At 69.8% G+C, this 56,908-nt stretch carries 56 protein-coding genes and 1 pseudogene (1 of these 57 cut by a window edge); 18 read left to right on the plus strand and 39 right to left on the minus strand.

Annotated elements, in window-relative coordinates:
• Together AC559T_RS35090 and AC559T_RS35095 are read right to left on the minus strand one after the other, a co-directional pair.
• The coding region (locus AC559T_RS35090) for a response regulator (protein ID WP_498871440.1) at positions 1-312 on the minus strand (312 nt) is incomplete at its 3' end.
• Positions 313-362: 50 nt separating this feature from the next.
• Positions 363-1,649 (minus strand): sensor histidine kinase, encoded by a 1,287-nt coding sequence (locus AC559T_RS35095; protein WP_498871441.1) that lies wholly within the window; start codon positions 1,647-1,649, stop codon positions 363-365.
• A gap of 108 nt (positions 1,650-1,757) precedes the next feature.
• On the opposite strand from AC559T_RS35095, the gene AC559T_RS35100 reads away from it, so the two are divergent.
• Positions 1,758-2,714 (plus strand): ABC transporter ATP-binding protein, encoded by a 957-nt coding sequence (locus AC559T_RS35100; RefSeq protein WP_498871442.1) that lies wholly within the window; start codon positions 1,758-1,760, stop codon positions 2,712-2,714.
• Positions 2,711-3,463 carry an ABC transporter permease gene (locus AC559T_RS35105; protein ID WP_498871443.1) on the plus strand — a complete coding sequence of 251 codons (753 nt, stop codon included), beginning with the start codon at positions 2,711-2,713 and terminating at the stop codon, positions 3,461-3,463. The genes AC559T_RS35100 and AC559T_RS35105 overlap by 4 nt, the downstream gene beginning before the upstream one ends.
• Positions 3,464-3,527: 64 nt before the next feature.
• Here the strand turns inward: AC559T_RS35105 and AC559T_RS35110 are convergent, their stop codons facing one another.
• On the minus strand, positions 3,528-3,725 hold the full coding sequence (locus AC559T_RS35110; RefSeq protein WP_235013953.1) for a site-specific integrase: 198 nt from the start codon (positions 3,723-3,725) through the stop codon (positions 3,528-3,530).
• Between AC559T_RS35110 and AC559T_RS35115 the strand changes: the two genes are divergently transcribed.
• The gene (locus AC559T_RS35115; RefSeq protein ID WP_235013951.1) at positions 3,651-3,818 is read left to right on the plus strand and encodes a hypothetical protein; all 168 of its coding nucleotides are present in this window, start codon (positions 3,651-3,653) and stop codon (positions 3,816-3,818) included. The two genes, AC559T_RS35110 and AC559T_RS35115, sit on opposite strands and share 75 nt — an antisense overlap.
• A 76-nt stretch (positions 3,819-3,894) precedes the next feature.
• On the opposite strand, the gene AC559T_RS35120 is transcribed toward AC559T_RS35115, so the two are convergent.
• From AC559T_RS35120 to AC559T_RS35140, 5 genes are all read right to left on the minus strand, one after another.
• Positions 3,895-4,656, minus strand: a complete 762-nt coding sequence (locus AC559T_RS35120) for an aminoglycoside adenylyltransferase domain-containing protein (protein ID WP_498871444.1) — start codon at positions 4,654-4,656, stop codon at positions 3,895-3,897.
• 240 nt (positions 4,657-4,896) lie between these two features.
• Positions 4,897-6,456, minus strand: a complete 1,560-nt coding sequence (locus AC559T_RS35125; protein ID WP_498871445.1) for an ABC transporter substrate-binding protein — start codon at positions 6,454-6,456, stop codon at positions 4,897-4,899.
• Between the two features lie 149 nt (positions 6,457-6,605).
• Positions 6,606-6,803: a hypothetical protein gene (locus tag AC559T_RS35130; protein ID WP_241831445.1), complete on the minus strand. Its 198-nt coding sequence runs from the start codon at positions 6,801-6,803 to the stop codon at positions 6,606-6,608.
• Positions 6,804-6,919: 116 nt separating this feature from the next.
• Positions 6,920-8,161, minus strand: coding sequence for a CaiB/BaiF CoA transferase family protein (locus tag AC559T_RS35135; protein ID WP_071062274.1), 1,242 nt, complete (start codon positions 8,159-8,161; stop codon positions 6,920-6,922).
• Complete coding sequence (locus AC559T_RS35140) at positions 8,158-8,682, minus strand: gamma carbonic anhydrase family protein (RefSeq protein ID WP_112106235.1); 525 nt, start codon at positions 8,680-8,682, stop codon at positions 8,158-8,160. The genes AC559T_RS35135 and AC559T_RS35140 overlap by 4 nt, the downstream gene beginning before the upstream one ends.
• Positions 8,683-9,431: 749 nt before the next feature.
• Between AC559T_RS35140 and AC559T_RS35145 the strand changes: the two genes are divergently transcribed.
• Positions 9,432-10,028 carry a TetR/AcrR family transcriptional regulator gene (locus tag AC559T_RS35145; protein WP_498871446.1) on the plus strand — a complete coding sequence of 199 codons (597 nt, stop codon included), beginning with the start codon at positions 9,432-9,434 and terminating at the stop codon, positions 10,026-10,028.
• Between the two features lie 160 nt (positions 10,029-10,188).
• On the opposite strand, the gene AC559T_RS35150 is transcribed toward AC559T_RS35145, so the two are convergent.
• The 8 genes from AC559T_RS35150 to AC559T_RS35185 form a co-directional block, all read right to left on the minus strand.
• Complete coding sequence (locus AC559T_RS35150; RefSeq protein ID WP_498871447.1) at positions 10,189-11,439, minus strand: maleylpyruvate isomerase N-terminal domain-containing protein; 1,251 nt, start codon at positions 11,437-11,439, stop codon at positions 10,189-10,191.
• Positions 11,436-12,113, minus strand: a complete 678-nt coding sequence (locus tag AC559T_RS35155) for an RNA polymerase sigma factor (RefSeq protein ID WP_112106232.1) — start codon at positions 12,111-12,113, stop codon at positions 11,436-11,438. The genes AC559T_RS35150 and AC559T_RS35155 overlap by 4 nt, the downstream gene beginning before the upstream one ends.
• 160 nt (positions 12,114-12,273) lie before the next feature.
• The gene (locus tag AC559T_RS35160) at positions 12,274-13,506 is read right to left on the minus strand and encodes a hypothetical protein (protein WP_498871448.1); all 1,233 of its coding nucleotides are present in this window, start codon (positions 13,504-13,506) and stop codon (positions 12,274-12,276) included.
• A gap of 164 nt (positions 13,507-13,670) precedes the next feature.
• Positions 13,671-14,618: a zinc-dependent alcohol dehydrogenase gene (locus AC559T_RS35165; RefSeq protein WP_498871449.1), complete on the minus strand. Its 948-nt coding sequence runs from the start codon at positions 14,616-14,618 to the stop codon at positions 13,671-13,673.
• Positions 14,619-14,682: 64 nt separating this feature from the next.
• Complete coding sequence (locus AC559T_RS35170; protein WP_498871450.1) at positions 14,683-14,895, minus strand: SDR family oxidoreductase; 213 nt, start codon at positions 14,893-14,895, stop codon at positions 14,683-14,685.
• 71 nt (positions 14,896-14,966) lie between these two features.
• A complete protein-coding gene (locus tag AC559T_RS35175) occupies positions 14,967-18,020 on the minus strand; it encodes a toll/interleukin-1 receptor domain-containing protein (RefSeq protein WP_498871451.1) in 3,054 nt (1,017 codons plus the stop codon).
• Between the two features lies 1 nt (position 18,021).
• Positions 18,022-19,293, minus strand: coding sequence for a toll/interleukin-1 receptor domain-containing protein (locus tag AC559T_RS35180; protein WP_498871452.1), 1,272 nt, complete (start codon positions 19,291-19,293; stop codon positions 18,022-18,024).
• Positions 19,290-22,037, minus strand: coding sequence for a vWA domain-containing protein (locus AC559T_RS35185; protein ID WP_131627496.1), 2,748 nt, complete (start codon positions 22,035-22,037; stop codon positions 19,290-19,292). Before AC559T_RS35185 ends, AC559T_RS35180 begins: the two co-directional genes overlap by 4 nt.
• 810 nt (positions 22,038-22,847) lie before the next feature.
• Between AC559T_RS35185 and AC559T_RS35190 the strand changes: the two genes are divergently transcribed.
• Together AC559T_RS35190 and AC559T_RS35195 are read left to right on the plus strand one after the other, a co-directional pair.
• A complete protein-coding gene (locus AC559T_RS35190) occupies positions 22,848-24,077 on the plus strand; it encodes a cytochrome P450 (protein ID WP_498871453.1) in 1,230 nt (409 codons plus the stop codon).
• Between the two features lie 71 nt (positions 24,078-24,148).
• Positions 24,149-24,619 (plus strand): acyl-CoA thioesterase, encoded by a 471-nt coding sequence (locus AC559T_RS35195; RefSeq protein WP_368953967.1) that lies wholly within the window; start codon positions 24,149-24,151, stop codon positions 24,617-24,619.
• 24 nt (positions 24,620-24,643) lie between these two features.
• On the opposite strand, the gene AC559T_RS35200 is transcribed toward AC559T_RS35195, so the two are convergent.
• The 4 genes from AC559T_RS35200 to AC559T_RS35215 all read right to left on the minus strand — a co-directional run bounded on the left by AC559T_RS35200 (position 24,644) and on the right by AC559T_RS35215 (position 28,892).
• A complete protein-coding gene (locus AC559T_RS35200) occupies positions 24,644-26,419 on the minus strand; it encodes a TerD family protein (RefSeq protein WP_498871454.1) in 1,776 nt (591 codons plus the stop codon).
• Complete coding sequence (locus AC559T_RS35205) at positions 26,416-26,937, minus strand: hypothetical protein (protein WP_112106223.1); 522 nt, start codon at positions 26,935-26,937, stop codon at positions 26,416-26,418. The genes AC559T_RS35200 and AC559T_RS35205 overlap by 4 nt, the downstream gene beginning before the upstream one ends.
• A gap of 86 nt (positions 26,938-27,023) precedes the next feature.
• Positions 27,024-28,262 carry a toxic anion resistance protein gene (locus tag AC559T_RS35210; protein WP_498871455.1) on the minus strand — a complete coding sequence of 413 codons (1,239 nt, stop codon included), beginning with the start codon at positions 28,260-28,262 and terminating at the stop codon, positions 27,024-27,026.
• Between the two features lie 144 nt (positions 28,263-28,406).
• A complete protein-coding gene (locus AC559T_RS35215; protein ID WP_071062246.1) occupies positions 28,407-28,892 on the minus strand; it encodes a toll/interleukin-1 receptor domain-containing protein in 486 nt (161 codons plus the stop codon).
• A gap of 63 nt (positions 28,893-28,955) precedes the next feature.
• Here AC559T_RS35215 and AC559T_RS35220 point away from each other — a divergent pair, with 63 nt between their 5' ends.
• Complete coding sequence (locus AC559T_RS35220; protein WP_498871456.1) at positions 28,956-29,852, plus strand: LLM class flavin-dependent oxidoreductase; 897 nt, start codon at positions 28,956-28,958, stop codon at positions 29,850-29,852.
• 101 nt (positions 29,853-29,953) lie between these two features.
• Here AC559T_RS35220 and AC559T_RS35225 read toward each other — a convergent pair whose 3' ends face one another.
• The 8 genes from AC559T_RS35225 to AC559T_RS35260 form a co-directional block, all read right to left on the minus strand.
• Positions 29,954-30,715 carry an SDR family NAD(P)-dependent oxidoreductase gene (locus AC559T_RS35225; protein ID WP_112106221.1) on the minus strand — a complete coding sequence of 254 codons (762 nt, stop codon included), beginning with the start codon at positions 30,713-30,715 and terminating at the stop codon, positions 29,954-29,956.
• Positions 30,716-30,728: 13 nt separating this feature from the next.
• A complete protein-coding gene (locus tag AC559T_RS35230; protein ID WP_498871516.1) occupies positions 30,729-31,442 on the minus strand; it encodes a 3'(2'),5'-bisphosphate nucleotidase CysQ in 714 nt (237 codons plus the stop codon).
• A gap of 85 nt (positions 31,443-31,527) precedes the next feature.
• On the minus strand, positions 31,528-33,450 hold the full coding sequence (gene cysN, locus AC559T_RS35235) for a sulfate adenylyltransferase subunit CysN (protein ID WP_498871457.1): 1,923 nt from the start codon (positions 33,448-33,450) through the stop codon (positions 31,528-31,530).
• A complete protein-coding gene (gene cysD / locus AC559T_RS35240) occupies positions 33,450-34,352 on the minus strand; it encodes a sulfate adenylyltransferase subunit CysD (protein ID WP_112106218.1) in 903 nt (300 codons plus the stop codon). The genes cysN and cysD overlap by 1 nt, the downstream gene beginning before the upstream one ends.
• A 53-nt stretch (positions 34,353-34,405) precedes the next feature.
• Positions 34,406-35,239 carry a nitroreductase family protein gene (locus AC559T_RS35245; RefSeq protein ID WP_498871458.1) on the minus strand — a complete coding sequence of 278 codons (834 nt, stop codon included), beginning with the start codon at positions 35,237-35,239 and terminating at the stop codon, positions 34,406-34,408.
• Between the two features lie 127 nt (positions 35,240-35,366).
• Positions 35,367-36,554 carry a cytochrome P450 gene (locus AC559T_RS35250; RefSeq protein ID WP_112106216.1) on the minus strand — a complete coding sequence of 396 codons (1,188 nt, stop codon included), beginning with the start codon at positions 36,552-36,554 and terminating at the stop codon, positions 35,367-35,369.
• 26 nt (positions 36,555-36,580) lie between these two features.
• Positions 36,581-37,726, minus strand: coding sequence for a sulfotransferase family protein (locus AC559T_RS35255; protein WP_112106215.1), 1,146 nt, complete (start codon positions 37,724-37,726; stop codon positions 36,581-36,583).
• A gap of 151 nt (positions 37,727-37,877) precedes the next feature.
• Positions 37,878-38,678 carry an SDR family NAD(P)-dependent oxidoreductase gene (locus AC559T_RS35260; protein WP_498871459.1) on the minus strand — a complete coding sequence of 267 codons (801 nt, stop codon included), beginning with the start codon at positions 38,676-38,678 and terminating at the stop codon, positions 37,878-37,880.
• A 63-nt stretch (positions 38,679-38,741) separates the two neighbouring features.
• Between AC559T_RS35260 and AC559T_RS35265 the strand changes: the two genes are divergently transcribed.
• Positions 38,742-39,392, plus strand: coding sequence for a TetR/AcrR family transcriptional regulator (locus AC559T_RS35265; RefSeq protein WP_071064138.1), 651 nt, complete (start codon positions 38,742-38,744; stop codon positions 39,390-39,392).
• Between the two features lie 81 nt (positions 39,393-39,473).
• Here AC559T_RS35265 and AC559T_RS35270 read toward each other — a convergent pair whose 3' ends face one another.
• Both AC559T_RS35270 and AC559T_RS35275 read right to left on the minus strand, forming a co-directional pair.
• Positions 39,474-41,180 carry a TerD family protein gene (locus AC559T_RS35270; RefSeq protein WP_498871460.1) on the minus strand — a complete coding sequence of 569 codons (1,707 nt, stop codon included), beginning with the start codon at positions 41,178-41,180 and terminating at the stop codon, positions 39,474-39,476.
• Positions 41,181-41,343: 163 nt separating this feature from the next.
• Positions 41,344-41,763: an SIR2 family NAD-dependent protein deacylase gene (locus tag AC559T_RS35275; RefSeq protein ID WP_498871461.1), complete on the minus strand. Its 420-nt coding sequence runs from the start codon at positions 41,761-41,763 to the stop codon at positions 41,344-41,346.
• Between the two features lie 41 nt (positions 41,764-41,804).
• On the opposite strand from AC559T_RS35275, the gene AC559T_RS35280 reads away from it, so the two are divergent.
• From AC559T_RS35280 to AC559T_RS35305, 6 genes are all read left to right on the plus strand, one after another.
• On the plus strand, positions 41,805-43,310 hold the full coding sequence (locus AC559T_RS35280; RefSeq protein ID WP_498871462.1) for a recombinase family protein: 1,506 nt from the start codon (positions 41,805-41,807) through the stop codon (positions 43,308-43,310).
• 352 nt (positions 43,311-43,662) lie between these two features.
• Entirely contained in the window at positions 43,663-44,076 is a 414-nt protein-coding gene (locus tag AC559T_RS35285; RefSeq protein ID WP_498871463.1) for a hypothetical protein, read from the plus strand.
• Positions 44,077-44,299: 223 nt separating this feature from the next.
• On the plus strand, positions 44,300-44,701 hold the full coding sequence (locus AC559T_RS35290) for an HNH endonuclease (protein ID WP_498871464.1): 402 nt from the start codon (positions 44,300-44,302) through the stop codon (positions 44,699-44,701).
• Between the two features lie 512 nt (positions 44,702-45,213).
• Positions 45,214-45,453, plus strand: coding sequence for a hypothetical protein (locus AC559T_RS35295; RefSeq protein WP_498871465.1), 240 nt, complete (start codon positions 45,214-45,216; stop codon positions 45,451-45,453).
• A gap of 182 nt (positions 45,454-45,635) precedes the next feature.
• Positions 45,636-46,853: a phage major capsid protein gene (locus AC559T_RS35300; protein ID WP_498871466.1), complete on the plus strand. Its 1,218-nt coding sequence runs from the start codon at positions 45,636-45,638 to the stop codon at positions 46,851-46,853.
• Between the two features lie 17 nt (positions 46,854-46,870).
• On the plus strand, positions 46,871-47,056 hold the full coding sequence (locus AC559T_RS35305; RefSeq protein ID WP_498871467.1) for a hypothetical protein: 186 nt from the start codon (positions 46,871-46,873) through the stop codon (positions 47,054-47,056).
• Between the two features lie 396 nt (positions 47,057-47,452).
• On the opposite strand, the gene AC559T_RS35310 is transcribed toward AC559T_RS35305, so the two are convergent.
• The 3 genes from AC559T_RS35310 to AC559T_RS35320 are packed head-to-tail and all read right to left on the minus strand — an operon-like array spanning position 47,453 to position 48,100.
• Entirely contained in the window at positions 47,453-47,638 is a 186-nt protein-coding gene (locus AC559T_RS35310) for a hypothetical protein (RefSeq protein WP_498871468.1), read from the minus strand.
• 1 nt (position 47,639) lies between these two features.
• Positions 47,640-47,840 (minus strand): hypothetical protein, encoded by a 201-nt coding sequence (locus AC559T_RS35315; RefSeq protein WP_498871469.1) that lies wholly within the window; start codon positions 47,838-47,840, stop codon positions 47,640-47,642.
• Positions 47,841-47,851: 11 nt separating this feature from the next.
• Positions 47,852-48,100, minus strand: a complete 249-nt coding sequence (locus tag AC559T_RS35320) for a hypothetical protein (protein ID WP_498871470.1) — start codon at positions 48,098-48,100, stop codon at positions 47,852-47,854.
• A gap of 283 nt (positions 48,101-48,383) precedes the next feature.
• Between AC559T_RS35320 and AC559T_RS35325 the strand changes: the two genes are divergently transcribed.
• Together AC559T_RS35325 and AC559T_RS35330 are read left to right on the plus strand one after the other, a co-directional pair.
• Positions 48,384-49,139, plus strand: a complete 756-nt coding sequence (locus AC559T_RS35325) for an XRE family transcriptional regulator (RefSeq protein ID WP_498871471.1) — start codon at positions 48,384-48,386, stop codon at positions 49,137-49,139.
• Positions 49,139-49,612, plus strand: coding sequence for an NUDIX domain-containing protein (locus AC559T_RS35330; RefSeq protein WP_498871472.1), 474 nt, complete (start codon positions 49,139-49,141; stop codon positions 49,610-49,612). The genes AC559T_RS35325 and AC559T_RS35330 overlap by 1 nt, the downstream gene beginning before the upstream one ends.
• Before the next feature lie 37 nt (positions 49,613-49,649).
• Here the strand turns inward: AC559T_RS35330 and AC559T_RS35335 are convergent, their stop codons facing one another.
• From AC559T_RS35335 to AC559T_RS35350, 4 genes are all read right to left on the minus strand, one after another.
• A complete protein-coding gene (locus AC559T_RS35335; protein ID WP_498871473.1) occupies positions 49,650-50,009 on the minus strand; it encodes a hypothetical protein in 360 nt (119 codons plus the stop codon).
• The gene (locus AC559T_RS35340) at positions 50,006-50,626 is read right to left on the minus strand and encodes a MarR family transcriptional regulator (RefSeq protein WP_498871474.1); all 621 of its coding nucleotides are present in this window, start codon (positions 50,624-50,626) and stop codon (positions 50,006-50,008) included. The genes AC559T_RS35335 and AC559T_RS35340 overlap by 4 nt, the downstream gene beginning before the upstream one ends.
• Before the next feature lie 116 nt (positions 50,627-50,742).
• A complete protein-coding gene (locus AC559T_RS35345; protein ID WP_498871475.1) occupies positions 50,743-51,249 on the minus strand; it encodes a hypothetical protein in 507 nt (168 codons plus the stop codon).
• A 19-nt stretch (positions 51,250-51,268) separates the two neighbouring features.
• A complete protein-coding gene (locus tag AC559T_RS35350) occupies positions 51,269-51,712 on the minus strand; it encodes an SIR2 family NAD-dependent protein deacylase (protein ID WP_498871476.1) in 444 nt (147 codons plus the stop codon).
• 133 nt (positions 51,713-51,845) lie between these two features.
• Between AC559T_RS35350 and AC559T_RS35355 the strand changes: the two genes are divergently transcribed.
• The gene (locus tag AC559T_RS35355) at positions 51,846-52,514 is read left to right on the plus strand and encodes a DUF2599 domain-containing protein (protein ID WP_112106212.1); all 669 of its coding nucleotides are present in this window, start codon (positions 51,846-51,848) and stop codon (positions 52,512-52,514) included.
• Between the two features lie 340 nt (positions 52,515-52,854).
• Positions 52,855-53,151, plus strand: a pseudogene (locus AC559T_RS35360) (PIG-L deacetylase family protein); the annotation flags it as partial.
• A gap of 322 nt (positions 53,152-53,473) precedes the next feature.
• Here AC559T_RS35360 and AC559T_RS35365 read toward each other — a convergent pair.
• The gene (locus AC559T_RS35365; RefSeq protein ID WP_498871477.1) at positions 53,474-55,015 is read right to left on the minus strand and encodes a glycosyltransferase family 4 protein; all 1,542 of its coding nucleotides are present in this window, start codon (positions 55,013-55,015) and stop codon (positions 53,474-53,476) included.
• Positions 55,016-55,313: 298 nt separating this feature from the next.
• On the minus strand, positions 55,314-56,908 hold the 3' portion of the coding sequence (locus AC559T_RS35370; protein ID WP_498871478.1) for a DUF7846 domain-containing protein. It continues 808 nt past the right edge of the window; only the last 1,595 of its 2,403 coding nucleotides appear in the window; the start codon falls outside the window, past its right edge; its stop codon occupies positions 55,314-55,316.

Below are 56,908 nucleotides of genomic sequence, written 5' to 3' on the forward strand. Positions count from 1 at the left end.
GAGCGCTTCGTAGACGTAGTCGTCCAGTTCGAAGGTGGTGAGCACGAGGATCTTCGGGGGCTCGGCAACGTCTGCGAGGATCTCCCGGATGGCCGCCAGCCCGTCGACCCTCGGCATCCGAATGTCCATGATCACGACGTCCGGGCTCTTCTCCCGGATCAGTGGCACGACCTGTGAGCCGTCAGAGGCCTCTCCGACAACGTCGATCTCGCCACCTGACTCCAGGATGACCCGCAGCCCCACACGCACCAGTTCTTCGTCGTCGACGAGAAGGACTGAAACCGGCGCCGGGCCAGCCTGGGCGCGTTTCATGTTCGGGGTGTCGCGGACACAACCGGGATCTTCCCAGCGGCCGTCCGCTGTCACGACCGACCGTCCGCTGGGGCGGTGCCATTGTCGTAACTGGAACCGGCCAGGTCGCGACGCACGGCCTGAACACCGGATCCCATGCCGAGGGGAAGCCGGGCTTCGACGATCCATTGGTCGTCCTGGGGCTTCGCGCTGAACTCGCCGCCGAGGAGGACGGCACGTTCCCTCGCTCCTCGCAGGCCTTTGCCGTCCTGCCGCGGTGGGCTGGCGGACCTGGCGGGCAGTGGGTTGGCGACACGCAGCCCCAGGCAGGCGTCGTCCACAGCGACGTCGATCGCCACCGTGCGGCCCGGCGCGTGCCGCAGTGCGTTGGTCACCGCCTCCTGCAGGATCCGGTAGGCCTCCCGCGACACGACCCCGGGGATGTCGTCGGTCCGTGGACTGACGTCGGCGAGGATCGGGGTTCCTGCGGTCCGTGCGCTGTCCAGCAGGGTGTCGAGCTCGGCCAGCGTGGGACGGGCCCGCGGTCCCACGGGGGCGTCGCGGAGGAGCCCCAGGGTCCGTTCGAGATCGTCCATGGCGCGCCGCCCGGTCTCCTCGATGACCGTCAGGGCACGGTGGACGAACGCGGGATCGGTGGTCGCGAGCTCTCTTGCCGCGCCTGCCTGCAGGATGGTCAGGGTGAGTGCATGGCCAATGGAGTCGTGCAGCTCCGCGGCGAGTCGGTTGCGTTCCAGGAGCTGCTCAGCCCGGTGCTCGACCTCCGCCAGCCGCTCGGCCGGAGACGGGCCGAGGAGGGCCCGGGCTGCTCGCACCTGAAGCGCGCCGGCCGCGACGATCGTCCACATCAGGGCAAGGATCAGGGGCGGCGCCAGAAGTGGCCCCAGGAGAAGGCGATCACTGTCCAGTACCCGGATTCCGGCGACCTGCAGTGGCCCCTGCCGGAAAGGGGCAAAACCGATCTGGACGGCGAGGGTGAACCCGTTGGCCGTCAGTGCCAGGACGGCAACTCCGAGCCAGACGCGGAAGGCCAGCCAAAGCCCGGTCCGCCGCCGGTCGTACAGTGTACGCGAGGGCGCGAGGCTGATCTCGGCGCCATCCCGCGGTTTCAGGAGCCATCGTGCCTGGACACCCTCCGCGTGGCGGGTCCCGGGCACGATCGCGGCGAGCGCCAGCAACGGCAATGGGGAGATCAGGCAGAAAAGCAGGGTGCGTGGCAGGGATTCGTCGAAACCGGGTACCACCATGACACAGGTGCCAGCGAAGACCCCGCCCATGGCCAGATGCAGCCAACGCGTGTAGACAGCGGGCCGGAGCAGGGCAGCGACGAAGAGCGGCACTGCTCCATGATGCTCACCGCCGCCACCGGGCACCTCCCCCATGAGAGGGAGCGAAGTCAAGACCGCCAGGGGATCCGCTCGTAGCGTGCCATGGCGCTTACTACGACCATGACGACCAAGAAGGAACGACCGCCCCGGGTTCTCATCGACGTCCGGGATCTCACCAAACGCTACGGGCCGACCGTCGCCGTGGACCGGCTCAGCTTTCGGGTCGAACCGGGTCGCGTGACCGGTTTCCTCGGTCCCAACGGGGCGGGCAAGTCGACCACCATGCGGATGATGCTCGGGCTCGACCGGCCGACGGGCGGCGAGGTGCTCATCAGCGGCCAGCCATACGCGCAGATCGGGGAGCCGTTGCGGCACGTCGGTGCGCTCCTCGATCCGTCCGCCGTGCATCCAGGGCGGCGGGCTCGTGACCAGCTACTGGTCCTGTCCAGGAGCAACAGGATCCCGGACGCACGGGTGGACGAGATGCTCGACCGGGTGGGCCTGGCCGCCGCGGCCAGACGTCGGATCGGCCGATTCTCCCTGGGGATGCGCCAGCGGCTCGGGCTCGCGGCCGCACTGCTCGGTGATCCTCGGGTGGTCATCCTGGACGAGCCGCTCAACGGCCTCGACCCCGAAGGCATCCAGTGGGTCAGGAGCCTGCTCAAGGAGCTCGCCGAGGATGGGCGGGTGGTCCTGGCCTCCAGCCATCTCATGAACGAGATGGCGGTGACCGCCGACCATCTGATCGTGATCGGCAGGGGCCGTCTGCTGGCCGACGTCAGCATGACCGAGTTCAGCGCCCGGTACGGCCGCGGCCGGGTACGGCTGCGCACGCCAAGACCCGAACAGCTGGGCAAGGCCCTGGCCGCCGAGGGGTTCGTCCTGACACCGACGAACAGCGGAACGTGGGAGATACCTGACGCCCAGCCGGACCAGATCGGCGCGGTCGCCGCACGCGAAGGCGTGCCACTTCAGGAGCTTGCGCTGCACAGCGACTCCCTGGAGGAGGCGTTCCTGCGCATGACCGCGCACTCCACCGAGTTCGCCGCCGCCGGACGGGCGGGCGCTCTGACATGACCTTGCAACCGGTGCTGTACTCGGAATGGACCAAAATCAGGTCCCTCCGATCCCTCGTCTGGTCGCTGGCACTGGCCGCCGTCATGCTCGTCGGCTTCGGTGCCCTCGCGTGCGGGGCCTACGGCGACGCAGAGGCCGCCGAAGCGGACTACGATCCGCTGGCGGTGGGTTTCTGGAGCCTGAACTTCGCCCAGATCGCGCTGGCTGTCTTCGCGATGCTGTCCCTCGGGGGCGAATACGAGAAGGGCACGATCACCACCTCGCTCACCGCCGTTCCCCAGCGAACCCGCTTCTACCTGGGCAAGCTCCTGACCACTGCGGGCCTGTCACTGGCCGTTGCTCTCCCCGCTGCGCCGCTGACGTTCTTCCTGACCCAGGGTCTGCTGGGCGAGCACGGGGTGTCCCTCGGCGATCCCGGCGCGGTGCGCGGCGTGATTTCTCTGATCCTCTACTTTCCGCTGCTGACCCTCCTGTGCATGGGCCTCGCCGCGATGACCCGTTCCGTGGCCGCGACATTGGGCCTGTTCCTGCCGTTCCTGTTCCTGCTGTCCCCGTTGAGCATGGAGGTTCCCAGCCTCTGGAACATCACCCAGTTCCTACCCGACCGGGCCGGGCTGTACGCGGTCATGAATCTCCAGTCGGACCCCGACGTCTTCTACAGTCCGTGGCTGGGCCTGCTGATCATGGCCGTCTGGGCGGCAGCTGCGGTCTTCGGCGGCTGGCATGCGCTGCGCAGCCGTGACGCGTAACCACCGGAGCGGACGACGCCCGTGTCCGGGAGCATGGGCCGACGGCGCCTCCTCCCGATCCTCGTCACTTTTCCGTAACTGACGAGCTGTAGAGCCGGGAGAGGATGCCATCCATGCTCCGGGCCGTGGAGCGCCGGACTTCGTCGAGGATGTCCACGTAGACGTCCGCCGTGGTGGCCAGCCGGGTGTGCCGCAGCAGGGCGCGAATCTCGTTCAGGTCAACACCGGCGGAGAACAGCAGCGACGCCGCGGTGTGGCGCAGGTCGTGAACGCGGGTGTGCGGGATTTCCGTCGTATCCGCGTTGCCGCTGATCTCGACACGAGCGCGGTTGCCAGCAACTCTGAGTATGTCTAGCTGCTCCAGTTGGAGCCCGTTTGCGGGCTAGGCGCAAGATGATCTTGCGGGGCACCGACCACCCAAACGAGTCATTTTAGGCAGGTCCTGTGGTCGTGTTCAGAGCGGCGGTGACGGCAGCGCGCGTTCGCATGTCGAGCTCATCGGCGGCACGAGAATTGACGGCACCGTAGTTGCGGCGACCCGACAGGGCCTCGGATACCACGGTGAGATCCGGATGGTGAGCGGTGACCCAGCGGGCTCCCTGCCGCTTTGAGCCCCAGATTTCGGTTTCGGCATACCGCCAGCTCCGACACGCATTGAGAACACGGTTGGGAGTCGCCGGCTCACTGGCATCGTGCCACGACAGAGAGTCGAGGATTGCGGATAGCTGCCAGGTTCGAGGGATCCCTGTCAGCAGGTCCGCCGGCGACGGTCCGTACAGGGCCCGACCGAGGTCTCGACCAATCGCCAGGTCGAGCAGGAACCAGTGGCTCGGCTCGGTAGACGGGTCGGTCGAAACGTGGCGAGCGATGTCAGAACCCGTATTGAGGTTGAGCTGGAAACGAGGATGGCGATCCGGTGGTGCGACATCCCGGACGTCGTAGCACACGAACTCGAGGCGGCGGGCCGGGCACGGCAGCGCCGTATGGTCGAGCTCCTCGATGAGCCGCGCCCGCTGGGCCGGTTCGAGGGTGCCGTCGATGACTGCCTGAACGTCAAGGTCGCTGGGCCCCGGGTCGTAGTCGCCGTAGGACCCCGAGCCGAACAGGTAGACAGCGACCAACCGGTCGACGAGTAGCTTGCGAAGCAAGGCAACGAGGAGGCGCAGGTAGCGGACCTCCCGCTCAGGCAGCACAGCATCCCACCCATCATGATGTTGGCCAACGGAATCCAGCAACCGGCTGTCGGGAAACCGGAAGGCCGTCCGACGACCGTGCCATGGGCGTTACATCGACCACAGCCAGTCATCGAAACGGCTCCACGAGAGCAGTCGGCTGTCCATATCTGCCCTGAAAGACGACGAATCACCCGCTTGGCCGGTAAAGCCGCCCGGCGAAAGGGACAACTCCGCGGACGGCCATCACGGGAGGCTCTGTTAGTGCTGGATCCAGATTTCCTCGGGCTGAAGTGAACCGAGGCCGTACTGTACGAGTCCGCCGACGTTCTTGCTCGAGAAGGCGCTGGGTGCCGCCTGCGAGAGGAAGACCACCGGGGTCAGCTCGGCCAGCCGTTCCTGCAGAGTGGCGTAGGCGGATTTGCGTTCGGCCTCCGATGTCGCGGTGCGCGCGGTCGCGAGGCTTTCGTTGAGTGCCGGGTCGTCGATGCCGGGCAGGTTCGCAGCCGAGCTCCCGTGGAAGGTCGTCCACAGCCGCGGTTCGGGGTCCTGGAAGAAGGCCGACGAGACGAGCACGTCGAAGTCGTGGGTGGTGCGCAGCGCGGCCAGCTCCGTGACCTCGATGGTCCTGATCTTGACGGTGACGTTCTTGAAGCTGCTGAGCTGGGCCTGGATGTTCTCCGCGATCGCCTTGCCGTCCGTCGTGGGGACGCTGGAGAAGACGAAGGACAGCGGTTTGCCGTCGGCGGCCAGCTCGTCGAGGAGCCGTTGCGCCCGTGCGCGGTCCGTTGTCGCCAGCGGCGTGTCCGAGTAGTAGGGAGAGTCCTTGCTGAACAGGGTGTCGACGGGCTCACCGGTCCCGCTGTAGACAGCCTGGTTGAGTGCGTCCCTGTCGATTGCCGCGGCGAGGGCCTGGCGGGCGCGGACGTCGTCGAAGGGTGCCCTGCGTGTGTTCAGCCCCATGAAGATGCCGCCGCCGGTCGGTACGAGGTTCGTCGGCAGGCCGGCCTGCTCGGCCTTGTCGAGGTTGACCCAGCTCGACTCGACGGCCGCGTCCGCGCCCCCGGTGAGCACCGTGTTGTAGCGCTGGCTGCTGTCGAGGGCCGCGCGGAGGGTGAGGCGGTCGAGGTAGGGCTTGGGGGCGTCCCAGTAGCGGGGGTTCTTGACCAGTTCCATGGCGGCCTGGCGTGTCCAGCTCCGCAGGGTGAACGGCCCGGCGCCGATCGGGTTCGCGTCGAAGGCCTGCGGCCCCTTCTCCAGGGCGGTCGGCGAGGCGATCCAGTTCATGGACGAGGTGAGGACGGCTTGGGCGTACTTCGGCACCGGTGTGGCCATGGTGATCTTCAAGGTGGTGTCGTCGACCACGTCGGATGAGGCGATCATCGACGCCTCCGACCGGGAGATGGCGGCGGTGGCCGGGTTCTTGAGCCTGTCCCAGTTGAACTTCACGGCTTCGGCGTCCAGTGGGGTTCCGTCGGAGAACACCAGACCCGACCGCAGTTTCAGCTCGAATGTCGCCCCGGCGTCGGTGGTCTGGAAGGACTCGGCCATCGAGTACCGTATTTTGCCGCCCGGGTCGGTCATCAGCGTCCCGTACAGCGCGTTGCCCACGACACCGGTGGTTGCGTAGGCGTTGCCGAGAGCCGCCGGGTCGAGACTGCGCGGATCGCTGAGGGTGAGAATTCTTCCCTCGCCACCGGCAACCGGTTCGCCGGAGGCACCCGAGGACGGGCCGGTGTCGCCGCCTCCCCCGCAGGCGCCCAGGGCGAGCGTTGCGCAACAGACGGCAGCGGTGACGAGTAATCGTACTTTGGGGATCACAACGGACCTCTTGTCAACGTTCGAGACAGATGAAAAGGGACGGAACCAAAAGACCTGGGCGAGCGCGGGTCCGGGCGAACGGCAGTGACATGAGGTGTTCGGACGGAAGGCCGGCTGGTAGCCAGAAGGCGGCCACCTGCCGGTCGCAGTCAGTCCGAGGCCGGAAGGATTTTGGGTTTGACCAGTTCCAGGGGCACGCCGTCGAGTTCCAGCGCCCCGGCGCCCTGCCGGACGCAGAGGGCCTCGAAGGTTCCCCCCGGGGCCCGGTACCGCTTGCCGAGAAGAGTGCGATCCTCCTCCGGCTGGCCCGGCCGGGCGCCGTTGGCGTGGACGTCCTCTGCGGTCATGGGTTTCCCCCCACAGGTGAGAACGCCGTTTCCTCCCTTGATCACGATCACCTCGGTCGTGCAGGTGACGCTGTGGAGGCGGGTACCCGCCCTGAATTCCGTCACCGGGCCTGCCACTAGAGGATTTCCTGTTCGCGCAGGTCGGAGATGTCGTCCCAGGTCAGGCCGAGCACGTTGATCAGGATTTCCTCGGTGTGCTCGCCGAACTCGGGCGCCTGACGCTGGATGCGCGCCGGTGTTTCGGAGAGGGCGACCGGGAAACCGGGGACCCGGGTCTTTCCCATCGCGGGGTGGTCGAATGAGACGATGTAGTTGTTGGCGATCGCCTGGGGGTCGTTCACGATGTCGGCGGTGGTGTTCACCGCGGTGATCGGCATGTCGCCGGTGGCGAGCAGCCGGCGCAGCCAGGTCTCGCGGGGTTCCTTCGCGAAGAGCTCGTCGAGGAGGGCGACACAGGCGCGGCCGTTCTGGCAGCGGCTGATGTGGTCGGTGAACCTGGGGTCGCTGGCAAGCGGCTCGGGGTCACCGAGCGCGTGGAGGAGGGTCGCCCAGTGCGGGTCGGACTGGACCATGGCCATGGCGATCAACTTGCCGTCCGCGCACTGGTAGTAGTTCCACAGCGGGTTGCCCGGGTTCTCCCGTGAAGGTGGCTCGTCGCCCAGGTGCTTGCGGAACGTCGAGGTGGCGACACGTCCGTCCTGGGTCATGAGCTCGAGGGCGAGTGCGAGGCCGCGCAGGGCGAGCATGCTGCCGAACAGGGAGGTGTCGACCCGCTGGCCCACCCCGTGCCGTTCCCGCGCGAGGAGGGCGGCGAGCACGCCGTAGGCGAGCATGATGGCGCCCATCTGGTCGGCGAGGCCGCTGTCGGCGACGTTGACCTGGTCGGAGCCGGGTCTGAGCATCAGACCGGAGCGGGCCTGGCCGAGCAGGTCGTAGGCGCGGGCGGTTCGCTCGGGGCCGTTGGGCCCGTAGGCGCTGCCGGCGCCGTAGACGAGCATCGGGTTGTCGGCGCGCAGCGTCTCGTAGTCCAGCCCCAGCTTCTCCGCGACGGTGGGCCGGAAGTTCTGGATGAACACGTCGGAACGGGCGACCAGCTGGCGTACCAGCGCCACCCCCTCGGGTCGTTTCAGGTCGACGGCGAGGCTGCGTTTGTTGCGGTTGTTGACCTCGAAGTACGGAGAGGTGCCGGTGTCGGGGAAGGCGTACTGGGCCCGGCCGGAGTCGCCACCGAGCCGCTCCTCGATCTTGATGACGTCCGCGCCGAGATCGCCGAGCATGGCGCCGGCCACCGGGCCGTGCTGCCAGATCGTCCAGTCGATGACGCGTATGCCTGTCAGCGGCCCGTCCGGCTTGCTCATGCCCGGCTCCAGATGCCCTGGCGGCGGTACTCGTCGGCGACCTTGCGCATCGTGGGCAGGTAGGTGGAGGCAAGCCGCATCGCGTGCTTGGGGTTGCCCGGGTCGATCTTCGAGTGAACCTTCGCGGGAGCACCCACCGCGAAGCAGTACTCGGGGATCTCCACCTGCTCCAGCACGACGGACCCGGCGGCGATGGCACAGTGGGCGCCTACCCGCGACAGCGGCATCAGCGCCGCCGTGTTCCCGATCATGCAGTCGTGGCCGACGAAGGCCTCGATCGTGCAGTTGTGCCCGATCATCACGTTGTCCTCGATGTGCGTGCTGGTGTGCAGCACCGAGTTCTCCTCGATGTGGACGTTGTTGCCGATCCTGATCGGGGTGGTGTCCGACCGGATGACCACACCGGGCCAGATCGAGCACTCCTCGCCGATCTCGACGTCGCCGATGAGGGTGACGTTGTCGGCGACGAGCGCGGACGCCGCCACCTTCGGGCTCTTTCCGTTGAACGGTATTATGATCATTGGAGCTCCTCTGTCGAGGCCGAAGTTCGAAATCCCCGGATCGGGGCGACGCAAGTACCCGGGAGCGCCACGGAAAGCGACACCTTCCCGCGCTCTCTTGCCGTCGCCGGATGACGGAAGGCAGCTGAAATTTGGCAGGGCTGAAGCCGGGATGGGTAAATTCTGGCGGCGGCGAGAGAAGGCAGCCCAAGAGAGGGCAGCCGAAAAATGGGCCGGGGTCAAGGCGGCCGATGTGGAGCCTGGGCCGATTCAGGTGCGGCCTGGAGCCGGTCCCGGTCTCCGTCCGCGCGACCACGCGAGAACGTCTGGATTCCGTGACGGTCGGCCTGCACCGGCGGTGTTCGGTGTTCTCCGGCGGATGGTCTCGGGCGCGCCAGGTGGCCCGGGTTCTCCGCCCGACCCGCGCCGGATCACCCGCGGCCTTCCATGAACCTGAGAGCAGTGGTGATCCGGGGGTAAGGCGGGATCACCTTGTCCGTCTGGACGCATACTGGCTCCACCTGTCTGCGTGCCGTGCCACGGCCCGTGTCGCCGCAGGGGGACTCGCGTCTCCGCCCGAGTCCCGACCTGGACGATCTTGCCATTCAGGCCGGCTACCTGCGAACTCTCCGGCTATGACACTAGTGCAACAGCTGGGGGTGGTCAAGGTGGACGGTGCCGACAGGCGCCGCGGCACCCGAGGGCGGGGCGTCCGCGGTCGCGGGGCGACCGCCGTCACCCGCCGGGCCAAGGGACTAGAATCCTGACGCGTGCCGGAAACTCCGACCCGCGAGCGCGATCCGGACGCGAAGCGCGTGCGCATCGCCGACGAGGCCCTCCGCCTGTTCCAAGCACAGGGATATACAGAGACGACGATCGACCAGATCGCGTCGGCAGCACGCGTCGGCCGCCGCACCGTCTTTCATCATTTCCCGACGAAAGAGGCCGTTCTCTTCGACCACCTCATCGTACGGCGCGAAACCGCGACCCAACGCCTGCGCGAAAGACCGGCCGATGAAGCGCCCCTGACAAGCCTGCACCTCCTGCTCCGGGAACTCGCCGAGCAGGGTTACGAACAGCGGCTGATCGAGCAGATCCGCGCCGTGGTCGCGACAGAGCCACAGCTCGCAGCGGAGCAGTTCTCGACGGGCAGTCGGGCATTCGAGACGAGTCTGGCCGCGGTCCTGGAGAGCAGATGTGGCGACACCATCCCGGCACTCGAAATCCGCGCTCTCACAAAAATGGCGCTCGGCTGGTTCAGCACGGCCGCCCACATCTACCTCACCGAGGAACGGCCGTCCCTGCTGGAATGCTTCGACGACGTCGTCGCGGTCTGCGCGCAGGCGAGCGCACGGGATCTTCGCTGACCGCGGGCTCGCCCTACTGAATCCCGCCGCAGCGCGACGGGTTGGTCGCCATCCTTCAGGTGGTCCGCTCACCGCGGCCGGCCTCGTGGCGAGCGCGGAGGAGACGGCGGGCATGGCGTTCGCGCCGTCTCGCTCCGGCCTCAGCCCGAAAGACTCCCTTTCAGGGGCCGGCCAGGCTGGGAGCGAGAGTGAGGAGCTCGACGGCGAGCCGCTCGTCGCCCTCCATCCTCGTGGCCACCGCGTCCACCGTCGCGCGATCGCCGGCCAGCAGACAGAACGGAACGATCCCCGTGGTCACAGCCCCCGTGGTCACAGCCCCCGTGGTCAGCGGGCCCGACGCCGGGCCGGTCGTGAGCGCCGGACCCGCGGCGGGGCCAGGTTCCACCAGGCCGGCGCCGTTCTCCCACTCGTGCACACCGGAGGGGTCCAGCGACCAGGTACCGCCGCCCGGCCCGGTCAACGTCACGGTGAGCGCGGCCGGCCCGGCCGTCTCCACGGCCGCCGTCCACGGGTCGGCCAGCAGGCGCAGCGCGAGATCAGCCATGGTGTGCAGTTCGTCCCCGCCCGGATCCGGTACGGCCAGACCCGCGGCCGCGGCGATGTCCCGGGTGTGGATCCACGTCTCGAACGCCCGGGCGGTCAGGTGGTCCGCCGGGGTGGTCGTCCAGCCGCCCGCCGTCACGGCTGACGGCCCCGAGGCCCGGGTCGCGTCGGCCACGGCCGCGCACACCGACCCCGCGCGTTCGAACCAGCGCAGCCGAACCTGCTCGACCGACCACTCCCGGGTGGCCGCCAGGACGGCCTCGGTGCGCGCCACCGGATCCTCGTCCGGCCGTCCCAGGTCGCCGGGCACGTCGCCGCCGGTGCCGGCGTCGCTGCCGGCGCCATCGAGGGCGGCCAGCAACAGGCCGTCGACGGCGTACAGGTGCAGCACGAGCTCACGCACCGACCAGCCGGCCGCGGCCGGGCGCCCCCAGTGCGCCGGGGTGAGCTCGGCCAGCAGCCTGTCGAGCGCGGCAGCCCGGCTCCCGTGGGTCGGGGTCCGCGGTCCGCGCGGCCGGGCGGGGCCGGCCTGTGCCGCTGCCGTCAGGCCCGCGACGACCGTGCCGGGCGCGGCGGGCCGGGCGGCGAGCGCCGCGGCGAGGACGGCGTCGAGCGACCCGGGTCGGCCGGGCGTGAGGTCCATGTCGACGTCGGCGGCTGGCGCGTCGGGGGGCCCGGCGGCGGACCAGGCCGGCGGCGGGACGGTGAGGGCGAGCTGTGCCGCGTCGACGGAACAGCTCACGCACCGGCCGAGATGGGTCTCGATCGCGTCCGCCGCGGCGGCCGTGCACTCACCCACCACGTACGCGTCCAGCAGCGCCGTCACACAGTGTTCCGGTGTGGGCGCGGCCGTTGGGTCGACCGTCACGGGGCGGCTCCCAGGCGGGTGAGGGCCAGCGCGAGGGCTGACAGGGCCGCTCGCATGCGCGACTTCGCCGTCCCCTCCGGGATGGCGAGCCGAATGGCCACCTCACGGTAGGTCAACTCCCTGTAGTAGGCCAACTCCACCACCTCGCGCAGCTTCACGGGTAACGCGGCGACGGCGGCCCGCACGGCGTCGGCGTCCTCCCTCGCGAGGAAGTCGCGGTCGGCCGCCGGGCCGTCCGACTGCTCGGCGAGGGCCCGCGCGACCAGGTCGGTAGGGCGCCGGGCGATCTCCCGGCGGACCCAGTCGACGGCGCGCCGATGGGCGAGTACCGCGAGCCAGGTGCGCAGCTCCCCGCGGTCCGGGTCGAACCGGAGCGGATGTTGCCAGAACGCGACCAGCACCTCCTGGAGGACGTCCCGGGCCGCGTCGGCGTCACCGGTCACCCGCGTGGCGACGGCAAGCAGGTAGCGGGCGTACCGCTCGTGGACGACGGCGAGCGCCGTGGGATCCCCGGCGACCAGACGGCCGTGCAGCTCGACGACCTCTCGCCTCGAAAGCGGCTGCCGGGCCGCGGCCGGCGTGCGGGCAGGGGTAGGTGCGCCGCCGCCGGTGCCGGCCGCTGACGGCCGGCGCGTCACGGGTGCCGCACCGTCCTGTCCGTGCACGGTAGGCATTCTGCCACGAACACTGCGCCTCCTGGTAGGTGTCCGTGCACGCACCGGCACCGGACGGCCGGCCGGCCGCACCGCCCGCGGCACCACCCGACCGGATCCGCCCGAGGCGCAGGGCGGGCGCGACGAGGTCGCCGCGCCCGCCCGCCCCTCGCCTGTGGTGTCAGGTGAGCGGCATTACCCGAACGACCCGGATGGACGTGCTGGAAGTGCCGGCGGCGGGGAAGGCGACGCTGCCGTCGGGGTAGGCCTTGGCCTCGACGTAGGTGTGGTCCGGCACGACGATCGTGAACTGGCCGCCCACGGTTGCACCGCTGGTGGTGTCGTACGCCTGGGCGGCGGTCGAGGTTCCGGACTTCCAGGTCAGGAGCATCCTGCCGGCGCCGTAGCCGACCAGGTGCGAGTGCTGGGTCCGGTCGGCGGTGAGGACCGTCCGGTCGGACGCGCCCGTGGAGAAGTGCTCCAGCCGTACCTGGTTGCCGTTGCTCCACGCGGTCCAGTAGCCCGGGGTGCCGGCCAGGACGATGTTGCCACCGAACAGGGTTCCGTCGCAGACCCCGGGCACGACGGTCTGGCCCGTGCCGGGGCGGGCGATGCGGCAGTTGTTGTCGGTGGCGCAGACCATCGCGAAGTGGCCGGTGCGGGCGTCCCAGATGATGTGGGAGTCCCAGGCGTGGCTGCAGCCCCAGTCGAAGCTGTCGTGCCCGGCGACCAGGGCGCCGGTGGTGGCGTTGACCACCTGCATCCGGTCGCCCTCGTGGATGTCGACGCAGCCGCCGTTGGCCACGGTGATCGCCGCCTCGAAGTAGGCGGCGTAGTTGGTGCCGTCGTAGGCCAGGGTGCCGTGGTGGTTGTACCACCAGACGAAAAGGGCCCCGGGGTCGTAGCCGCCGCGGCTGCTGCTCAGGTTGGTGACCTGACGCTCCCACAGCTGTCTGCCGGTGTTGTCGAGGCGGACCATCCACATGGTCCTGGTCGGGCTGGACGTCCCGCCGCACAGCGTCCCGCTGCCCTGCGGGCCGGGACGGGTCAGCAGGACCACGACACCGTCCGCATCGGCCTTGACGTCCTGCAGGTCGACCGCGTCGAGGGATGTGGGAGTACCGACCAGCTGGTCACCGCAGTCCAGCTTGCCGAGGCGCACCTTGGAGTCGGTGCCCAGCCAGGCCAGCCACGACCCGCCGCCCGGCGCGGCGGCGATCGCGGTCGGCAGGGGGTCGGTGTCGCCCTGCGGCGCGAAGCTGACCGCCGGCGACCCCAGGCCGACCTCGGTGATCTTCGTCGCCGGCGAGGCGCCCGACGTCCGCCCGCAGTCACCGGACGTCGGTCCGGACGGGGTCGTGGTCGGCGAAGGCGTCGGGGTCCCCGCCGGGGTGCCGGTCGGCGACGACGGCACGGTCGGCCGGATTCATCCGTTCACGCATTTCAGAAGGTGTTCGAAAGGCTTGGCATGCCGGGCGGTGTCAAGGGATTCAACGCATGGATGCCGCCCTTACGGTTCCGCGGTAGAAGCAGTGGTGGACGGAGCCCCAGCCGCTACCACGGCCGGCCTGGACCAGCTCAGCCAACCTCGACGACGACCTTGACCGCGCCCGACTCGCGGTCGCCCGCCACCCGGAAGGCCTCGGTCGCGTCCTCGAGCGGGAAGCGATGGGTGATGAGCGAGTCCGGGATCTCAGGGCGCGCCGCGAGCATCTCGGCGGCCTGAAGCATCTCCCGCCGGCCGGCATGCCCGCAGTACCCCATCGACGCGACCAGCGTGACCTCCTTGGTCAACAACGACGAGTACGGCACGTCGATACCGCCCTGGTGGACGCCCAGGAGCGAGACGGTGCCGCCTGGCTTCACCAGCTCGACGCTGCGCCGCAGGGAGCTGGGTGACCCCGCGGCCTCGATCACCACGTCGTAGCGCTCGCCCGCCCTGGGCTCCCCGACGCCCATCCGCTCGCGGATCGCGTGCTGGTGGGGGTAGCGGGCTTCCATGACGACCTCGGCAGCGCCCTGGGTCTGGGCCGCGACGGCGGCCAGCTGGCCGATCGAACCGCCGCCGACGACGGCGACGGTCCGGCCCGGCGCGGTCCCGCCGACGCGGGCGCCGTGCCAGGCGACCGCGGCGGGCTCGGCCAGCGAGGCGTTCGAGACGTCAAGCCCGGCCGGTATCTCGAGGACCTTGTGGATCGGCACCCGGAACTGCTCCACCATGCCGCCGTTCTGCATGATGCCGAGAGCCTTCCTGGTGGACTGGTCGCAGAGGTTGTTCCGGCCCTCCCGGCAGAAGTCGCACCTCCCGCACCCGAACTGCCCCTCCACCAGGACGGGCGTCCCGTCCGCCTTCCGCCCGGCGAGCTCGTGGCCGAGGATGAACCGGGTGCCGAGCCGCAGGTAGTTGAGGTCCGAGGCGCAGATCCCGGCCACGGCCATGTTCAGCAGCTCGCCCTCGTCCCAGCCGGGCGGCTCGGCGACGTCGATGACCACCGGGCGTCCCTCATGTCCCCGAACCGCCTTCATCGCCACCCTCTCGTCCGTGGTGCGTCGTGATTCTGCTCCACTTCCAGCTCCGCGGTCGCCTCGGTCACTGTCCGAACAGCAGGAACGACCCGCTGTCGAACGAGGCGTGCACCCCGCCGTCGATCAGGACGTCGGTCCCGTTGACGAAGCTGGCCTCGTCCGAGAGCAGGAGCGCCACCACCGCGGCCACCTCCTCCGGCCGGCCCCTGCGGCCGAGTGGCGTGCGTTCGACCAGCGCGTCCGTCTTGGCGTCGGCAGCGTCCTCCGCGGCCACCATGGGGTGTCGATGGTGCCGGGCGACACCGTATCTATGCGCTGTTCCGGTCCGCGCCCGCTCGGGGCGGAGGGTCAGCGGAGCGCGGTGGTGTCGGGCACTCGGACGTCGAGGATCGCCATGATCACGTCGAAGTCGCTGATCTTCGCGGGGGTGAACGTGGAGGTCGGTTCGCCGTCGTTGATTTCCTTGAAGGAATCCCAGCCCATGTCCTTCGCCGCGCGAGTCCCGATGATCTTTCGGCATTCATGGACCTCGGCCTGCAGGCCGAGCACAGTGTAGATCCAGATCGCTCGCAGCAGACGGGCCAGAATTTCCTTCGATGTATGAGGTGATTTCACCGGCCGGCTGGTCTGCCAGTACGCCTCGGCGAGCGGAAGCGAGACCAGTGGCCACTCGCCCCTGGCCGCGTCGACCGCCTCCTCGAAGTGCTTCAGCGGTCCGCCCTCCTCCGTGGGATGCAGGCCGCGGGCAGCCGCGTTCCGGCCGAGATTCACGAGGGCGGCGATCCGGAGTCCGGCGAGGTGACGTTCCCCGGCTACCGCCTCGAGCGCCCGCTCGAAATGCCCCCTGGCCTCTTCGGGCTTCGCCATCGCACCTAGGGTGGAAAGCGCCAGGAACCTGATCCGGGCTTCGACATCTGGCTGCTGGACCAGCCGCAGCAGTTTGCGGTACGCGTCGTCCCAGAACGTTCTGCCGCGTGCGAACGACCCCATCCCGATCTCCAGGTCGCACCGGGCCCGGAGAGCCCGGTCCCGGCCGGCGTTCTGATGGACCTCGACCAGGAGTGGCCGTGCCTCCTGGACGTCGTCGAGGAGACGGAGCACGACCGCCTTCGCCAGCCGCAGCCGCTGCCCGTCCGGGGACAGGGGTTCGATCAGCCCAAGCCGGTCCACCTCGTCTATGGCCCGGCGAAGGGGGCGCAGATCATTGCGGTAGAGCCTGGACGACGTCAGGGTGCTCCTGGCGTGGATTCCGCCGCGGGAACTGTTGGGGTCAATGGCGCCGCGGATGTCGGTGGCGTCGGAGAGATCGGCGATGGTGTCGGAGTCCACCAGCCGCATGGTCTCCTCGACCGCGCGCACGGCGGTCTGTCGGGGCCGGCCGGTACGCCGCCGCTGTGGTAGTTGCTCTTCCGAAAACTCGGCGTAGGCGAGCTCGAACCCGGTGAGAGCGGCCACGAGGCTGTCCCGCCTGTCGCGGGCGAGCCGGTTCGCCTCCCTCAGGTGCTGGACGGCCTGGGAGGTCGAGGTCGTACCGTGATGCTCCAGCTTCTCCTGGGCGAGCTGGCGCAGGGTCGCCACCCGTTCCGCCGTCACGGCGTTCGCCCTTTCGAGCTCGTCAGCCCGCTCCTGGTAACGGCGGACGAGATCCTCCGGGCTCCCGGGAAACTCCACAGGCGTCAGGACCGCGGACTCGCGCTCGTCCCACGTGTCGGCCAGCTCCGCCAGCAGCGTCGTTCTGGCTGTCTCCTCGTCGAGTTTGACCAGGCTCACCGGTTGGATCTCGGCGAACGGTGCCGTCTCCGGGGCGTGGGAGGAGATGAGAACGGGCAGGAGGCTCCATCGGCTGGAGCCACGGTCGGCCGGGTCCGCCCTGGTGTAGCGGCTGGCGGCCCACCGCCAGGTGGCCCGGCCGAAGTCGGATTCGACATATCTGGGGCTGAGCAGGATCAGCACACAGAGTTTCCCGCCGTCGATGTCCGTGCCCGGATCGCCGCCGGCGTCCCGGAGCCGGTCGTCGAGGAAGCCCGTCCCGTCCCGGCTCGCGTTGTGCTGCCGTACCCGCGCGGAAATCCGGCACAGCTGTTCGTACACCCAGGCCGCCCAGAGCGGATCCCGGCCGCCTTCGGCGTAGCTGATCACGAACTCGTCGTACTGCAGCTTGCGCGCGGGACGGTCGAAGCCCGCCACCATTTTCGCCCATGCCGTCCGCGACGGCGGGTTCAGGCGGATTGTGTCATCCCGCCCGATGTTCTGGGCGAGAAATTCGCAGGCCCGCTGCAGACGATCCCGGTCGATTCCGTGCGGCGGACCCTCCTGGAACGCGTACCGCGGGGTGTGCGGCAACGCCACCTGCTCCCAGTACTTCTGCGTGCCGCCCAGGATTCTGGGCCCTATCAACGGCTGACGCGGCAGCGTCGTGGAGACCTCCTCGAACTCCTCCCACGGCAGTTCGAACACCCGCTGGTAGCGGTCCTTTGCCTTTCCCGCCGCCGCCCGCGCGGAGGTCTCGATCCGTGACGGCAACGGCAGGATTCTCAGTTCACGCCGCTCACGGGCGCCTGCCGCACGGGCCTGGGCGGCGACCCGTGCGGTGTTGAGGATGCCCTGCTCGTTCATACCGAAACAGGCGACCATGACATCGGGGAGAACCTGCGTGCAGGTGGCCGACACATCCCCCATGCCCGTCCGCGAATCCACCAGGACGAAATCGTAGTAGTCCGCCCATCTGGACTTGAGGGTCCGGAAGAAGCGGTGCCCGGCGAACTTCGTGTACAGCTCGTTCCAGTCCAGGAGCGCCAGCTTTGCGGCGTATCCAGCATCGAGGCGGCCGGATCGCATGAGGTCGACCGAGCCACCGGGCTGGAAAACGTCGTCGATGTCCAGCTCCTCGACGAACGAGGCCCAGCTGGTGCAGTCCCTCAACCGCTGCTTCATAGGGTCGGAATCAGCCTCGCCGCCGGACGAATCCCTGGTGAGCTCGGCGCGGGCCGCATCCAGATCCACCCTGGTGATTCGCTCCCGGACCCACTCCCGCAGGTCGGGATCGGCCAGCTCCGCACGCGCCTGCTCGGCGGTCGACGGGTCCGCCCAGTCCTCCCCGGACCAGTCCGGGTGGGCGGCGAGCGGCTGCCATGAATGACGTTCCAGGTACCGTGCCAGTGCGTCCGCGTCGAGGCGGTCGCGGTAGTCGATGACGAGATCCACGAGACCGGCCCTGGTCCGCATCCCCTTGACGGCCGCGGCCGGCCAGAAGTAGTTCTCCAGGCCGGGGGCCTCCAGATCCCAGTCGACGACGAGGACCTTTTTTCCGGCCGAGGCGAGGATCCAGGCTACCCAGGCGAGTGCGAGAGAACGCCCGACGCCACCCTTGTACGAGTAGAAGGTGACCACCGTGCCGGGCATCTCAGGTGCCCAGATCGTAGGGGTTGGTCACCAGCGGCCCGCCGTCGCCGCCCGAACCGTCGGGCCAGTGGTGCTCCACACTGCGCCGGACAGCGGCGACGATCTCAGTCGTCGCCCGCACGCACTCGAATATGTAGCGAGGGTCGCTGCGGGCGGCTCCGGCGGCACCCACGGAATCCACGGCGCCCACGGCACCCACGGCGCTCGCAGCACTTGCGGCACTCTGCACGCCCACGGCGCCCGTGGTGCTCTCGGTCCCGGCGACAGCTTCGGGCAGCGGAGAAATCACGACCCTTTTTCGAGCCTGCGTCGGCTGAATTGTAGATATCATCCAGATTCGAGCCCCGATAGGATCCGTGCGGTCGAACAAAGCGATCATCGGCGTCCCCTTTCGCCTGATCGATCTCACTGTCGCGGCACTCCATTCCTCGAAGGCGGGTAGCGGCTCGCCGATCACCTCTACGTTCAGCATGTGAAGTGCCCAGCTCAGACCGAGCGCCGGGTAGCTCGTCATCGCGTCCCAGTGGGTCATCGGATGCCCCGAGGAGGCCGCACGCCTGCGGAACGGGTCCCACTCGTCGACGGACTCATGATACGCGCCCTCATCCGGGACCGGCCGTCCGTTCAGCTGTTCTTTCTTGGCCACCGCATATACCAGATGGCACTTCAGGACGTCGTCCCTGCCGAACTGGCCCGGCTCGAACGCAAAGTTCCGCCCGTCCATCCTCAGCTGCGGGCTTCGCGGCCGCCAGTCCCTCGAGGCTTTTGCCTTGTGAACCTTCTTGATCTGCTCGGCAAGATGCTGGACGGCCATCGGGTACGCTCCGAAATCCCGATTCTCGATCAGGTCATCAAAGAGGCCCCTCTTCGTGGTGTGCGGGTTGCCGTCGATCGTGAGCTGGTAAGCCTTGACGATCGGCGGTATATAGCTCATCCGCTTCCACCAGATGGGGATGATCCGGGACGGCCGCTTGTCGCCGTACCTCACCGCCTCGAACAGACGGCGACGGAACAGTCCCCACTCCTCGGCGCAGGCCGCGGACTGGAAATAGCTCTCGGTGCAGATTGGGATGAAGAAATCGCACGTGTTGAGCTCGTTCTCGATGTCCGACTTCCAGTCGGCCCCCGGCGTGAGATCCCGGTCGAGAAAAACCTCGACCGGCTCCCCGCCTATCTGCTGATCGAGCTCGTTCTGCAGATCCTGCCGGAAGATTGTAATGTGCTTGCGCCGGTCGTTCTTCCGGGCATAGCTGATGAAAACTTTCAGCGTCATGCCCGGTTCACCTCCCCGACCCGCGATCCGCCCGGCGGCGGGGCCACCGGTTCCGTGGCGGGATCCGGTTCCCCATCCACCGCGGGCGCAGGCCCGGTGCCGGGCTCAACGGCTTGAGCCGTCGGCTGGACCGCCGCGGATGGTGCGCCGTCCCCGCTTACCGCGTACCCGTCCGCGTTCACCCGGTCGGCCGGGTTGACGTCCGGCTCGGCTGGTTCCCAGGTGTCCATCACCGCGAGGTCGAAGGCGTTCTCGGCGCGGTGCAGGACCGTGAGCCCCACCGGGAAGGTGAGCTCGCGCTGGCCCGGTCGACGGATCCGGATATCCGTCGATTCCGGATCCTCCACCCGCCGGATGACGAAGTCAGGCTCGGCACCGTCAGCCGGTCGCGCCAACTGGGGCGGCGAATCGGGCTTGGGTAGCCGGAGGGCCAGGCGGGCGCCGTCCGACTCCTCCGCGTCGAGGTAGTCGACGGGCGTTCCGTGGTCGTACAGGTACACGGTCAGGCCGAGCACCCCCCGCGGCTCGGGCGACGCGGGGGTACCGGACGGCACCGGCTGATCACTCGGTATGTCCGACGGATCCGCGACTCCCCTGTCGGGCCTGCCCCCCATGCTCCTCCGCTTCTTGGAGCTGCCCCACGCCATCAGACCCCCGGAGACGAGGGCGGCGAACAGGGCAGCTGATACCAGCGCGACGATCAGGCGCACCCATCCGGATGTGCCGCCGGTCGGTGCCGGGCGCACGGTGATGTCGAAGTCACCGATGGCCATCCCCATGTTCGGCGGGGCATTGAGGTTGGTCACCGCGACGCTGCCGCGCAGCGGCCCCGGCCGTGCCGACGAGTCCACACGCAGGGTGAAGCGCACGGTGGTCCCGGTACCGGAGCCGCCGCCGGCCGGCGGTTGGATCCGGGCCGGGCTCACCGTCACTCCCGGATCCTGGTCGAGCAGTGCGATGCCGAGCAGCGGCAGCTTGCCGGTTCCCAGGGCGTGGATGGTGATCTCACCGCTGATCTCGCCGCCCGCGACGACGGATCCGGCCGGAGGGCGGATGCGGATATGCGGGCCGGCGGCGCCTACTCCGCCGGCGGATCCGCTGACGGCACTCATGAACGTCCACTCGCCGCATACCTGGCGGGCGCAGAGCGCCTGCCCGAAACTCGTACCGCCGAGCCGCGCGACGAAGATGACGCGTTCGGAGGCGTCCTTCGGGACGGCCACGGAACCGCTGAACACGCCGTCACCGCGGCCGCTCTCAGTCCCGCTTCCGACCCCGTTCCCGGCCCCGCCGCCACGCTCGGCCCCTGGGACGTCCTGCTTCCCGCCGTCGTCCCTGAGGGTGCCGGCGGGGATCCCGTCGGCCGGGTTCTGCCCTGGCCGCAGTGTCGTCACGTCGACCCGCAGGCCGGCCGTGCCTGCCGCGTCGGCGAAGGCGTCCCGCCGGCCGAACAGGCGCAGGTGCGCGCTGGCCTGCGAACCCGGGTACGGCGCCGGCCCATCGATCTCAAGGTTCCCGAGCAGCCGCCAGACCGGGACGACCGTGATCATCCCGCCGGGTTCGCCGGGGGCCGGTTCGGCCTTCACGACCCAGGTGCCGGGCGGCGGATTGACGATCCGCAGGGATTCCACCCATCCGGAGCCTCCACGCCGGATATAGCTGCTGCCCGCGTCGTCGAAGTCGCGCGGGAGGGGCACGTCCTTGTCTCCGACACCGCCCGGGCCCGGGGGGTGGAACGTGAGCCGGGTGCCCTGGCTCGGTTTGAGGACGGTGATCGCCGCATCGGCGACGCCGGCGGGTATGACCACGCCGACTTCGGACCCGAGGTCGAGACCGTACGACTTCACCGGGCCGGCGAACTCGCAGCGCAGCAGGCCGAGCGTGGTCAGCAGCGGCCCGGTCAGATCGGCGGACGTGGCCAGCGGCACGACCCGCTCCGTAGCCGGATCGTAGCCCGGGCACGGCGTGGGTGGCGGACTGGCGTCGCGTGCCAGCGTGGCCAGGTCGACCGTGTGGCCGGTGGGATCGGTGATGTTCGGCTTCGGCCCGAAGCCGAACGGCCAGATCTCGATGCCGGCTTTCCTGGCCGCGGGGAGGATCTCGTCACGGATCTGGCCGCTCTCGGACCGGTCGGTGGACGAGCCCCCGCTCGAGTCGGTTCCGGCCGTGCTGAGCTGGCCGTCGGTAAGAATGAAAATCACTTTCCGGGCTGGGCCGAAGCCGGTGGCAGGCGCGGACAGAAGCGTGTCGAAGCCCGATTTCAGGGCGGCGACGTAGTCGGTGTCCTGGCCCTGGCCGGCGGTGCGCCGCATGATCCCGGAAAGGCAGCCGCTGATGCGGTCCCGGTCGTCCGGGTCGTCTACCGGGGCGAGCGGGCAGAGGGTCTCGGCGGCTGGTCTCGCCGTGCTACTCCCGGACGGCCCCATGCTGGCGAACGCGGTCACCGCGATCCTGGTGCGGGTCGACAGGTCGGTTGCGGCGATCACGCCGGCGGCACGCGCCTCCAGGGCGATCGTGGGCTCGTCGAGCGAGCGGGACACATCGACCAGGATCACCGCGTCCATCGCTCCGCTGTCGGCGGCACCGGCCGAGCCGGGCAGCGGCACCGCCTCCGGCATCGGGCTCGCCGCCGCCTGGGCGCCGCCCACGAAAGCTGCCGTCCGGGCCTGAACCACCGGCGCGGCCGGCAGCACTTCCCTCGCGCCCGTGGCCGACGTTCCGACGGCCACGGGAACGATAAACACGCAGGTCAGAAGGCCTATCAAGTACTTCTCTAACGCCCGGCGCGGATGGCCGAGCCCCCCCGTACGCAATGGACCCCCCGAAAATCTCGTCCATCAAGCTATGCACCATACCGGATGACATGACGTTAAACACGAGTACGGAGCGACCTGCATCCGCGAACCCCGGGTGACAAACCACTGCTCCATCTGCGCTCCACAGAGGAACTACACAGGTAATGCCAGCAAAGGGCAGGCCACGTGGTCACGCACACGCTGGACCATCGTTCCTGGGCGCGCCTGGCCGAAAAACACTCATTCGACGGTTTCGTCGAGGCGGCACGGTCCGCTCCGCCGCTACTCCCGCGCAGCGACAAACCTCTGGTAGCTGTCGCGGCGTTGCCGGCGCGCGGACCGCACCGGCCAGGATGCCGTGCTCGTCACGGAATCGCTGGGACGAGCGGGAACAAGCCCGTGGACGTCGACCCGGCACAGGATGGCCATGGCACGGTCACCGGATGTCCGTCCAGATACGGGCGGGGCGCCGGTGAAGCACGACCGGGAACAGGTCCGGCTGGTGGCCCGGGCACGGAAGCACGACCGGAAGGACGGCGGAGGCGGGCAGCCATGTCAGTTCGGCCAGCTGTGTCAGCTCGGCCAGCTGTGTCAGCTCGGCCAGCTGTGTCAGCTCGGCCAGCCATGTCGGTTAGGGAAAGCAGGTCGGTTCGAAGAGCGGTGTCGCTTCGGGCCGGAATGCGCTGGGCGGTCCGGCACGGCGTCGTCCGAGGGGCGTTGTGGCAAGCCAGGCGGTCGGGTGACCTGGCGACGCTGGCGATGGCGCAGCCTGCCCTTCTCGCGGATCCCTACGGGGCCTACGACGAAATCCGTTCCCAGGGGTTGTTCGTCGACCGCCGGCTGGCAATGGTGACCGCCAGCCACCGGGCGGCGTCGGCCGTCCTGCGCGACAACGCGCTCGGCATGGTCCTCGACATGTCGACGTTGCCCGCGCCACTGCGGCTGATGGCCCGGCTCTCCCCCGACCCGACGGTGAACGGGCCGCTGGACCCGCCGTCGCTGCTGGCTATCGACCCACCGGACCACACCCGTCTGCGCCGGCTCGTGTCGAAGGTGTTCACGCCCCGCGCGGTCGACGGGCTACGCGGGGAGGTGGAACGGGCCGCCGATGCGCTGCTCGACGCCATGGCCGGCGAGGGCACCGTCGATCTCGTCGACCGCTACGCGAGCCGGCTACCGGTGACCGTGATCGCCACGATTCTCGGCGTGCCCGCGGCGATGCACGCGCAGTTCCTCGCCTGGGGCACCGCGGCCGCGGCCACGCTCGACTTCGGCCTTCCCTACGGCACATTCCGGCGGGTGGAACGGGCGCAGCAGGCCATCAACACCTGGCTGCGCGGCCATTTCGAGAGGCTGCGCCGCGATCCCGGCGAGGACATTCTCAGCCAGCTCGTCAGGCTCGTCGACGACGGTGACCGGCTGACCGAGACGGAGCTCATCGCGACCGCCCAGCTCCTGCTCGCCGCCGGCTTCGAGACGACCGTCAACCTGCTGGGCAACGGCGCGGCGTTGCTGATGGAGCATCCCGACCAGCTGGAGTATCTGCGGTCCGGGCCCGACCGGTGGCCGAACGCGGTGGAGGAGATCCTGCGTTTCGAGGGGCCGGTGCAGATGACCGCCCGTGTCGCCTATGAGGACGTCGACGTCCTCGGCACCGCGATCCCCACCGGCAGACTCGTCGCCATCCTGCTCGGCGGCGTGAACCGGGATCCGGCGGTGTTCACCGAACCGGATGTCCTCGACGTCACGCGACCCAATGCGCGCGAGCACCTGGCCTTCTCCGGCGGCATCCACTACTGCGTCGGCGCCGCCCTGGCCCGCATGGAGGGTGAGGTGGGCCTGCGGGCCCTGTTCGAGCGGTACCCGGGCCTGGCCCGGGCGGGCCAGGCCCGGCGCCGGCCCACCCAGGTGCTGCACGGCTACGCCACGCTGCCGGTCACCCTCCGGCCGCGAGCGGGACAGGCAGGCCGCCCGACGGAGGCAAGTTAAGCGACGGCGACGGAGGAGACGCATGCCACGCCGGCTCCCCCGGGCCGCGCCCGGCGCGGTAGAAGGACTGCATGGGCGCGACGCACGACCCCGCGAGGACACAGCTGGCGAACTACCCGTTCGTCATGACGCTGCAACCCCGCTTCGGCGACATGGACAGCCTCGGGCACGTGAACAACGTGGCCATCGCGGCGCTCTTCGAGGAGGCCCGGGTCGGGATGAACCGGGCGCTGCTCGGCGACAGCCATGTGGCGCCGGCGCTGAGCCGCCCGCTACCGGTGGTCGCGGCCCGCGTGGAGATCGACTATCTGGGCGAGGTCCGCTACCCCGGGGAGTACCGCGTCGGCGTGGGCGTCGGCAGGGTCGGCACCAGCTCCGTCCTGCAGGTGTGCGCGATGTTCGACGGTGAGACCTGTGTCGCGCTGTGCGACGCCGTGCTGGTGCACCGCCCGGCCACCGGGCCGGCGCCGGTACCGCAGGAGGTGCGCGAGCTCCTGACGACGGTCATGGCCTTCCCCGCCCGGGTCGACGCCGGGGTCTGACCCGCCCGGCGGCACGAAGGAACACTACGGAGTATCGCGCGGTGTCATGCCGTCCGGATTCCATTCCAGTGACCAGCCGTACCGCGCCGCGGCGTCGGCCTGGGTCCCCTCGACGAAATCGTTCTCCCGCCGGATGACCAGGTCGTCGCCCACCATGTGAAAAGAGGCGACAACACAGGTTCGGGCACTCGGCGAAGCCCCGCCGGGGCGGATGGCGAGCTGTTCGCCCGACCGCCCGGCGACGGTGAGCACCGGCCGCAGCGACGCCCACTCCGGAGCGCTGTGCAGCCCGTAGGCGAAGACGAAGAACCGCTTGAACGTGGCGAGGGTGCTCAGGTCGACGAAAATCGTCTGGCCGTCCCGCTCGTCGCGGCTGCCCAGGCGCAGCACCTGCCGGCCCGCGCGCCCGGCGCTGCTGGCGGAGTGCCCCAGGTGCTGGATGACGCCGGCGGCGCCGTCCAGGGCCTGCCAGAGGCAGCCGAGGTAGATGTTGCTCGGGCGCGGCAGCCCCGTGCGGGTCGTCAGGGTCTCCCAGCGCAGGGTCACGGTCAGGGCGCCGGAGCCGCGCTGCTCCGCCGTCCAGATGGTGGCCGGGTGATCGTCGTCGAGCGCGCTGACGTGTTCGTTGCGCTGCCGGTGGCGCGAGGACCGCTCGCCGACCTCGACCGGGGTCGACGGGCGGCGCTCCGGGACGCCGGCCGCCGGCGTTTCCGGCCGAGCGGTGTCCTCGTCGTCCCCGCCGAGGTCCAGCGGCGACCGCGCGCCGCCGGCCGCCGGTGGAGATGACGGCGGGGCCGGCCGTGGTGGTGCCGGCCGTGGTGGTGCCGGAGGTCGAGATGGTGGTGGTGGAGGCGGCGATGGTGCCGGGGGAGGCAGCGGTGCCTGCGGCGAAGGCGGTGGTGACGCTGGCCGCTGTGGCGATGAAGGCGGGAACGGCGGCGGTGAAGCCGGCGCCGGAGTGGGCCGTGCTCCCGGCGCGGGTGGCTGCGGCCCCGGCGGTGAGGTCGGTGCCGGCTGTGAGGTCGGTGCCGGCCGAGCAGGTGTGGACGGGCCGGTCGGGTGGGCGAGATGCGCCGGGTGCAGGTGATCGGCGATCTTGCGGCGGCTCCGGGCCCGAGAGGTCCGGGTGAGGAACGGGGCCACGTCGGCGGGCCGCGCCGCCGGCACACCGCCTCCGTTCGCGACGGCGGCATTCGCGCCGGCACTGTTCACGCCGGCACCGTTCGCGCCAGCTCCGTTCGCACCAGCTCCGTTCGCGCCGGCGAGGCCGGGCAGGCCGCCCGCGTACCCCTGGCCGACCGCCCGGAACTTCCACCCCGTCGGGTGCCGGTACAGCTCGCCGAAGATCAGGGCGGTCTCGAGGCCGGTCTCCACGTCGAAGGCGTAGCTGACGATCTCCCGGCCGTCGGCGTCGTCGAGCACCCGGATGTGGCCGCGGGGCACCGACCGGAACGTCTGCCCGCGGCCGGCCGAGTCGTAGATCGCAGCCCCGAACTGCAGCCGGCTGACGGTGGCGGGCACCGCGGCCAGGGTGACGACGACGTCCTCGACGGCCTCGGCCTCGCCGCTGGTCGGGCGGGGCGGTGCCAGGGAGCCGAGCCGTTCCGCGGGGTTCGGCACCTGGTGGGCGAGGAGCAGCCGGGTGGACGCGCCGCCGCCGTCGACGAGGGCGATGACGCCATCCACGTCGACGGCCGAGCCTGGCGCCTCGCTCCAGCCGAACGCGACGCGCACCCGCGCCACGCCCGGCGCGGACCGGGACAGCAGCACGTTGCCGCCCCTGGGCAGGGTGACGGTCACGAGTCGAGGTCGGAGCGCCGGAACTTGGCGTCCAGGAAGCGCGCCTGGATCGCCAGCTTCGCCGCGTCCCCGGTGTAGACGAGATCCTGCAGCTCGTTGGCGCCCTCGTCCAGGAGCTGCAGCTGGCGGATCAGGTCGTCGGCGGGCGTGGTCCCCGTGACCCCGGGGCGGTCGGCGTAGTGGGCCGGCAGGGCGACGAAATCCCCGAGTGCCTGCGGCAGGTACTCGTGCACGATCGCGGTGAGGTACCTCATCTCCTCCTCGCTCGCCGACTGGACCTCGATGTAGCGCAGCAACGGGCGCAGGACGTCGTCGATGTCGCGCACGGTCGGCACCGCCCCGGGCGGCAGCCTCCCGCCGTTCGCGTTCGCGCCCGCGACGAGCTCGGCGAGCTCACGCTGGAGCTGGCGGACCGGCCGGACGACGTCGTCGCCCGGCCCCCGGGCACCGCCGGCCACCGCGGCAGGATCGTCGTTCGCCGAGCTCCCGGCGCTGTCGGAACGCCGCCGGAAGATCACGGCGTCCTCCTCTCCCCACCGGCCGCGGCGCCGGCCCCAGGGCCGGCCGCGGCGCGGGCGTCAGGACGGGTCATCCGCGGGCACGGTCAGCTCTCGCCGGCGCGGGACCGCTCCAGGTACGCCTTCGACCGCCCCACCTGGGTCTCGAGCGCGGCGACGGTCGTCGCCATGCTCTCGACCGCCTTCACCTTGTACGTGTCGATGGCGTCCATCGTCGCGAAGACGTTGTCGAACGCCTTCTGCAGCGTCTCGACGTCCACCGTGCTGGACGACGCCTGTTCCTGGATGCGGCCGGACTGCTGGCGCAGCAGCTCGCTCGTCGACATGATCATGCTGTTCGTCGTGGCGTTCAGCGCGTTGATCTGGTCGAGCACAAGCTTCTGGCTCGCCAGGGCCTGCGCGACGATCACCGCTGTGCGCAGCGCGGCGACCGTGGTCGTCTGCGCCCGGTCGACGCCCTTGATCAGCTCGATGTTGTTCTTGCGGACGAGGTCGAGGGCCAGGTAGCCCTGCACGCTCACCGCCAGCTGGGTGAGCAGGTCCTGCTGGCGCTGGCGGATGGGGAACAGCGCGTCGGAGGTGAGCCCGTCGGCGGTCGCCGGGTCGGTGGCCCGCATGTGGTCGATCTTCGTCGAGACGGCTCCGTCGAGGGCCTTCGCGAGGGTCGCGTACTCGGTGAGCTTGCCCATCGCCGCCCACAGGTTCGCCTTCTCCTGCTCGATGGCGGCGTTGTCCTTGCGCAGCTCGTCCTGGCCCGAGTCGAGCGCCCTGATGATGGCGTCGAGCTGCTTCTGCGCCGACTGGTAGCGCTGGAAGTACCGGGAGATCCGGTTGCCGAACGGAACCACGCCGAGCAGCCGGCGGGTGCCCTTGAGGTCGGCCCCGGCCGGGTCGAGATCCGTCACCGTCTGGCGCAGCTCGACGAGGGTGTGGGCCACCCGGGCCTGGGCGTCGCCGCCGCTGCCGGAGCCGCGGCCACCGCGGGTGCCGCGCAGCGCCGCCGCGGGTCGCTCGAGCATCCGGCTGGACACCCGGGCGCTCGCGACGATCTCGCGTTCGCCCATGCGCACGATGTCGTTGATCTTGTCCTGGAACGCCGGACTGCGCGGGTCCTGCGCGGCGAGGTCGTCGGCGAAGGCCGCGGCCCGCGTGCGCAGCTGCGCCCGCGTCTTCTCGTCGAGCGGGACCATGCTGTCCACCTGGTCGTCCGCGACGACCGGCACCGGAGCCGGTGGGGCGAGCTCGAGCACCCCGCCGGTGGTGCCGGCGGCGGCCGCGCCGACGGGTGAGGGCGGTGGCCCGCCCAGGTCCAGCGAATCCGACATGGCGTCCCCTTCCGGCACCCGCGCCCGGCGGGTGCACATGCCGGAGGAAGTCTCTGCCCCCACCGACCCTACGCGACATGCCCTGTCGATCATCCGACTACGCGGGCTCTTCTCCGCGCCTTCCCGACACCTCCCGGCCCGCGCCTAGCCCGGGAACGCCGGGCGGGTCGGGGGCTTCTCCCGGCCGCCGCGGGCCGCGGCGAGCACCCTGGCGGCCGCGACCTCCTCGGTGACCCCGAAGAGGTCGACGCTGACGAGCTGGCCCAGCAGACCCGGCCGGGGGCAGTCCTCGATCCGGAACGCCAGAAGCTTGCGCAGCCGCCCGTCGGGATCGTCCGCCCAGGCCGCCTGCCATTCCGCCGCGCCGAACCGCGAGTCGAGATACTCCGACGACAGGACGGCGACGGTGCGCTCCGCCGCACCCGCCGCGCGGTGCATCTCCTCGACGAACCGGCTCCCCGGGCCGAAGTCCCACACCTGCAGCAGCGTCGAGTAACCGTTCTCCTCCAGCACCCAGGCGATCCACTCCGCCCAGCGGCGGTCAGCCCGCGTGTAGGAGACGAAGAAGGCCACGCCCGCCGGACCGCCCGAGGCCTCGCGGCCCGCCACGCCCCCCGTGCCCACGTTCATGGTCCACAGCTTCCCATCCCGAACCGGTGACCGGCGGTGCCGGCGTTCGCCTAGCGTCCAATCATGACGATCGACGGCACGTCGCCGCGGTTCGCCGTCGGCCTGCCCAATGTCGGCGTCTTCGCCGACCCGGCTCTGCTCACCGAGCTGGCCGGCCGGGCTGAGCAGGCCGGGTGGGACGGCGCGTTCGTATGGGATCACGTCCTGTACCACCACGACTGGCCGGTCGTGGACCCGACCGTGGTCGCCGCCGCGATCGCCGCGACGACCACGCGGATCCGGCTCGGAATCCTGATGACCGCGGTTCCCCGGCGCCGGGTCGGCAAGCTCGCCCGCGAGATCGCCTCCCTGGACGTCCTCTCCGGCGGCCGGCTGGTCTTCGGGGCCGGCCTGGGCTCGATGCCGTCCGAGTACACCGCGTTCGGGGAGCCCGCCGACCCGCGGCTGCGGGCGGCCCGGCTGGACGAGTCACTTGCGGCGCTCGCCGCGCTGTGGAGCGGCGAGTCGGTGACCGCCCACGGCGAGCACGTCGTCGTGGACGGCGTGTCGATGGCGCCGACCCCCGTGCAGCGCCCGCGGCCACCGGTGTGGTGCGCGGGCCGGTGGCCGCTGCGCGCGCCGTTCCGCCGCGCCGCCCGGTGGGACGGCGTGATGCCCGTCCACGCCGACTACGGCCGCCCGACCACCATGCCCGCGCCGATGCTCGCCGACATCGTCCGGTACGTGCACGCCCTACGCGTGTCCGCGGGGACGCACGGACGCCCGTTCGACATCGTCCTCGAGGGGGCGACCGACGCGGATGCGCCCGACCGCGGCGCCGCGGTCGTCCGGCCCTATGCCGATGCCGGGCTGACCTGGTGGGTCGAGGCTCTCGGCTGGTGGCGCGGCGGTCCCGACGACGCCCGCGCCCGCATCGACGCCGGGCCGCCGATCCTCACCGAGGCGGACGCGGACGCCTGACCGCGCGGCCGGGGAAGGCCGGCTGGGCCGGGTGGTGGGGTCACGACGGGGCGTGTGTCGGGGCCGCGGCGGGGCGGGATCTCAGGCGAACTCAGGCGAACTCAGGCGAACGGAGGCGCGATGCCGTCGATCCAGCGGTCGTAGTCGGTCAGCTTGGCCAGCATCGCGTCCGGCCCCTGCTCCGAGTCGACGATGAGGAACCGCTCCTCGTCGATCGCCCGCACGAGCCGGTCGGCCTGCGCGTCCGGTGTCGGCGCGGAGCGGAGCACCGGATGGTCGGCGGGCAGGCCGTTCGCGAGGAGCATCGGTGTCAGCATCGCGCCGGGGCAGAAACAGGAGACCTTGATGCCGCGCGGGCGGTACGCGGCCGCCAGCCACTCGGAGAGCGCGAGCGCCGCGTGTTTCGTCACCGAGTACGCCGCCTTCTCCGCCTGCGTCGACAGCGCGACGACCGACGCCGTCTGCAGCAGATACCCGTCGCCCCGTTCGAGCATCGCCGGCAGAACCTCGCGGACCGCGTACACGTGTGACATCACGTGCAGCTGCCAGGACGAATCCCACAGGGGGTTCGCCTGGACGTCGCCGGGCTGGCGGGGTCCGGCGACCCCCGCGTTGCTGAACCAGACGTCGATCTCGCCGTAGGCGCGGCGAGCGAGGTCGGCGACGGCGCGGACGTTGTCCTCGACCGTGATGTCGGCCGCCAGGCCGACACCACCGATCGCGCTCGACACCCGCTCGACGCCGGCGGGGTCGACGTCCGTCACGACGACCTTCGCGCCCTCGGCGGTGAACCGACGCGCGCAGGCCTCGCCGAGACCACCCCCCGAGCCGGTGATCACGACGACCCTGCCGGCGAGTTTCACAGCGCGGTTCCCCTCACGAGTCTCTCAGCGCGGTCAGGACTGTGTCGGTGAGCTCGGGGCGGCAGATGAGCAGGTCGGGGAGGTAGGGGTTGGGTTCGTTGTAGCGCAGGGGTGTGCCGTCGAGGCGGGAGACGTGCAGCCCGGCGGCGGCGGCGACGGCGACGGGTGCGCAGGAGTCCCACTCGTACTGGCCGCCGGAGTGGGCGTAGACGTCGACGTCGCCGCGGACGACGGCCATCGCCTTGGCGCCGGCGGAGCCCATGGGAACCAGGGTCGCGTCGAGCTGGGTGAGGAGGTGGTCGACGCAGGCGGGTGGGCGGGTGCGGGAGACCGCGAGCCGGATCGGCCCGCCCACCGGTGCGGGGAGGACCGGCGGTGTGCCGGTGTGCAGGACGAGGCCGGCCGCGGGGAGCGCGACCGCCCCGGCGATGGGCGTCCCGCCGCTGGTGAGAGCGACGTGGACGGCCCAGTCCTCCCGCGGTGGCTCGCCGTACTCGCGGGTGCCGTCGAGTGGGTCGATGATCCACACCCGGTCGCGTTCGAGGCGGATGTGGTTGTCGGTGCTCTCCTCGGAGAGGACGGCGTCGCGCGGGCGGGTCTGGGCGAGCAGGTGCAGCAGCAACTCGTTGGACTGCCGGTCGCCCTCGGCGCCGCCCTGGTCGCGGATCGCGAGGAGCAGTTCGCCGGCCTCGTGGGCGAGGGCGGCGGCCAGGGTGTGGTCGTCCATCCCGGCCGCCGGGATGGACGGCGCCGCGCCGGCGGTGTCACTGGTCATGGGCCGGTCTCCACACGGGTCAGGGTGGCGGTGGGGGTCATGCCGGGTCCGGCGGGGTGAGGATGCCGTTGGTGCGCAGGTGTTCGACGACGAGGTCGGCGGAGGCCTCGGGGGTGATCGTGCCGCTGGCGTCGAGGCGGAGCTCGGGGTGCTCGGGAGGCTCGTAGGGCGAGTCGATCCCGGTGAAGTTCACCAGCTGACCGGCGCGGGCCTTGGCGTAGAGCCCCTTGCGGTCCCGGGACTCGGCGACGTCCAGGGGGGTGTCGACGTGGATCTCGATGAACTCGCCGGGCTCGAGGAGGTCACGGGCGAGCTGGCGTTCCGCGCGGAACGGGGAGATGAACGAGGCGAGCACGATCACCCCGGCGTCGACCATGAGCCGGGCGACCTCGGTGACCCGGCGGATGTTCTCCACCCGGTCGGCGTCGGTGAACCCGAGGTCCTTGTTCAGCCCGTGCCGGACGTTGTCGCCGTCCAGCAGGTAGGTGTGGAAACCCTGCTCGTGCAGCCGCTTCTCGACGAGGTTCGCGATCGTCGACTTCCCCGCGCCGGACAGGCCGGTGAACCACAGCACCGCCGGGCGCTGCCCCTTCGCCTGGGCCCGGGCGGTCTTGTCGACCTCGACGGCCTGCCAGTGCACGTTGTCCGCGCGGCGCAGGGCGAAGTGCAGCAGCCCGGCCGCGACCGTGGCCCGGGTGAACCGGTCGATCAGGATGAACCCGCCGGTGTGCCGGTTCGTCGTGTACGGATCGAACGGGATCTGCCGGTCGACGTTGATGTTGCACACGCCGATCTCGTTGAGGTCCAGGGTGCGCGCGGCGGTGTGTTCCAGGGTGTTGACGTTGACCTTGTACTTGGGTTGGGCGATGGTGACACTGCTCGTCCGCGCCCCGATCTTCATCAGGTAGGGGCGGCCGGGCAGCATCGGCTCGTCGGCCATCCACACCAGGTGGCACTCGAACTGGTCCGCGGCCCCGGGCGGGTCGATCGCGGTGGCGATCACATCGCCGCGGCTGACGTCGATCTCGTCGGTGAGGGTGAGGGTGATCGACTGGCCGGCGATCGCGGTGTCCAGGTCCCCGTCGGCGGTGACGATCCGCTCCACGGTGCTTTCCTGCCCCGAGGGCAGGGCCCGGACCCGGTCCCCGGGGCGGACCGTGCCCCCGGCGATCTGCCCGGAGAACCCGCGGAAGTCCAGGTTGGGCCGGTTCACCCACTGCACGGGCAGGCGGAACGACCCGGTGTGCGCGTCGTCGTCGACCGCCACCGTCTCCAGATGGCCGACCAGGGTCGGCCCGCTGTACCAGGGGGTGTTCGGGCTGGATTCGGTGATGTTGTCACCGGCCAGCGCCGACAGCGGGATCGCGACGATGTCGCTCAGGCCGATCCGGGCCGCGAACTGTCGGTAGTCCGCCTCGATCCGGGTGAACACGTCGCGGGAGTAGTCGACCAGGTCGAGCTTGTTCACCGCGAGCACGATGTGGCGGATCCCCAGCAGCGACACCAGATAGCTGTGCCGGCGGGTCTGCGTCAGCACACCCTTACGCGCGTCGATGAGGATCACCGCGAGATCCGCGGTGGACGCCCCGGTCACCATGTTCCGGGTGTACTGCTCGTGCCCGGGGGTGTCCGCGACGATGAACTTCCGCCGCTCGGTGGAGAAGAACCGGTACGCCACATCGATGGTGATGCCCTGCTCACGTTCCGCGGCGAGCCCGTCGACCAGCAGCGCGAAATCCAGCCCGTCGCCCTGCGTGCCGACCTTCTTCGAGTCCGCTTCCAGCGCGGCGAGATGGTCGGAGAACACCAGCTTCGAGTCGTACAGCAGCCGGCCGATCAGCGTCGACTTTCCGTCGTCGACACTGCCGCAGGTGATGAACCGCAGCATGCTCTTGTGCTCGTGCAGATTGAGATACGCCTCGATGTCGTCCGCGACGAGGTCGCTGGCCGCGTGCGCCATCAGAAGTACCCCTCCTGCTTCTTCTTCTCCATCGACCCGGACGAGTCATGGTCGATGACCCGGCCCTGGCGTTCCGAGCTCGTCGTCAACAACATCTCCTGGATGATCTCCGGGAGGGTTCCGGCGGCGCTTTCCACCGCGCCGGTCAGCGGGTAGCAGCCCAACGTCCGGAACCGGACACTGCGCTGCTCGGGCACCTCCCCCGGTGCCAGCCGCATCCGGTCGTCATCCACCATGATCAGAGCGCCGTCGCGTTCCACGACCGGGCGCGGCGCCGCGTAGTACAACGGCACGATCGGGATCTGCTCCCGGTGGATGTACTGCCACACGTCCAGCTCGGTCCAGTTCGACAGCGGGAACACCCGCACGCTCTGTCCCGGCGCCTTGCTCGCGTTGTACAACCGCCACAGCTCCGGACGCTGCGCCTTCGGGTCCCACCGATGCTGCGCCGAGCGGATCGAGAACACCCGCTCCTTCGCCCGCGACTTCTCCTCGTCGCGGCGCGCACCACCGAACGCCAGATCGAACCCGTACTTGTCCAGCGCCTGCTTCAGACCCTCGGTCTTCCACATGTCCGTGTGCGTCGCCGAACCATGGTCGAACGGGTTGATGCCCCGTTCCACGCACTCCGGGTTCTGATAGACGAGCAGGTCGACACCGAGCTCCGCGGCGACCTTGTCCCGGAAGTCGTACATCGCCCGGAACTTCCACGTCGTGTCCACATGCAGCAGCGGGAACGGCGGCCGCGACGGGAAGAACGCCTTCATCGCCAGGTGCAACAGCACGGTGCTGTCCTTGCCCACCGAATACAGCATCACCGGCCGTTCGCTCTCCGCCACCGCCTCCCGGAAGATCTGGATGCTCTCCGCCTCCAGGCGCTGCAGATGTGTCAGTCGGCCCATGCCAGGGCTACCCTTCTGCGTCCGTACCGGTGTGTCCGTACCGTCGACCGGCGTCATGACCGGGGCCTTTCCTCGTCGTTGCCGCCGGTGATGCCGCCGCCCGCAGTGCTCCCGCCCGCAGTGCCGCCGCCCGCCGCGGCCGGGGGCCGGGGCGGGCCGGCGGAAGTGAACGCGGTGCCGGGTGGGTCGAGCGCCCAGTCCGCGGGCGCTCCCCATTCCTCCTCGAACACGAGCTCGGCCATCGGGCGGCGGCGCACCGGACCGTGCCGGCCCGCCGGCCGACCCAGCGTGATGGTGCCGGCGACGAACGTGCCCTCGGGCACGCCGAGCAGCTCGCGCAGCTGCGCGTCGACGGCGAAGTTCCAGCCGGTGAACGCCCCGCCGTAGCCGAGCGCGCGAGCCGCCAGCAGCAGGTTCTGGCACGCCGGATACACCGACGCCCCCTCGGACGGAGTCGGGTCCCGGTAGCGCACCAGGCACGGCAGGATCAGCACGGGCACCCGCTCGAACCCGTCGACGAACTGCTGCATCGCCGCGGCCATCCGGGCCTTGGGCGAATCCGCGGCCGTCCCCGTCCCGCTGTCGTACCGGTCCCGCTGGCGCTTGCCGCCCCAGGTCCGCCTCGCGGCGTCACCGATCAGCTTCTTCGCCGCCCCGGCCTTCGGGCCGTCGGTCAGGACGATGAACCGGAACGGCTGCCGGTTAGAGCCACTGGGCGCCCTGGTGGCCGCGAACAGCATGGCGCGCAGCGCCTCACGGGGCACCGGCTCGTCGGTGTAACGACGGATCGCCCGGGTCGTCGTCAGGCCCTCCAGCAGGCCCACCGTGTCCACGGGCAGAACCGCCGCCGCCAGCTCCCGCGCCGCGTCGGAGCTGTCAGCGCACATCGGTCCACCGGGTCCTCACCTGGTTCGGGCGCGCCCGAACTCCGTGTGTCCGCTCTCGGTGCATCCTGCTCATCCTCCCGCCGGGCCGGCCGTCCTGCGCAACTTCTGCTTGTCTAGGAGTTGTTCCTCACGACGTGACCACCGGCAGGTTCATCCACCCCCGCGTCGTGGAGGTGTGGTCGAGCACGCAGTTGTCGCGGTCGACCTCCCAGCTGCTCCACCGCTTCAGCACCTCGTCGAGCACGACCCGGCCTTCCATCCGGGCCAGCGAGGCACCGAGGCAGAAGTGCAGGCCGTGCCCGAAGGCGAGATGCCGGTCGATCCGGCGGTGGATGTCGAAGGTGTCCGGGTCGGTGTAGTGCCGCTCGTCCCGGTTCGCGGAGGCGTTGAGCAGAATCACCGCGCTCCCCTCCGGGATGGTGCCGCCGTGGTGCTCGACGTCGCGGGAGACCACCCGGCCCTGCACCGGTGACGGCGACTCGAACCGGAGGACCTCCTCGATCGCCTGCGGGACGTTCGAGCGGTCCGCGGCGAGCTCCCGGCACTGGTCCGGGTGCTCGCCGAGCAGCTGTCCCGTCCAGCCGATGAGCCGGCGGGTGGTCTCGTTGCCGGCACCGGCCAGCACCGAGGTGTACGTCAGGACCTCGTCGCGGGTGAGCCGGCGGGTGGTGCCGGTCTCGTCCTCGAACTCGGCCCGCAGCAGCTCGGTCATCAGGTCGTCGGAGGGATGGGTGGCCCGCCAGTCGATGTAGTCGGCGAACGGCTGCGCCGTCGACCGGGCGTCGGTCGGCGCCGGCGCCTCACCCTCGGTGAGCTGGTGCCGCCGCGTGCCGGCGTCACGGATCGCCACCTGGTCGCTCTCCGGGATGCCGAGCATCATGCCGATGACCCGCATCGGAACGATCGCGCCGAGATCGGCGACGAAGTCGAAGCCGTCGGTGCCGACCAGCTCGTCGAGGATGCGGGCGCACAGCTCGCGCACCTGCGGCTCGAGCGCGGCCATCTTCCGCGGCGTGAACACCCGCGACAGCAGACCGCGGTGGATGTCGTGCAGCGGCGGGTCCTCCGCCAGGAGGTTGCCGGGTGGCAGCCTGATACCGGCTTTGATCACTTCGAGGATGAAACCCTTGCCCGAGGTGTACGTCCCGAAGTCCGTCAACGCCTTCTCGACGTCCTCGAACCGGCTCAGCGCGTAGAAGTCGTACTTCTCGTTGTAGTACAGCGGCGCGGAATCCCGCAGCCGCCGCCACACCGGGTAGGGGTTCGCGTCGATCTCGAAGTCGTACGGGTCGTAGTAGACGCTCTCGTCCTGCACTGCTTTCCTTTCGATGAGCGGTCGAGCTAGTGCGCGGTCCAGGCCGCCGCACGCGCGGTGTAGTCGGCGAACAGCGGGCGGATCCGGTCGACGTCGATACCGAACGTCGCCGGGTCCGGGTGGACGTTGCGCTCGCGCTTCTCCGCGTTCTCCCGCCACCATCCCTGCATTCCGGCCTCGAACTCCGGGGTGACGGGCTCGCCGAGCCAGGCGTAGAGCCCGCGGATCTCGCCGAGCGGATCACGCTGCATCGCCCGGAAGTCGATGTCGTAGAACCGGTCGTCGCCGGCCTTCTGGCGGAACGCCAGCGCCCGCTCCATGCCGACCGACCAGTGCTCGATGTTGAGCTGGCCGAGATAGCGCTCGTCGATGTCGTCGCAGTACGAACGGGCCACCGCGGCGTAGAGGTCGGCCACCGACACCATGACCTCGGCGGGATCGCGGTGCGTCATCACGAACCGGGCGTCCGGGAACACCTTGTCGAGATCGTCCAGGAAGAGCAGGTGGGTCGGGCACTTAAGCCGCCACGGCTGGGCCTCGAAGCCCCACTGCAACAGTTTCAGCGCACGCAGCTCGTACCGGTAGGTCGAGGTGAGATCGGCGTTGAGAAGCCACTTCGAATAGGACGGTACGTAGGCGAACGCCTGGAAGAAGTGCGCCCGGAAGTCGAGCGCCATCAGGCTCTGGCACTCCGTCGGGCCGGTCGCGCTGGCCGGGACGAGCACGACCCGGCGCGGCGAGGTCCGCTTCCGTTCCGCCACGTCGGCCCGGCCGTCCTCGATCCTCTTGTCGTCACCGTGGACCGTGGACGGCGGCGGGCAGGGCGCCGTCGCCTCCCACATCCGCAGCGACCGGGCGTTCGGGTCCTCGGCCAGCAGGAACGACAGCGCCGTCGACCCGGTGCGCGGCAGGCCGAGCCCGATCAGCGGCGCGGTGATCCGCTCGTCGTCGATCTCGGGCTGGCGCCGGTACCAGTCCTCGATCTGCAGCCGCTGGCTCAACAGGCCGACGATCATTTTGCGTAACGCCGCCTGGCCGGTGCTGTTCAGCGCGGCCTCCTGCTGGAGGGCGCGGACGAGCACCTCCAGGCCCTCCAGGAACGTGTCCTCACCGAAGTCGGTAAGTCCGGTCTCGGCGCGTGCGGCGTCGAGCAGTTCGTGATGCGCTCCCACGGTTTCTCCCCTTCGGACGTGGGCCGCCGCCCGCGGCGTGCGTCGCGGGTGGCTATGGGCCCAGGCGGCTATGCGACTATGCGACTGGGCGACTGGGCGACTGAGGATCTGTGCGTCGACGAACCCGCGGCTGACCGCGGGAACCCGTCCGTCAGGAGAAGTCGGAGCCGCCGTCGACGTTGACGTTCGCGCCGGTCATGTATGTGTTCCGGCGCGAGCCGACGAAGGCGATCACGGCACCGATCTCACGCGGGGCGCCCGCGCGGGGAAGGTGGGCGGGATGGCCGAAATGCTCCGTGATGCCGCGCATCACGGCGTGCAGGTCCTCCGGGTCGATGCCGATGCCGCGGGCCCACATGGCCAGGCCCTCGGAGGCGAAGCTTCCCGGAGACACGGTGTTGACGAGAATCTCGTCCGGAGCCAGGGTCAGCGAGAGGTTCTTGGTGATGCTGGTGACCATCGATTTCGCGGCGGTGTACGCGATCAGCGAGGCGGTCTGCCGCTTGGTCGAATGCGCGGAGATGTTGACGATGCGGCCCCACTCGGCGGCGCGCAGCAGGGGCAGCGCGGCCCGCACACACCGGACCATACCCAACACGCCGACGTCGACCGCGGCCAACCAGTCGTCGTCGGTGAGCTCCTCGAAGGGACCCATCCGGCCGCCTTTGGGGCCGGTCGCGTTCACAAGGGAGTTCAGTTCCCCCCACCGGTCACGGACGAGGCCGAACGCGGCGGTCACCTCGTCGGGGCGGGTGATGTCCGCGGGCAGGGCCACGGCGTCGGCGGCCCCCAGCTCCAGCAGACGGCCGACGGTCTTCTCCAGATCTGCCCGGTTCCGCGCCAGTACGGCCACCCTGGCCCCGTCCGCGGCGAAGCACTCCGCCGCCGCGAGGCCCATACCCTGGGTACCGCCCTGTACCACCACCGCGGCACCAGCTAAGCCAAGATCCACCTCGGTTGCCTCCGTCCACCTCGTCCAGCCGAAAGGGTTTGGCGACAGTATGATGTCACCAATATGAGCGTCCCGGCAACACCTGAGGAGGACGGCGGCGAGGCCGCCCGGCCTCGGCGGCCCTACGACAGCCCGCTGCGCCGTGAGCGAGCTGTCCAGACGCGTGAACGCATCGTCGCCGCCGGCTCGGCTCTCGTCCACGGATTCCCGGTCTGGGACTGGGGCGGCCTGACCTTCCGCGCGGTCGCGGAGCGGGCCGGGGTCGGCGAGCGCACCGTCTACCGGCACTTCCCCACCGAGCGCGACCTGCACAACGCGGTCATGCGCCGGCTGCAGGAGGAGGCGGGCGTCACCTACGAAGGGCTGGAGCTCGACGGTCTCCCCGACGTCACCAGGCGGTCGTTCGCGACGCTGTCCTCCTACTCCGTCTCCCGGTGGAGCCACCCGGAGCCGCGCCAGCCGGCCCTCGTCGCCGAGGACAGGCTGCGCCGCGACGCGCTGCTCAACGCCGTCATCCCGCAGACCGCCGACTGGTCCGAGGCCGAGCGCCAGACCGCGGCGGCCATGCTCGACGTGCTGTGGAACGTGCCGTCCTACGAGCGCCTGGTCAGCGTGTGGGAGTTCGACGGCGACGCCGCGACGAACGCCATCAACTGGGTCATCGGCCTCGTGGTGGAGGCCATCCGCGAGGGCCGCCGCCCGAGCTCGCCGTAGCGCCGGCACCTCCGCCGGGCGCAGGCCGACGGGCGTGGCCGCGCCCGGCCGCCGTGGGAAACCCGGCAGGCGCGGCCGCTGTCAGATCCGGGCGCCCTTCTCCAGGTTGCAGCGGCGGCAGAGCAGCTGGAGGTTGTTCACGCTGCTGGCCCCGCCACGGCTGTGCGGGATGACGTGGTCGAACTCCAGGTACTCGGTGGCCTGGCACTGCACGCACGCGCCGCCGTCACGCTGCCAGACCTCGGCCTTCACCACCTGGGAGATGGCACGGCTGTCCCGGGCGCCGGGCGCGATCACCAGCCGGCGGGCGATCCGCAGCGTGCCGGCGAGGACCGCCGCCACGTACTCGGGGTCCCCGACCTGGTAGGTGCCACCGCCACGGCTCGTCGTCGCCGAGACGTCGATGGTGCCGTAGCCCGCCGCGACGGCCACGATCTTCGACCAGGCGGTCTCCGTCCCGCCGCCGTTCTGGGCGAGGAACCGCAGCTTGCGGCTGCTGACGACCAGACGTCCGGGCGTGTGCCGGGGACCGCTCGCGAGCTGGCGGACCTGCACCACGTCGGTGTCCAGGTGCACGATCTCGTCGAGATCGAGGTGCAGCGTCGAGGACGTCTCCCGCGGCAGGTCGCCGTTGCGGATGCGGGAGAGGTCGAGCCCTCGGCGGAGCCTGCGGCGCATCTCCTCGACGGCCGGGTCCACGACGCCCAGGCGGCGGACCTCGTCCTCGAAGAGCTGGTACTCGTGCTCCTCGATGATCTCGTCACCGAACGCGAAGGTGACGATCCGCTGGAGGTAGGCGAGGGCGACCGACCGGAACACCTGCTGGCCGGCGGCCTCCGGCACCAGCTGGAAGCGCAGCTCGGCCCACAGCGCGTCCAGCCCGGGCGCGCCGGGACCGGCGTCCACCGCCTCGACGAGCCGCCGCCGCCAGTCGGCCAGGACCCGGCGGATCTCGTCCTCGCACGCCACGCAGGGCACCGGGGCGGAGAACAGGCGCCGCCGCTTCGCCGCGCCGCACCTGCCGCAGGTCGCCTCCGACTCGACGAAGGGCTGCCTGGTGCGGGACGCCCAGGTCGTGCCGTCCCACCACCGCAGCAGGCCGGGCGCCGCGGGGTCGGGGTACCAGTCGGCCCGGCGCGCCGGCTCGGCCGGTCGGAGCGGTGCGGGCGGTCGGACCGGTGTGGGCGGTCGGACCGGTGCGGGCGGCGGCGGCGATGCGGGTGGCGAGGCCGCGATCCCGGTGGTCTCGTCGTTCCCGGCGGCCTCGTCCGGCCCCTCGACGGAGATCCCGAAGCTGCGGGCCAGGCCGGCGAGGCCGCTGGCCCAGCCCTGGCCGACGGCGCGGAACTTCCACCCGCCTCCCCGGCGGTAGATCTCGCCGAAGACCATCGTCGTCACCGGGTCGGACGTCGCCGACGCGAACTCGACGAGCGGCCGGCCCGCGACGCCGTCGATGCGCAACCGCAGGCCGTCGACCTGGGCGAAGGTCCCGTCGTCGACCGACCCCGCGACCACCACGGTGACGATGTCGGGCTCGACGTCCGGCAGGGCGACGGTCAGCGTGGCGCCGGCACCGGCACCGGAGGAGACGAGGCTGACCGCGCCGGAGCTGTGCCGGGGCTGGTTGTAGAACACGATGTCGGCGTCCGACCGGACCTGGCCGGCGCTCGTCACCAGCACGGCGCAGACGTCCACCGGCTCGCCCGAAGCCGAACTGACGACGGCTGTGACGACCTCCGTCGGTATGACGGTGTTGGCGCCCTTCGGCAGGGTCGGTACAGCGACCATCGGTCCTCCATCAGCAGCCCGGGCCGTCGGAGGACAAAGCGGTGCCGCGCGACGCCCGACCAGACGGCCGCCCCCTCGCGGCAAACAGGAATATAAGGCTCCCTGTTTCGTAAAAGTTATCGGTCAGTGTCACGACCGATCACGGCGGGCCTCGACCCGGCGCTCAGGCCGTCAGGCGGGCGTCCAGCTCGGTGAGGGCGGCGAGCGCGCCGAGCCGCACGGAGACTCCTGAGCCCGGCGAGAGCCTGTCCGGGGCCGGGTTGACGCGGATCAGCCGCCCGCCCGCGGCCGACTCGGCCATGCGGCGCACGGTGGGCACCGCCGTCCCCGCGCCGATCTCGACGACCACCAGCCGGCGCCCGGCGCCGGCCAGCGCGTCCAGCCAGGACGAGCAGGCGCGCAGCATCCGCTCGGAGCGTGCCCCGAGCCAGTTCCAGTCCCCGAACATCAGGATGTTCGGCCGGGCCAGCGCGCCGCACCGCGGGCACCGCGGCAGCGGCTCCCGGGCACGCATCGTCTCCGGGTCGACGTCGACGTCGACCCCGTCGGCGGGCCAGACGTCCGGCCCGCAGGGGCCGTGCACTGAAGATGGTGCACATAGCAGCCATAGTAACCTATGACGCTATGAGCACGCTATACCCCGATTCGTCACCGAGTGCGACGTATGCGCGCATGAGTCAGCTCAACGTCGACGGAGAGCGGATCGACGAACAGATCACGATCACGGACACCTACGCGGCAGCCCACGGGCTGACCGTGGTTGCACGGTTCGTCGACAACGGGGCGTCCGCGTGGCGTGAGGGTGTCCAGCGGCCCGGGTTCGACGCCCTCATGGAGGCGATCCGGGCAGGCAAGGTACGCACCGTGCTGGTCTGGCGAGAGTCACGCATCACGCGGGACGTCGGCGTGGGTGATCGTTTCGAGAAGGCAATGAAGGCCGCCGGTGCCCGCCTGATCTCAACCGACGGAAAGACGAGCACCGTCTATGACTTCACCCGGTCGGCGGACTGCGGCAACTGGCGGAGCGCAGTAGCGCAATCGACCGGGGATTCCGACATCAAGTCGGAGAACGTCCGCGCCGCGAGGCGCCGCAAGGCGGAGAGGGCCGAGTATATGGGTGGCCCGGTCGGGCTGGGGTGGCGGAGCGAGTACCGCCGGAACGGATCGAAATGGTCGATCCGCTGGATTGTAATACCGGAACAAGCGGACGAACTCCGCAAGGCGGCGGCGGAGGTTCGCAAGGGGACTGCAATCAATGCGATTTGCAGAGACCTGCACGCCCGTGGGATCACGACAAACGAGGGTAAGGCGATCGTCCCGACGACGCTACGGGGATACCTTCGCCATCCGCGTATTGCTGGCCTGTTCGCTACAGGCGGTTCTACTAGGACGTGGGTGACGGACGGGCGAATGATGTCGAACATGGAACCTGTCCTAACGCTCGCCGAGTGGGAAAACACGGTCAAGGCGCTGGACGCCATTTCGGGGCGTCATCGTTCGACGGGAACCCGGGTAAAGTATCTTTGGGCAGGATTCATATCCTGCTCCAAGTGCGAAGGGAAGTTCATTCGGGCAACTACGCGCCGCGGGAAGCCTGACGAATTTTCATCCTGGCGTCACAAAGCTGGACGGGGCAGCGACTACAGTGACTGCGACCTTTGGTTTTCTTTCGCGGCCAAGCCGCTTGAGAAGCTGCTGGAAGACCTCGTGTCTGCCTACCTTGCTCGGCACCCGTGGACGCGGTCCGACGCCGTGTCGGCGGTTGAGGGCCTGCGCAGGGAGCGGCTCGCAGTCCTGGCGAAGCTTGACGACGCAGACGCACAGCTAGAGGCAGAGGAGATTGCGCCCCGCACCCACACCGTGGTCACCAGGCAGCATGAGTCCCGTCTCGCGGACCTCGATCAGCAGATCGAAACGGGAACGCGGGCAACCGTCCAGCTCGACCCAGCCGAGGCGGTACGCGCGTGGGGCAGCGAAGACCTGAGGGCCCGTAGGCGTGTCCTGTCCGCCATCTTGGACACGGTAGCCGCGTACCCGGACCCCAACGCTTCGGACCTTCGGCGCTTGCGCCCGGAGGACAGGGCTCCCTACCGCGACCGGCTGGACGTCCGGTGGCTACACCAGGAATGATCTCCACCCGACAGCCCCTCTCGGGTGGATACGGGCAGCGAGGCATGTTACCTTACCGGGGCGCTGACCCGCCCTACCGTCCGGCGAGAAAACGACGGAGCAACAGCAATCCGATTTGTTTGCATTCCTCTGTCATTTCTTTCGCTGGACGGTAGGGTCTTTTATTGCGTTCGTATGATTCTGATGCTTCCTGGATTGCGGCGATGGTGGGCAAGGCGCCTACCCCTTCGCGGGCAACCCATACCGAAATAGTCGACGCTCTTACGTCGTCATCTCCGATACCAGATGCCGTCACCGTCGCGCTGACTTCCGTTCCGCCTCCCGCGGCGGCCGAGCACCTTCCCCGTGCCGCGTGATCACGGTCGCGTTCACGATCCTTGACCTCGACATGGTGGAAGCGGCCATGTCTGCCGATCCGCAATGGGCAGCGTCTGCCCTGTGCGGGAAGTTGGACGATGCCGCCCTGGCGGTCGACCGATTCCCGGACGGGATTGTTGCCGACCCCATAAAGACGCGGGAGCGGGTAAAGGTCAGCCTGTCAACGGAAGATGTTGACGCTCTCCGAAGCGCGTTGCATGCACATCAAATACGGTGGACAGCGAACGGCCATGGCGGAGAAACCGAGCGGAAACGGCGAATCTTGGCAAAGCTGGACGGGGTTCCGTATGTCCGCCCGGCCAGGGCCAATGGCGCGTTTGAATGGTTCTGGCATCCGAGTGGCGGGCTGCTACCCGCCATGATGGCGTCACAGAGCGTAGCAGCATAGTCACAAGACTACGAGTTACCGGCTATATAAGAGAAGCCCCCGGGAGGGGGCAGCAACGGCCGAGGCCGCAGGCCCGAGGCCGAACAGCACAGTCCGGTAGTAACAGCTCGGTACAGCAATGGCCAGGGCCCATCTAGGGCCCTGGCCTACCGCTACAGCTATTGGCGCCTCTCGGCGCAACACATCTGTTCGCTTCCGCTCACCCACCGCGCAGCACCCCCCGATGGGGTGCTGCTGCTACTCGCCCTATAGGGCTCGCTCTCGCTCGCCCTGTGGCTACTGCGTTTCCCACCCTAGAGGAACCCCATTGCCTAAACTCCCCTGCCTCGCGTGCGGCAGGCTAAGCGACCACTCGCGCTGTCCAGCCCACACCCCTAATCGCCCGTCAAGGCCTAAGCCCTCGGCGCATAGTCGAGGCTACACGGCGCAGTGGCGCGCCTATGCGCGTGCCGCTATAGCAGAGCACCCATGGTGCGCTGCCTGCGGTACCGCACAGGATCTAACCGCAGACCATGTAACCCCATTGGCCCGAGGTGGTCATCCCCTCGGGCCCGTGGTGGTGTTGTGCCGTAGCTGTAACAGCCGCCGAGGCGATGGCCCTATGCCATCGCTGCCGTACCTCTGAGCGGCCCACTGGGAAAGTGGGGCCGCCGATCCCTGAGACCCCGGTCTATCGTTTTGGTCGCGCGTCTGCGCATGGGCCAACCTGTGACCGCCGGAAAGTCTGAGCCCTAACCCTGAGACCCCGGTCTCTTCGAGAAAAACAAGCGTCTCCACATCGGCTGATCAGTGACAGGCCGTTGGTGGATTGGCTGTGATCTGTACGGATTCCCTCGAATATGCCGAGCATCACAGATCATCTGCGGGACGCGCCGGTGTGCGTCCCTACATAGATAAGAGTAGAGGCCGAAAAACGGCACTAAACCCCTTCCCATACCCTTGCGGGCCAGGAACTTCCGTCTCCATAGCAGCAAAAAGCGGGACGGAACCCCCACGTCAACCCCTCATATCGGAGTAGCCCATATGACCAGCCTATGCGCTCTGTGTACGGCCGAGATCCCCCACACCGGGAGCCCTGGTAGGCCGCGCGTGTACTGCGATGCGATTTGCCGCGAGGCCTCGGGTCGCCTCCGTGGCGTGAGCCGTCCGGATTACGTCATCGCCCACCAGGACCATGCGAACGCGAACCAGGGTCGCAGCGTCTTCTACGCCTCGGCTCGGGACGCCGAGGCCGATCCGCGTACGGCGGACCATTGGTCTGATCTGGCCTCGGCATACGCCGAGGTGGCTCGACTACTCGTGAAGCCGATTCCGTACACGATCGGTGCGGCACAGCTCATCCCCGACGATGCCGTTCTGGCTTCCGTCTCGGCCTAACGACACCAGTAACCAAATACAAGTTCACGGAACACGTGGCGCCACCAACAGGTGGGCGCTTTTTCTATGTGCGCAGACGGGCGACCCGAACACTTTAGGGCTACGGCCATTACGAAACGGGTGCCGTTCTGTCTCTGCGACAGAATTGAATGGAACCACCCTTGTCTTCAATGCTTGAAGCGATGACCGAGAAGCGCAACGTCATTTGGAACCGCGCCAAGAGCATTCTTGATGCGGCTGACGGGCGAGGCACACTAAGCACCGAACAGCGCGCCGCATATGACGCGATGATCGTCGACCTTGACGCGACGGACCTTGAGATTCGGCTCACGGCAGAGCGCGAAACCAGGTCGGAGAAGGCTGACGCGCTGCGCAGCGATGCCGTGGCGCGTGGTATCCCGCTCGGCGGGCAAGGCGCGCAGAACGGCAGCATGGCTCTGACTGGCGAGCACCGGCACGGTGAGTGGGTGGCCTCAGAGTTTCGTGCTGGTGAGCTGCTGTCGACGATCGGGTCCGGGGGTCTCACCCCGTCGCAGAGAGCCACCCGATTCGTTGACCTGCTCACGCCTGCCACCGCGTTCCTGTCGAGTGGGGTTCAGCGGGTTTACATTCCCGACGGTTACGACTCTTACGACCTGCCTGTTATCAATACTGACCATGCGGCGGCTTGGGCCGCCGAAGGTACGGACATGAGCACCACGGGTTTTACTGGCTCGCTGCTTCCTGTCGTGCCGAAGAAGATTGCCGCACTGGCCTATCTGTCGGATGAACTGGTTGGTGACAGCTCCCCTTCCGTCCTTAACGAGGTCGGAAGGTCGATGGTGCGCAGTATCGGGCTGAAAATAGACAGCGCAGCTTTCGCCGCGACGACCGCTAACGGCCCTGGTGGGCTTGCGGGAGTGTCCGGTAATTGGAACGTGGACGCGGGAGTGAACGGCGCCCTACTGACCAACCTGGACACCGTCGCGGATGCCGCGGGGAAGGTGCTCGGTGCCGGTGCGGCCGATCCGGTCATTGTCCTCCACCCGGACCTTTGGTCACTGCTGACCCGGCTGAAGGCCGAGACCGGATCTAACGTCCCACTGGTTTCGGCGACGACCGGTGTTGCCGGCGGGATCGAACGGCGCCTTCTCGGGTATCCGGTCTACCTGTCCAAGCAGATCAGTCTGACCGAGGCACTGGGTTCGTCGGGTAACGTGACCACCTCAATCTGGATCTACGATCCCAGTCAGGTCTACGCCGTGTTCCGTCAGCCCGGGGACGGTCCGATCATCGAGAATGATCGTGGATACTCGCGGTTCAAGGAAGGCCTGACCGGTCTTCGGGCGATCACCCGTGTCGGATTCGGCTTCCCAGTGCCCGAGGCCATTGCCCGCGTCCGCGGCATCAAGCTCGTCTGATGCCGCCGAGGCTTACCGTGGAACAGCGAACCATCCGCGATCTGTACGCCCTGCGGGCCGCGGTGGCCTTCGACCAGGGCCATGCACCCGATGCCGCGTTCGCCGATCAGTGCGCTGTGAAACTGCTGCGCATTGACGGTTGGATAGAGCGGCTGGAAAGAGGCGAGCCGCTGCCGGCGGAATGGGTGGCCCGATGGCAGTGAGGAAGTCCAGCGCCGAGGCGCTGTGGGGTCCGCCTACCGCCGGACCGGGCGGCATCGCTTGGCATCCCAGCCGGAACCCCTGGCTACGCTTTGAGACTCCGCAGGGATGGCGGAATGCGCGGCAAGCGCACCGTGCCGCGGTCAACAGGCGGAATGCTGCCGTGTGGGTGGCCACACAGAACATGGACGGCTAGGCCGTCCGATGGCTCCACCGTGAGAGTCACGCGACCGCGAGGCGCGTGCAGGGTCCTCTTTCTCCCCTGGGCAACTCTCACGGTGGAGCCGTTTTTTTATGCCCGCATGACCTCCCGTAGGGTCCTTCCCTACCTCGGGTACCTCGGGCGGTTTTCGTCCGCCTCCGTGGCCCTCAGGGCCCTTAAAGGGCGAGACGGGCCGTCAGTCGACCACGGCGAGCCGAACCCGCCGGGCGTCGTCCCATAGTTCTTCCACCACGAGATCTTCATCGTTGAGCGCGCGCCTGACGATCTCCCTAACCGGGGCCCGGCGGATCTTCCACATCGGGACGTACCAGACGGTAGGTACCCCGTCCGTCTCTGGGCCCTTCACGACCGCGAACGGCACGTCATCCCGCCCCTGTGATCGCGGGACGCGCCCCGGTGTCTGCGGACGGAGCGTCTGCGCCATCGTCAAAGATCCGCACCCGCGACGCCCCGGGCATGAGGCGCACAAGCCGGGCGGCCACCTCGGGAAGGTCCGCGTTGCGGAGGACCAGGGGATCAACCATCGTGACCGCCGGGGGCCGCTCGACCGCTTCGAACTCCATGACGATCAACATCAGCTACCCGGCCGGTGCGTGAGCCGAGGCGCCTGGCGGTGCCGCCGTTCGATCCTGTGCTGTCTCGTCTCGGCACGTACCTCGTCCGCCAGGACGGCCGGGTTCTTCTCTTCCCACAAGATCCGCGACCGGGCGTCGTCTAGCAGCTCGACCGTGGCCACCCCAGGCTCCGCCAGGGCCTCCCGCGCGAGCTTCTGTAGGCCGGTCTCGATGGCCTGCGGCCAGTCGATGAAGACCGTGGATGCCACGACCCCACCTCGACTCGTCTTGACGTACGGCATGCCGCCCCCGCTTCGGTCCGCTCATCTGGGAGCCCCTGGCAGGCCAGCGTGGGTGCAGTAGCTCACCAGGGGCCGCTAAGCGGACGCCCCGGCTACCTCCCCGATTGCTAGCCGGAACGTCCAACATCACCCTGACGCAAACCGAGGGACGCGGTTACCGCGCGTCGGGGACGTAGCGGGACGTCCCGGATATGATCGTCGCGTCCCCTACCCGTCCCGAAGCGTCCTAGCTCAGGAGGGAGGCCGCGAGATGCCGAACGAGCGCCTACGCGGCAGCATCGCCGGTGCCGGCCTCACCGTGGAGCGGCTCGCCGAAATCGTGGGAGTCGACCCGAAGACCGTAGAGCGTTGGGTGAGTAAGGACCGCATCCCGCGACGCGCGCACCGATCGGCGACGGCCACAATCCTAAAGGCCGATGAACTGTACCTGTGGCCCGCACTCTTGGATGACGTGCGGGAAAAGTCCGCGAGCCTCGCGGAATTCGTTGCGCTGTATCCGCATCGCGGCGCGGTCCCTCTTCACCTCTGGTCATCCCTCTTGGATCAGGCCCGAGACTGTATCGACATCCTGATTTACGCTGGCCTGTTCTTCATGGATGGAACACCCGACATCGCCAAGACGCTGATACGCGCGGGCGAAAGCGGTGTACGGGTTCGCCTGGTACTCGGCGATCCCGATTCTGAGGCCGTGGCATTGCGTGGGGCCGAAGAGGGCGTGTTCGGCGGCGTGGCCGCGCGAGTCCGACTGAGTCTCACCCACCTACAGGACGCCATCGGCGCCCCCGGAGTGGAAATCCGGCTGCAATCAGCAACGCTCTACAATTCCGTATTCCGCTTCGATGAGACCTTGCTCGTGAACACGCACGCCTACGGGGCTCCAGCCTCGCAGTCACCCGTGATCCACGTACAGCGGGTGCCGGGCGGACGGCTGTTCGACCACTATCTGTCCAGTTTTGACAAGGTGTGGAGCCGTTCGGTTCCGGCCTCAGAGAAGGGCACCGCCTAATGGCCCGCCGAGACTTCTACGATGATCCCGCTGCGCCGAAAGCCAATTCGCTTGTACCCGCTACCACCGTTGTCGTTCCCGACGAGGAACGCCGCGTGCTACTCATCCGCCGGTCGGATAACGGGCTTTGGGCTCTCCCTGGCGGCACGATGGACGTGGGCGAGTCGCTACCTGGCACGGCGGTCCGTGAGGTCAAGGAAGAGACCGGGCTCGATATCGAGGTGACCGGGATCGTGGGTACCTACACCGACCCACGTCACGTGATCGCCTACGATGATGGCGAAGTCCGACAGCAATTCGCCATCTGCTTTGAGGCCCGGATCGTGGGCGGCACGCTGCTTGCCGATGGCAGCGAAGCGAAGGACGCCCGATTCTTCGCCGCCCCGGAGCTTGACGGGCTGAACATCCATCCGTCGATGCTGCTTCGGGTGACTCACTTCCTGGAATCCCGGGCGACGCCCTATGTCGGGTAGCCCCCGGCCGAAACCGGGGGCGCTCGACCGTCAGGGGCTACGCCGCGCGGGACGCTGTCAGCCTGTCCAGGCTCGCCCTGCTCACCCCGTCACGGAGCCTGACGAGCTTGCCCCTGCTGGGCGCGCAGTACGCCCGCACCGTCCCGAGCGTCACCCCCAAGGCCGCCGCAACGTCGGCGTAGCTGACCACGTCAGGGGCCACATCAGGGGCCGTGGCGACCGCGTCAGGGGCCCGGTCGGGCCCGGCGAGCACGGTGACCGTGAACCCGGGCGTGGTGGCGGCCGGACGGCCGAACAGTTCCGCGATCACGTCGTGGCGAGTGACGATCTCGCCGAGGCCGATCCGGCGTGCAAGTTCGATCCTGACCTGTCCACGCTGTCGGGGTGAGAGCCTCACGCCGCCGCACCCGCGATCGACCGGGCCAGGGCGGCAAGCATCAGGGGTGAGCACACCTTGCCTGCCATCTGCCTGCGCGCTTCGTCCACGGCCCAATCAGGGGCCGTAGCGCCGGTCCCCTGGCGGGGCGGGATAAACGTCCGGACGGGAGTGTCAGGGAGGTTCGCGGGTTCCTGCCACGGCTGTCGTCTTCTGATCTTCGATGCGATTCTGCCCGAGCGCTTGCGCGACGGGTTGTTTTCCGGGGAAGAGCAAGAACCAGGGAGGGTCCCGATCTGCCGGACGCTGTCCGATCCATGATCGGTACCATTCGGGTCGGTTTGGGTCCGGCTATCCGGACGCTCCGCCTCGGCGAAGAGGAGACGGTAGACCGCGTTGCGGCCTCGGCGAGCACGCTCGGCGAGGGCGACCAGGCCGCGGGCCGCGAGGCGCGCGATGGTGGCGGAGAGCTGTGACCGGCCGAGGCCGGTCCGTGCGGTCAGGATCTTGTGTCCGGGGCTCGCGACATCACGGCCGGACCGGCAGTCCTCCGCCAGGGCGACGAGGGTGACGCGCTCTTGCGGACTGAGTTCGCCCGGCAGTAGGTCCCATGCGGCTAGCTGGTGTCCCAAGGACATGGTGGTACCTTTCAGGTGGTGTGAAGTGAGGGCCGGTGCGCTAACACCGGTTCGGAGAGGGCCAGGGGCTTCCCCTGGCCCTTCTCTCATCTGCTCAGTCGGTGGCGCCGTAGCGCCTAGGCGTCGGTCTGGTGCACCTGCACCGACCACCCATCGGGCGCCCAGTCCGCCAGCTCAGGCCATGAACCCTGCGGCAGTTCCCGCCCTGGCGGGACGAGGGACAGCACCGCGGCCGTCAGCTCGGCATCGACGTCCGGGGCGAGCGCGACCACGGTCACGGTGCCGTAGGTGCGGATTTGCCATACGCCCTCTACGCCCTGCTCTGTGTAGTCCACCGTCCGATCCTCTCGGACGGTGGCGACGCGGGAGCGGTAGAGGGCAACCATGACGATCCCGGCAAGAGTCAGCCAGATGTGCGCGGTGAAGATCCGCCCGGCCGGGCGGACGGGCGGAACGACGCTCGCGCGGCCGAGGGCCGCATCGGCGCATGTTCCTTCACAGGCGAAGGTCTGCGTGCCGGTGTGGGACACCCCGACCGGCACGGACGCGACCGTGGAAAGGTCGGCGGCACAGCACAGGCAGGCGGTACCGTCTGCCTGTGCCTCGGAGAGGCGGACAGCCATCCGGCCGATCTTGCCGGTGTTACTGAGTTCGTAGCTGGTGGATCGAGCCGTGGACCTCGGCCACGTCGACGAAGCCCGCACGCTGGAACTGGCCGTCCACGTTCGAGGTGAACGCCCACATCCCGGCCGGCAGCCCGGCACCCCACCGGCGCAGGACGTCAAACCCCGCGTGCGGCACGGTCCCCCGGTACAGGCCGAGGCGGTGACCGTAGAAGCCCCAGGCGAGGGTCGGGTCGGCGCCGAAGTGGACCGGGTCGGCGAGCTGCGCGAACGACAGCCGCAGGCGGGCGTAGGGCGGGTACGCCCGCCAGAAGCCGGTGTCACCGCGGAAGTCGGGCAGGCCGGAATCCACCCCCATGCCCGCACCAGCGCAGACGAGGAGCGCGTCGGCCTCCCGCAGCAGGGCGGCGGCCCGGTCCAGTTCGCCGGGGCGGTCCAGTTCGCCGGGGATCGGTGTGCTCACCGTTCCATCATCACCGCCGGCGCGGCGCGGATATCGGCGCGCGTGTCAGGGTCGGTGTCGCGAAGTCGGGGCGGGGTCACCGGGTTGGCTCGCTCGACCGGCCCGGACCGCCCGAACGCCATACGCTCGTCGGGTGGCGGAGCAGCGGCGGTCGCGCGGTGCCCTCGGCGGAACCGTCGGGGTGCTGGCCGCCATGGCCGTCGGGGTGGCGATGCTCCGCGGCTCCGGCTCCGGCTCGGAGACCGACGCCGGCACGGAGGCCGCCACGACCACGCCGACCGCTACAGCCACCGCCGCTCCCAGCCTCGCCGCCGTGGCTCCCGGCAGCGCGGGCGACGACGGCGGCGCTGGCACGCGGCCGGCCCCGGGGGCGCCGTACTGCGGTTCGAGCCGCTACGTCGAGGAGATCACCCTGCAGCGATGGGCGGGCGGGGATTTCCGTATCTCCGTGTGGCCTACCGAGGAGGCCCGGCACGCCGATGACCGGGATGCCGCGAGTGCCGAGATCTGGCAAGCCGTCCAGGGCTGTGTCGGTGGGGTGGACCCGGCGGTCGCGGAGAGCCTGCAGGACCAGCTCCGCTGCCATGAGTCCCTCGCGCTGGTACCGGGCCGCGGCGGCGAGGAGTACGCCACCGGCGACAGCTTCGACGTCGAGAGCTGGCGGCCGACCCCCGGACGCCGCCGCTGGATCTCCACCCGCTGCGGAAACAACCTCGGCACCGACCCGACCAGCGCCCCCCTGGCCACCGAACGCCCCGACGGAATCCCCCCGCAACACCGGGCCTCGGGAGAACACGCCTGACCCGAACTGTGGCGGTCCAGTGTCACCATGGACTCTCTCAACCGCCGCACATCGGATTCGCCCGCCGTGACGCCCACCCAAACCGCTGTATTTGTTGTTTGAATTGGCTGGAGAATGGGGGCACGGAAGGCACGGTATGAACATTTCACTGCTGGCTCGACGGATGGTTCCCGGGGATGTGTGGCTGGGGCATGAGCGGGTGATGGTGCCGGCGCGTTCCTTCTGGCGACGGGTGTGGGAGCGCCGGGGGATCGACATCACCGCGTCGATGGCCGCGGCGCCGTGTCTGGTCGTGGCACCGCATCCCGACGACGAGACCCTGGGCTGCGCGGTGGCCATCATGCGCAAACGCGCGGCCGGGACGCCGGTGACCGTCGTGCTGGTGAGCGACGGGGCCCGCGGCGGATCAGCGGCAGGCCCACCCGCGCAGCGCCTGGTCGAGAAGCACTCGCCCGCGGAGCTCGCCGAGATGCGACGGACTGAGGCGCGGCGGGCCTGCGCCCGCCTCGGTGTCGCCGAGACTGATGTGATCTTCCTGGGGTTCCCCGACTCCGAGCTGCCCGGGTGCGTCGACAGCGTCGCGGCCCGGCTCGGCGAGGTGATCAGCGCCCGGTCCCCCGCTCAGATCCTGGCGCCGGCCTCGTGCGAGGGACATCCCGACCACGATGCCACCCACGAGGCGGTGCGCCGCGCGGTGCGGGCGGGCGGCTTCGACGGAGAGATCCTCGAGTACACCGTGTGGCTGTGGACGCACTGGCCGTGGACCCTCGGCCACGGGACCGGACACTGGTCGGCACGACGGCTCCTGCTGGCACCGGTCCAACGGGTGCACGAACGGCGCCCGCTCCTGGTGGACGCCCGCGGCCTGCGGGAACGGCAGAAGCACGCCCTCGCCGCGCACGTCACGCAGGTCGGGCCCGGCGCGGAGGGCGATCAGCGCCCGGGTACGGGGGCGCCGCTCACTGGCTCCCTGCTGGCGACCTTGGAGAGTCGGTACGAGGTCTATGTGGCGGCCGACGGGCTGCGGCACCTCGATTTCGACCGTCCGTGGCGAGCTGGCGGGGCTCGGGGCACGGGGCGGCCGCACTCTCCGCCGCCGGGTCGCGGAAGTGGCCGTGGTCCCAGCCCTGGTCCCGTCCCTTCTCGTGCTCCCACGCCTGGTCCGGGCCCGGCCGCCCCGCACGGCCCGGCCACCGATCGTGATCCCGGGTCGGGTTCCGGTTCCGGGGACGGCTCTGGCCGATGAACCGGTCCCGGACGCGGATCCGGTCGTTGAACTCGGCGATTCCCCGCAGGTAGGCCGCCTCCTTCCGGCGGGCGATGGCCTGCGGGTCGAGCTCGGCCACCCCCAGCCGCCCGCGCTCCCCGACGGCGACCGCCCGTCCGGCGTCGAGGAGGAAGGGAGCCAACGCGCCGGCCAGCGCGCCCGGGTCACCGGTCTCCACCACGCTTCCCGCGCCCCACCGTTGCACGAAGGGGGCGATCCCGGTCCGCTTCGTCACGACCACCGGGCGCCCGGCCGCCATCGCCTCGGCCGCGACGATCGAGAAGCTCTCGAAACGGCTGGGCACGGCCACCACCCGGGCACCGCGATAGACGTCACGGACCTCACGCCCCGCCAGATGCCCGCTGAACTCGACGTCGAGGCGCAGCTCCCGGGCCCGGCAGGCCAGCCAGGCGCCTGACGGCACGCCGTCGATCGCGCCCGACGAGCGCCCGACGACCGCCAGCCGGTGGGCGACGCCGGCGGCACGCAGCCGCGCCGACGGCTCGAGCAGGACGTCCACGCCCTTGTAGGGCTCGAGCCGGCCCACCACCGCGATGGTCGGCTCGGTGCCGCGCGCCTCCGGGATGTCCCGCCACGGACCGGCGTCGAAGAGGTTCGGGATCACTTCGACATCGCGGTCGCCCAGCCAGCCGTCCCGCCGCAGCTCGTCCACGAGGAGTTGCGACGGGGATGTGACGACGGCGGCGAGGCTCGCGGACGCGCGGTCCAGCCGATCCGCCAGCTGGCCGCGGACGCCCACCGGCTGTCCGGCCATCCGGACTGTGAGCATCGTCGGGCAGTGCAGGTGGATCGCCAGCGGACGAGTGCGGCACAGGGCCTCGATCAGCCCGCGCGTCTCGCCGTCCTGTGTCTCGATCACGTCGGGGCGCAGGCCGATCTGGCGCATCCAGGTGCTGTAGGACAGCGCGAGGCTCGCCCGCAGCGCCAGCGAGTCGCGCGGATGGAGCGGACCGCGCAGCCGCGCGCCGAACCCGCCCAGCATCCTGGTGATCGGGACCTGCAGCAGCGGACGTCGGTGCACATGCACCCCGTGCTCCACCGTGTCGGTGAACTGGCGGCCCTGGGCACAGAGAACATGAACGTTGTGCCCGAGCCCCACCAGCGCCGCCGCGAGTGCGGCGGTATAGGTACCCGCGCCGTCCCAGACGATGGGCGGGTACTGCTCGCACAGAAAAAGAACGGATAACGTCCGGAACCTTCGGAGGAATCCCATAGTTCCCCAGATCCCACCCTTCAACGAAGGTGGTTAAAGGTAAGACAGCGCACGCACGTTACTCCCGACGACCTTGGCGGCAGCGGCTGGCGTATCGGATTCTTCACCAGCGTTAACCACCATCCAAATTTCGGTACCGGCCGCCACTAATCTTCGTTGCGCGCGGAATGCCACCGGTTTACGCGGAAAGATCCGCCGCCGCCGCCGCGGCGGCAGGCCGGCTGGCCAGCCCGTCGTAGCGGCCGTCACCGGACACCGGCGGCCGTCAGCGAATGCCGGCGGCCGTCAACGGATGGCGTCAGCGGGCAGCGGCGCCGGTCAGCGAGACGTCCAAGGTGGGTTTCGCGTTGGCCGGGAGCCACTGGCCGTCGCCGCCGGCCGTGCCGCTGCCGGCCACCGTGGGCAGTCGGCGCCAGCCCAGCCCGGGAGCGAGCAGGGAGAGGTCGCCACCGGGGCTGCGCACCAGGGGAAACCGCTCCTCCCAGGTCCCGCTCGCCGGGCCGGTGCCATCGGTGAACCCGACGACGAGCTCGGCGGGCAGCGACGCGCCGGCGGTCCCGATCTCGTCCGGGCCGGTGCCGGGGCCGGTGGTGAGCACGAACGTGTGCGTGATCGTCACGGGGACGCCCCGGCGGATGTCTGGCTGCTCCCCGTGCCCGGCCGGGCCTGACCCAGCGACCACGCCCGACCCACCGGCCGCGGCCGGTTTCCCCGCCGTCGCCGCGCCACCGGCTGCGTCCACCGGGACGGCTGTTCGCAGGGTGCGGACCTCCCCGCCGAGGCGGACGTACAGCCGCGCATCCCCCGACCGGACGGGTGCCGTCCCAGCGTCACCGGGAATCCGTACCTGTACACGGATCTCGACGCGGCTCCCGGTGACCTGCCTCAGCGGCACGAAGGACCCCCGGAAGCTGCCCGGGACCGCCGGGTTGGCGATCTCGTCCGGCCGCAGGCGGAACATCGCCCGGTCCGGCATCCGGTCAGGCAGCGCGGCCGAGCCCGGCCCGATGTCCGCCGCGAAGACGACGGGTCCGTCGAGGTCGGGGGCGTTCCGCAGCGAGTGGTAGGGGACCTGCGTGTAGCGGCTCGGGACCGTCGGCGTCACCAGCACCACGGCCGGCCCGCCCAGGTCGTCCGGGAGCAGCGCGGCCAGGAAGTCGTTGCCCTCGTTGACCCCGCGCTGCACGTCGATCCGGGGCTGCAGGGTCGGCACCGTGATCGCGACGAGCCCGGCGACGGCCACGGCCACAGCGCCCGGACGGACCATGCGCCCGGCCAGGCCGCGCGCGGTGCCCGAGGCGGATGAGCCCGGGCGGCGGGACAGCGGCGACTGTGCCGGGAGGAACGTCCACAGCCATCGAGCGCCGTCGGCCGCGAGGATGACGACCGGGGTGAACGCGGCCAGATGGTAGTGCGGGCCAAGGCCGTTACGCAGGCCCGGCATGGCAAACGCGGACCCCCACCAGAACGTGTAGCCGGCCAGCACCACGCCCGTCGTCGCGAGCAGGAACAGGCGCTCGAGCCGCCGCCGCCGCGGCGCCACCAGGCCGACGGCGGCCAGCGCGATCAGCGCGGCACCGCCGAAGAACCAGCTCGGCGCCACCTCGAACGTCTCCTGGAGGGCGTCGAGCGCCAGCCGGCGGGTGAACAGGAAACTCGACTCGGACGGCAGGATCCGGCGCGGGCCGAAACCGAACCGGTCCAGTGGGTCCGAGGCCGACAGCGGCATACGCAGGGGCGATCCGGTGACCCGCCAGCAGTAGGCGAGCAGGGCGACGACCAGCGGTAGCGCGCCGATCACCGCCCAGCCCGAACGCCGCAGCAGCGTCCCGAGCTCCCGCCGTCGCCGCACAGCCGCGAGCACGATCACGGGAAGGACCACGAGCACGACGT

This window comes from Frankia sp. Hr75.2 (assembly GCF_949319125.1).
Classification (GTDB): Bacteria; Actinomycetota; Actinomycetes; order Frankiales; family Frankiaceae; genus Parafrankia; species Parafrankia soli.

Coding starts and splice junctions, on each gene's coding strand:
- AC559T_RS35140 (WP_112106235.1), bottom strand. CDS start 8,682: ATGATCATAATACCGTTCAACGGAAAGAGCCCGAAGGTGGCGGCGTCC.
- AC559T_RS35155 (WP_112106232.1), bottom strand. CDS start 12,113: ATGCCTACCGTGCACGGACAGGACGGTGCGGCACCCGTGACGCGCCGG.
- AC559T_RS35315 (WP_498871469.1), bottom strand. CDS start 47,840: ATGGAGTTCGAAGCGGTCGAGCGGCCCCCGGCGGTCACGATGGTTGAT.
- AC559T_RS35210 (WP_498871455.1), bottom strand. CDS start 28,262: ATGTCGGATTCGCTGGACCTGGGCGGGCCACCGCCCTCACCCGTCGGC.
- AC559T_RS35130 (WP_241831445.1), bottom strand. CDS start 6,803: ATGACCGCAGAGGACGTCCACGCCAACGGCGCCCGGCCGGGCCAGCCG.
- AC559T_RS35230 (WP_498871516.1), bottom strand. CDS start 31,442: ATGGACGACCACACCCTGGCCGCCGCCCTCGCCCACGAGGCCGGCGAA.
- AC559T_RS35300 (WP_498871466.1), top strand. CDS start 45,636: ATGACCGAGAAGCGCAACGTCATTTGGAACCGCGCCAAGAGCATTCTT.
- AC559T_RS35280 (WP_498871462.1), top strand. CDS start 41,805: ATGAGCACGCTATACCCCGATTCGTCACCGAGTGCGACGTATGCGCGC.
- cysN (WP_498871457.1), bottom strand. CDS start 33,450: ATGGCGCACGCGGCCAGCGACCTCGTCGCGGACGACATCGAGGCGTAT.
- AC559T_RS35340 (WP_498871474.1), bottom strand. CDS start 50,626: ATGTCCTTGGGACACCAGCTAGCCGCATGGGACCTACTGCCGGGCGAA.
- AC559T_RS35220 (WP_498871456.1), top strand. CDS start 28,956: ATGACGATCGACGGCACGTCGCCGCGGTTCGCCGTCGGCCTGCCCAAT.
- AC559T_RS35180 (WP_498871452.1), bottom strand. CDS start 19,293: ATGACGCTGAAAGTTTTCATCAGCTATGCCCGGAAGAACGACCGGCGC.
- AC559T_RS35195 (WP_368953967.1), top strand. CDS start 24,149: ATGGGCGCGACGCACGACCCCGCGAGGACACAGCTGGCGAACTACCCG.
- AC559T_RS35265 (WP_071064138.1), top strand. CDS start 38,742: ATGAGCGTCCCGGCAACACCTGAGGAGGACGGCGGCGAGGCCGCCCGG.
- AC559T_RS35330 (WP_498871472.1), top strand. CDS start 49,139: ATGGCCCGCCGAGACTTCTACGATGATCCCGCTGCGCCGAAAGCCAAT.
- cysD (WP_112106218.1), bottom strand. CDS start 34,352: ATGGGCCGACTGACACATCTGCAGCGCCTGGAGGCGGAGAGCATCCAG.
- AC559T_RS35100 (WP_498871442.1), top strand. CDS start 1,758: ATGACGACCAAGAAGGAACGACCGCCCCGGGTTCTCATCGACGTCCGG.
- AC559T_RS35165 (WP_498871449.1), bottom strand. CDS start 14,618: ATGAAGGCGGTTCGGGGACATGAGGGACGCCCGGTGGTCATCGACGTC.
- AC559T_RS35365 (WP_498871477.1), bottom strand. CDS start 55,015: ATGGGATTCCTCCGAAGGTTCCGGACGTTATCCGTTCTTTTTCTGTGC.
- AC559T_RS35290 (WP_498871464.1), top strand. CDS start 44,300: ATGGGGTGCTGCTGCTACTCGCCCTATAGGGCTCGCTCTCGCTCGCCC.
- AC559T_RS35170 (WP_498871450.1), bottom strand. CDS start 14,895: ATGGTGGCCGCGGAGGACGCTGCCGACGCCAAGACGGACGCGCTGGTC.
- AC559T_RS35175 (WP_498871451.1), bottom strand. CDS start 18,020: ATGCCCGGCACGGTGGTCACCTTCTACTCGTACAAGGGTGGCGTCGGG.
- AC559T_RS35270 (WP_498871460.1), bottom strand. CDS start 41,180: ATGGTCGCTGTACCGACCCTGCCGAAGGGCGCCAACACCGTCATACCG.
- AC559T_RS35245 (WP_498871458.1), bottom strand. CDS start 35,239: ATGTGCGCTGACAGCTCCGACGCGGCGCGGGAGCTGGCGGCGGCGGTT.
- AC559T_RS35105 (WP_498871443.1), top strand. CDS start 2,711: ATGACCTTGCAACCGGTGCTGTACTCGGAATGGACCAAAATCAGGTCC.
- AC559T_RS35135 (WP_071062274.1), bottom strand. CDS start 8,161: ATGAGCAAGCCGGACGGGCCGCTGACAGGCATACGCGTCATCGACTGG.
- AC559T_RS35190 (WP_498871453.1), top strand. CDS start 22,848: ATGGCGCAGCCTGCCCTTCTCGCGGATCCCTACGGGGCCTACGACGAA.
- AC559T_RS35345 (WP_498871475.1), bottom strand. CDS start 51,249: ATGGCTGTCCGCCTCTCCGAGGCACAGGCAGACGGTACCGCCTGCCTG.
- AC559T_RS35215 (WP_071062246.1), bottom strand. CDS start 28,892: ATGAACGTGGGCACGGGGGGCGTGGCGGGCCGCGAGGCCTCGGGCGGT.
- AC559T_RS35325 (WP_498871471.1), top strand. CDS start 48,384: ATGCCGAACGAGCGCCTACGCGGCAGCATCGCCGGTGCCGGCCTCACC.